Consider the following 57671-nt stretch of genomic DNA (forward strand, 5'->3'; position numbering starts at 1 on the left):
CAGATGAGCGCGTCGCCCGATACGTCGCCCACCGTCCACGACAGCGGCAAGCCCAGTACGCGCTTGCCATCGGTGAATCTCCACTATTGATCGTTACGAAAGCGGCACGCCGGCAACGGCGGCCGCGGCGCGAGCGCGCCCCCGCTTAATCCGATCGCGGCCGCTGCGCGATGAACCCGCGCTGAATGCGGCGACGCTTGCACTTCGCCGTTCCGCATTCGTCGCCCGCTCCGCCACATTCGTTTGTCTCACCTCGCACTGGCCGCACCGCGCCAGCCCGACCAACCTGATCCGACGTTTCCGCATGGCCGTCTTCACCGCTGTCAACGAATCCCAACTCGCAGAATGGATGAGTCACTACGATCTCGGCGATGTCGTCGAGTTTCGCGGCATTTCGTCCGGCATTGAAAACAGCAACTTCTTTCTGACGACGACGCGCGGCGAATACGTGCTGACGATTTTCGAAAAGCTGACAGCTGAACAACTGCCGTTCTATCTGAACCTGATGCGGCATCTTGCCGCGCATCGCGTGCCGGTACCGGATCCGATGCCGCGTCTCGACGGCGCGCTGTTCGGCATGCTGCTCGGCAAACCCGCGACCATCGTGACGAAGCTCGAAGGCACACCCGAACTCTCGCCGGGCGTCGAGCATTGCGTCGAGGTCGGCCAGATGCTCGCCCGCCTGCACCTCGCGGGCCGCGACTATCCGCGCTATCAGCCGAACCTGCGCAGCCTGCCGTGGTGGCGCGAATCCGTGCCGACGATCCTGCCGTATCTGGAAGGCGAGCAGCGCGATCTGCTGGCGTCCGAGCTTGCGCATCAGGAAGCGTTCTTCGCCTCCGCCGATTACGCGGCAATGCCCGCGGGCCCGTGCCACGCCGACCTGTTCCGCGACAACGCGATGTTCGCTCACGCGGCGCCCGACACCGGCCACGAAGTGCGGCTCGGTGGTTTCTTCGATTTCTATTTCGCCGGCTGCGACAAGTGGCTGTTCGACGTCGCGGTGACGGTCAACGACTGGTGCGTCGACCTCGCGACCGGCAAGCTCGACGCCGAGCGCACCGAGGCGCTGTTGCGCGCGTATCAGACGGTGCGGCCGTTCACCGTCGAGGAAAACCATCACTGGGGCGACATGCTGCGTGCGGGCGCATACCGTTTCTGGGTCTCGCGCCTGTATGATTTTCATTTGCCGCGCGCGGCCGAACTGCTGAAGCCGCACGACCCCGGTCATTTCGAACGCATTCTGCGCGAGCGCCTGCAGGGCGTCGCGAATCCAGGCATCCATACCTCATGCAACTGATCGAAGTCCCCGCGAAAACCGGCTATGTGTGGTTCCGCCAGGGTATCTGGCTATTCCGCAAGAATCCGCTCGCCTTTCTGACGCTGTTCTTCACCTATTTGCTGGTGATGACGCTCGTGTCACAGATTCCGGTGGTCGGCGGCGTGTTGCCGCTATTGTTCATTCCCGGTGTCGCGGTCGGCTTCATGGCCGCATGCCGCAACACCATCGCGGGCAAACCGGTGTTTCCGACCATCCTTGTCGACGGCTTTCATTCGTATGGCCCGGTGGTCGCGCGGCGGCTGCTCGTGCTCGGCGTGCTGTATGTCATCGCCATGGCGCTCGTGCTGGCCGGCTCGGCGCTCGCCGACGGCGGCATGCTGCTGAAGGTGATGCTCGGCAACGCGTCGATGGACGAGAACACGATCGCCAACAGCAATATCCCGCTCGCGGTGATCACCGCGCTCGCGTTCTACATACCGGTCGCGATGCTGTTCTGGTTCTCGCCCATCCTCGCCGCCTGGCACGACGTGCCGCCCGTCAAGGCCATGTTCTTCAGCGTGGTCAGTTGCTGGCGCAATCGCGGCGCTTTCGTCGTATTCGCGGCGCTGTGGTTCGCAGTCGCAACGGTCGTGTCGATCGGGCTGTCCGCGCTGATGCAGGCGCTCGGCGCGGCCGACTTCGCGTTCGCGATCCTGATGCCCGCGACGATGATCGTCACGACCATGCTGTACTGCTCGTTCTACGCGACCTATCGCGGCTGCTTCGGCGTGCAGACGCCGCAAACGCCGGATCTGCCGACCACGCCGGCGGCCTGATCCGTCGTTCCCGCGCGGGAGCCGTTCTGGCGCCCGCGCGCGCCGCGTGTTCCGCGCGCACCTTCCCGACGTCTCTGTCGACACACCTGTTCCCGACGCTCGGCATCCTGAATCGACTTGCGGCACAATGGTTTGCGTGCAATCCATTTGCACGCTCTTTTTGCCGAGATGAATCATGACCCAGCGCCCCGCTCTCCCCTTCACGCTCGACGAGCAACTGTGCTTCGCGCTCTACTCGACCTCGCTCGCGATGACGAAAGCGTACAAGCCGCTGCTCGAAAAGCTCGGACTCACGTATCCACAGTATCTGGCGATGCTCGTGCTGTGGGAAACCGACGAGGTCACCGTCAAGGACATGGCCGCGCGCCTGAATCTCGATCCGGCGACGGTCACGCCGCTGCTCAAGCGTCTCGAAGCGCAACGACTCGTCGCGCGCGCGCGCGGCACCGACGATGAGCGCCTCGTCTACATTCGCCTGACGGGCGCGGGCAAGGCGCTCAAGCGTCAGGCGCGCGACGTGCCCGGCGAAATCTTCTGCGCGACGCAGCAGACGGCGGACTTCCTGCTGCGTCTGCGCGACGACCTCACACGCCTGCGCACGACGCTCAACGACTTCATGGACCAGTAGGGCGATAACTGAAAAGGACTAGTTCCGGTTCCATCGCAAAATTCATTTGCACACAAATGATTTGTGTACTATCTTCCTCACATGCCGCTTCGCTAGCGCTTCGCCAGACCGGCGAACCGGCAGCCAGCGGCAAACAAGCCAACCCTGACACCCCAGACTAGGAACCGCACCATGAACATCCTCTACAAGGCAAGCGCAACGAGCACCGGCGGCCGCGACGGCCGCGCCGTATCGTCGGACGATGCATTGGACGTGAAGCTGGCGGCACCGCGTGAACTCGGCGGAAATGGCGCAGCAGGCACGAATCCCGAACAGCTGTTTGCAGCCGGCTACTCGGCCTGTTTCCTGAGCGCCATGAAGTTTGTCGCCGGCCAGCGCAAACAGGCCCTGCCGGCCGACACGCAGGTTTCCGCCGACGTCGGCATCGGTCCGAACGACAAGGGCGGCTTCGCGCTCGACATCGACCTGCGTATCACTCTGCCGGGTCTGGCTGCGGACGCTGCCAGGGAACTGGTGGATGCAGCGCACCAGGTCTGCCCGTACTCGAACGCTACGCGTAACAACGTCGCGGTTCGTCTGCACGTCGCTTGAGGTCAGGTCGGCCGTTGCGCCGATCAGCAATGCTCAAGAAGAACCGCTCACGGCGCATTACCCGGTGCCGTCGCGAGCAGCGCCCGCACCCTGCACAATAGGGCCGGGCGCTGATTGTTTTCGCGCGCACGGCACGCATCCTGCGTAGCCGGTCCTCGACCACCTTCAGCCCGACCGCCTCTCCCGATGACATGCGCCCGCCGCCTGCACGACAGCTTCGACTCCGGCCTCGTCTGGTTCCGCCGCGATCTGTGCAGCACCGATCATGCCGCGCTGTAGTACGCGCCCAAGCATTGCGAGCGTATCTGGTGCGTGTTCGTATTCGACACGACGATCCTGCAGCCGATTGTCGATGCCTGGCAGACGCGCCACCCAGGCGAGCCGGTGCAGGATCGCCACACTCGACCAGCTCGGCTTCGCGCCTGGCAACCTGACGGACTTGCAACTGCCCGCCGGCATGAGCGGCGCCCAACAGCCGCTCGACGATTTCCTCACGCGCATCGACAGCTACGCGGAACGGCGCGATTTCCCCGCTGTGAAAAGCCGAGCTATCTGTCGGTGCATCTGCGCTTCGGCACGGTGTCGATCCGCACATTGGCGCGGCTCGCGTACGAGATGTCGCTGCAACCCGACGGCAAAGGCGCCGCGACATGGCTGTCGGGACCGATCTGGTGGGATTTTTACTTCATGGTCCTCGCGCACCACCCGCGCCTCGCGAAAAGCGCGCCGTTCAAGCCGGAATACGAGCAGTTGCACCAGGAAAAAGGCCGCTCGGCCGACGCAGCGTTCGCCGCCTGGTGCGACGGCCGCACCGGCTATCCGCTCGTCGATGCCGCGATGCTGCAGTTGAACCAGACCGGCTATATGCACAACCGTCTGCGGATGGTCACGGCAAGCTTCCTCGCGAAGGATCTCGGCATCGACTGGCTCCGCGAGCGATACTTCGCCGATTTGCCGAACGACTTCGATTTCTCGGCGAACAACGGCGGCTGGCAGTGGGCCGCCTCGACCGGCTACGGCGCGCAACCTTACCCCCGTATTTTCAATCCGGTCACGCGAGCCGAAAAATTCGACCCCGACGGCGCTTTATCAAACGATATCTACCGCAGCTCGCGAACTTGCCGGCAAAATGGATTCACGCGCGGTGGCTGGCCGGCGCTGAGCGGCTCGCGGAATTCGGTGCATGGTACTGGGCGGGAATTATCCCGAACGGATCGTCGACCAGGCGCAGGCCCGCGAGCGCACACTGGCCTGATACGGAAAGTGAGTGCCTGCTCACATTATTGAATATTGAATAAGAAGGTCTGAAGGGGGCGAAGATGCGCCGTCTGCCGTCGCTGCTCGTGTTTTTGATCCTGACGCTGGCGGCCGGCTGGGCCGCGAGTCTGTCTCTGCCGGACGCGTGGTACACGGGCCTGCAAAAGCCTGTGTTCAATCCGCCGAACTGGGTTTTTCCACCGGTCTGGACCGTACTTTACGTACTGATGGCGTTTTCCGCGTGGCGTGTGTGGAAGCGCGACGGCCTGACCGCGGCGATCGTACTGTGGGTCGTGCAGCTGGTGTTCAACGCCGCGTGGATGTGGCTGTTTTTCGGCCTGCATCGGCCGGAGACGGCGCTGATCGACATCCTGATTCTGCTGCTACTGATCGTGATGCTGACGTATGTGTTCTGGCGGCGCGATCGCCTCGCGGGCATTCTGCTCGTGCCGTATGTCGTGTGGGTCGCGTACGCCGCGCTTTTGAACTACGCGTTGTGGCAGTTGAATCCGGCTGCTTGAGTGGAGTCTGCCAAGCGGGCGCGAAGGCCGCGCGATGAATAAAGGAGAGTGCGCGATACGGGCAATGGCCTTGATGGCCAACCCCAAACATCAGCGCCTCACCACGCGCCGATGTTCCGATTGCTGACGGCCTGATGCCGGTTACAGGCAGTCGGCTTAGCCGTAGTGCTGGCTCATCCACGACGGACGCGCGTTCGTCTCTTGATCGAGCTTGCGCATGCGGAATTCGAGATCGTAGAGATCGGTCGCTTCAGCGAGATAGGCGTCAGCGCGCTCCTTCGCGAGCTGGTCCGGCGACTTGGTCAGAAACAGAAACAGGCGGCTGATCAGATACATGGTTCACCTCGGCAGTGATAGCTAGGCGTTTACGCCTAAGGGATAACCCGCATTATAGGGAAAACCCTGATTTCATGCCACTGCTCATTTTCGAGGTGTTGCTCGGACGTCACCGCCCGACCGACGATGCCGCCAATCCTTCCGCGATGCGGCCCGCGTCCGTACGACGCTGATGCCGGAAAAACTCCCACAGCATGGCGCTCGCGTCCGGGCCCTTGGACGAATGGAAGGGCAGCGCATCGTCGCCGCCGGCCCATGCGTGACCCAGCCCCTGCACACGACAAACCCGTACCACGCGCCGCCCGCCGCGCAGATAATCGCGCATCACGACGCCATTTTTGCGGTCCTCGCGCGTCTCGCCGGCTTTGCGCGCGCCGTTTACGTCAATGAGGCGGTTCAGACGCAGAAACTGTGTCGCCAACTGGTCCGCGTTGACCGGCGCCACCACATGGTCGGCATCGCCGTGGACGATCAATGCCGGCATGCCCGGGTATTGCGCGACGTTCGTGGTTTCGTCGACGAGTTCCGCCGGCTCGCGACGCGCGCCGCGCCGCATCACGTCCATCGCGGTAATGCCGGAGCGCGCCTCGCCGAAAGCGGGGCCGGAATGCAGCGCGACCGCGGCGAAATGGCCGGGATACTTGACGGCCAATAGCGCGGTCAGCCCCGCGCCCGCCGAAATCCCCGCCACGTAGACACGCGCGCGGTCAAAGCTGTGCTGCTCGACCAGCGAATCCACCAGCGACACGACCGCGCGCGCTTCCGCGCCGCCCGCGTTATCGCCGGCATCGTACCAGTGCCAGCAGCGGTGCGAGTGCGCGTGCTTCGATTGCTCCGGATACACGACCGCGAAGCCGTAGCGGTCGGCGAGCAGGTTCATGCGCGTACCCTCGGCGAATTCGTCGATCGACTGCGTGCAGCCATGCAGCATTACGACCAGCGGCATCGCCTCATGCGCGTGCCCGGACGGGATATAGAGCCCGTACTGCAGGTGATTGACCAGCCGGCCCGGCGCGGCCGGCGCGGAATGGAACGAGCGCGTCCACGCGCCGCTCGCCCACGCGGCCGCGCGTGGACGCACGCGCGACTCGCGCGGCGCTTCGCGTTTCATCGGCGTGCGTAGCGCGGCAGCCGGCTTCAGTGGATGAGCCTTGCTCGACGGTTTGGTGGTGGCGGCGCGAACCGGTCGCGCCTGCGCTCGCTTGGCGGTTTTTTGCGCGTGTTCGGTTTGGATCGCGAGCAGGCGCTTGAAACCACGCAGCCAGATTTTCGACAGGCTTTTTGCCATCGGCGATAACCTCGCAAAAGGGACAAAGGCGGACCCCAAAACTGCGGATCAGATGAAGTTGTGCAATGCACAATAACATCATTTTTCCTGCGGTGCTGAACACAGCGCCGCTCTTCGTGCCCCATTTCGATCGTCGCGAACCTTGCCGGGGCCCTGTCGTCAAACCACGTCGACAGCCGTTCGGCAGCTCACATTCGGCGTGCAAAAGCGCTGTGCGCCGCAAGACCGTCGCGCGACACCCGACTATACTGGCGGTTGATCTCCCGACGTGTCGATCCGGGCCGCACCGGCGTTTCGTGCCGGCCGCGCGCCGATTTCCACCAACCCGATTTCACGCGACCCGCGTCGCGCTCCCGCCATGCCCGATTTACCGATCCACCTGTGGTATTCGATCACCAGCCTCGGCGGCGCCGGCTTGACGCTGCCGCTCGCGCTCGCCATCGCGCTGTGGTTGGCGGTCGGCTACTCGTGGCGGCTCGCGGCCTGCTGGCTCGCGCTGCTCGGTACGGCGATCGGCGTCGTGACCGTGACCAAGCTCGCCTTCCTCGGCTGGGGCGTCGGCGTGCGCGAACTCGATTTCACCGGCGTCAGCGGTCACTCCATGCTGTCCACGGCCGTCTATCCGGTCGCGCTGTTTTTGATGCTATTGCCCGCGCGCCGCGCCGTCCGGCTGCTCGGCGTGCTCGGGGGGCTTGCCGCCGGCCTGGCGGTGGGCTTGTCGCGCGTCGTGCTGAGCGCGCATTCGCCGTCCGAAGCCGTGACTGGCTGCCTCGTCGGCGCGCTCACCGCGCTCGTGTTCGTGCGCATCGCGTGGAATGCGGAGCCGGGCCGGCTGTCGGCGCTCCCGGTCACCGTCAGCCTGATGGTGCTGGCAATCCTGATGCACGGCGTGCACGTGCCCACGCAGCGCTGGGTCACGCATATCGCATTGAAGGTGTCCGGCCACGACCGGCCGTTCATTCGCGCGAAATGGCTGTCCCCACGCGACATTCGACCGTCGGCCGCGCCGCTGTCGCAAACGCGCAATACGCTCCAGCCGATGCGCGCGTCGGACATCTGAGACGCTGCGCCGACCCTTCCGCCGCGTTTTCAAGCTTCCTTTTACAGTTTCGTAGCACTTCCCTCGCGCTTCACGCGATACGTGAAGCGCTGCGCCGAATCGACCGTTTCGCCCACCGCTATAACCGCGCATATATTACGATAGCGTTTTTAAGCTACTGCTTCCCGTTCACGTCAGACTCCAGGTCCTTCATGACACTCTCTTGCCATCTGAAGCAGTACGCGCTGTGCGTCGCAGCCGCCGTCGCCGTCGTGGTCAGCGTCAATGCCCACGCCGATGAACTGGTGGTCTCGGCCGCCGCCAGCCTGACCAATGCGTTCAAGGCGGTCGGCGACGCGTTCGAGCAACAGCATCCGGGCACCAAGGTTCTGTTGAACTTCGGCGCGTCCGACGTGCTGATGCAACAAATCGTCAAAGGCGCGCCCGCCGACGTATTCGCGTCCGCGGATCAGAAGGCAATGGACAAGGCCGCCGCCGAAAAGGTGATCGTGCCGTCGACGCGGCGCGACTTCGCCGCCAACTCGCTGGTGCTGATCGTGCCAGCCGACAGTCATTTCGCGCCCGCCAACCTCAACGCGCTGACGACCGCGAACGTCAAGCGGGTCGCGTTCGGCGATCCGGCCTCGGTGCCGGTTGGCCGCTACACGCAGGGCGAGCTTCAGGCCGCCGGCGTGTGGGACGCGGTCAGCGCGAAGGCAGTGCTCGCGTCGAACGTGCGTCAGAGCCTTGATTACGTCGCGCGCGGCGAAGTCGACGCCGGCTTCGTGTTCGGCACCGATGCCGCGATCATGCCCGACAAGGTCAAGGTCGCGCTGAACCTGCCGACGCAAACGCCGATCGGCTATCCGATCGCGCAGGTCGAAGGAAGCCATCACGCGGCCGACGCGCAAGCCTTCATCGACTTCGTGCTATCGCCGGCCGGCCAGGCGGTGCTCGCGAAGTACGGCTTCAAGCCGGCGCATTGATTCACGGGGAGAGCACACGCTCATGCAACAGGCCTGGGTTCCGCTGCTGCTATCGCTGAAGGTCGCAGGATGGGCCACCGCGCTCACTCTCGTGCTCGGCGTCGCGGCCGCGCTCGGCCTGTCGCGCTGGCGCTCCGGCGCGCGCGACGTGATCGATTCGCTGCTGATGCTGCCGCTCGTGCTGCCGCCCACCGTGCTCGGCTATTACCTGCTCGTGCTGCTCGGCCGACGCGGCGTGATCGGCGCGTGGCTCGACCGCTTCGACATCCAGCTCGTCTTCACGTGGCAGGGCGCGGTGATCGCGTCGACGGTGGTCGCGTTTCCGCTCGTGCTGAAGTCCGCGCGCGCCGCCTTTGAAGGCGTCGATCCGCAGTTGGAGCGCGCGGCGCGCACGCTCGGCGTCAGCGAAGCCGCGGTGTTTTTCCGCGTGACGCTGCCGCTCGCCGCGCGCGGCATCCTCGCGGGCGGCCTGCTCGCGTTCGCGCGCGCGCTCGGCGAATTCGGCGCGACGCTGATGATCGCGGGCAATCTGCCAGGCCGCACGCAGACACTGTCGGTCGCGGTCTATTCGGCGGTGCAGGCCGGCGACGACAGCACCGCCAACTTCCTCGTGCTCGTGACATCGGTCGCGTGCGTGACGATCCTGCTGCTCGCGGGGCGTCTCGTGCCGCAGCACACGCTTCTGAGAGCCCGCTGACATGCCGCTCAACGTCGCCATCCGCAAGACCTTCGAGACCGCCGAGCGGCGCTTCACGCTCGACGTCGCGTTCAGCGCGAGCACGCAGCGGCTCGTGCTGTTCGGGCCGTCGGGCGCGGGCAAGAGCCTGACCTTGCAGGCGATCGCCGGCTTGCTGCGTCCCGATGAAGGGACCATCACGCTGCACGGCACCACCTTGTTCGATAGCGCGGTCGGCATCGATCAGAAGCCGCAGGCGCGCAAGATCGCGTATCTGTTTCAGGACTACGCGCTGTTTCCGCATCTGAACGTGCGGCAGAACATCGGCTTCGGGCTGCACCGGGGCTGGCTCAATCCGCGTGCGCGCGGCGCGCATGCGCAGGTCGATTACTGGCTCGATGCGCTCGAATTGAGGGGCTTGGCGGGCAATCACCCGGCGCAGCTGTCGGGCGGGCAGAAGCAGCGTGTGGCGCTCGCGCGCGCGCTGGTTTCGCAGCCGCGCCTGCTGCTGCTCGACGAGCCGTTTTCCGCACTGGATAGTGAGTTGCGCCAGCGCATGCGACGCGAGCTATCGGACCTGCAAACGCGGCTCGATATTCCGATGGTGCTGATCACGCACGATCCGGACGACGTCGCCGCATTCGGCGATCAGGTCGTGCGGGTCAGCGACGGCCGCGTGCGCGAGGATCATCCGTTCGCAGGATATGCGCGCAGCGAGGCGTCGCCTCGTTGAGCGGGTGGCATTGCGCCTTCGTTACGCCCCGGCAACCTCAATCCTTCACGCCAAGTATCACGCTCGACGCCTTGAACACCGCGACCGCGCTCGCGCCTTCCTGCAAACCGAGCATGTCGACGCTGCCATTGGTGACGACCGCCGTGACCACCGCGCCGCCTTCGAGCCCGAGCGACACTTCCGCGTTCACCGCGCCGCGCTTCACGCTGTGCACGGTGCCACGCAACTGATTGCGCGCCGACAGGTTCAACGGCGCATCGCGATCGCCATCACCCGGTACGAGCAAAACGACCCACGACGCCTTGATCAGCGAAAACGCCGCCACGCCGATCGCGAGCCCGAGGGCTTCGGTGCTTTCGTGCGTGAGCACGGCGACGATCGTATGGCCGCCGGGCAGCGCGAGCGACACTTCGTCGTTGACGGTGCCGCGCTCGATCGCCGACACCGTGCCGTAGAACTGATTGCGCGCGCTCGTCTTCACGCCGATGCGGCCGATCAGGTCCCAGTCCGTCGCGAAGCCCTCGCCAATCGCCGCGCCCGCGCGTTCGAGAAAGCGTCGATGCTCGCGCTCGACCGCGCGAAACGTCTCGATCAGCTTCACCGCGCGCGGCGTCAGCGTCGTGCCGCCGCCGCCCTTGCCGCCGGTCAGACGCACGACGAGCGGCTCGCCGGCGAGGTTGTTCATCGTGTCGATGGCATCCCACGCGCCTTTGTAGCTGATGCCGACCGCCTTCGCCGCGCTCGTGATCGAGCCGGTCTCGCCAATCGCCGCAAGCAGCGCGATGCGGGCCGCGCCGCCGAGCGTCTGCGTGCCCGCCTGAAACCAGACGGAGCCGCCGACTTCGAGGGCATCGCGGGGAGGATCGGGGCGGTCGACGGTCATGGCAGAGAGTGGTTGAGGGTACGTGGCAGGGCGGCGAATCATTATAGCGACGCGCTCTTCCGCCGCTGGCCCCTACGCTTGCCGCTCACCATGGCACGACTCTGCCGAGGTAGTCGAGGTAATGCAAACCGGCACGGCCCTCGTAAGCGTCGATCGTGCTGACCAGGTTCGGGATGCTTTCGTCGATGCTCAGACGCGCGTCCGGCCCGCCCATATCGGTTCGCACCCAGCCGGGCGCCATCAGCAGCAGGGTTCTGGTATCGCTTCGATGACGCGCGGCAAAGCTTCGCATGAACATGTTGAGCGCGGCCTTGCTGCCGCGATAGACCTCGTAGTTGCCATTCTCGTTGTTGGCGACGCTGCCCTGCCCCGACGACATCACGCCGATCGTGCCAGTCGGCCGAACGAGATCCTGCAGCGCCTCGACGACCCGCATCGGACTCAACGCGTTCGTCACCATCACGCGCACGAATTCGTCGGTCGATACATCCGCGATCGTTTCACTATCGTCGTTCTTGACGCCGGCGTTGACGAACAGCAGGTCGATCGGACGTCCTTCGAGGCGGCCCCGCAACGCGGCGACCTGTTCGGGCATCGTGATGTCGACCGTTTCGACTTCGAGTGCGTCATGTGACGCCGTCGCAAGCTGAAGGAGCCTGGTCGTGGAATTTTGCCTGCCGGTCGCGATGACTCGCCAGCCGCGCTTCAGATACTCCTCGACCATCGCGAAGCCGAGGCCGCGCGAGGCGCCGATCAGAAGCACGGTTTTTTGCTGGTTTGCTGGTTGCATGGAGCGTTTCCTGTCGATGGACTCGGGTTAAAGCCGGTCCAGGAAATATAGTCCCGCGTGATACAGCGCGGAAGATGCAATGCTTGCACTTACCGACCGTGAATCGTCGATTAGCAAGCGCACGAATCAGGAGACCGCGCGATGTCACCCTCTCGTGAATACTGGTTCCCAGCCAAACGCTATGGCTGGGGTTTGGGCCTTCCCGTGCGCTGGCAAGGATGGCTGACGCTGCTCGCGTATTTCGTGTCGCTCGGGGTGGTCGTTTTCCGGTTTCTGGAGTTGACCCGCTTTCGTGGACACCTATCCTTTGGAACAGGAGGTGTCCATCATGGGAAAGCACCGCAACCCTTACCCTCCCGAATTTCGGGCGTAGATTGTCGAACTGGTCAAGGCCGGGCGCACACCTGCATCACAGCCAGCGTGCGCCCTTGGGTCGGCCGTATTCCCGCGCTTTCGAGCGGCAGCCAGTCGATCTGATTCTTGAATACGGCCGTGAGATTGCCGTGGCGTTCCGGGCTGCACCAAACCTGCCCCTCCGACCACTCGGACAGCTTGCGCGTTGAAGTGGTCACGGGTGCCAGCTTGTCCACGTCCGGTAGATCGAGGTGAATAGGGCTGACGTTCGGCAGATCACTCATCACGATCCGTTTCTCCCCAAGTTGGGCGCGGCGTTCCGCTGCCCTGATTCGTACCATGCTTGCGAACGGTTCACGACCCCCACGACGAGCAGCATCACGGGGACCTCGATCAGAACCCCAACCACCGTCGCCAGTGCGGCACCCGAATGAAAACCGAACAGGCTGATGGCCGTGGCCACGGCGAGTTCGAAGAAGTTGCTTGCGCCAATCAGACTCGACGGGCCAGCGACGCAATGTGCGACGCCCAGCTGGCGGTTGAGCAGGTAGGCCAGTCCCGAGTTCAGAAACACCTGAATGAGGATTGGCACGGCGAGCATCGCGATCACCAGCGGCTGCTCAACGATCTGCTGACCCTGAAACGCAAACAGCAGGACCAGCGTCACGAGCAAGGCGCAGATGGACCAGGGACCGAGACGGGCAACGACGCTACGGAAATGCTCTTCGCCCTTTCGAAGAAAGCGTTGGCGCAGCAGTTGCGCGAGGATGACCGGGATCACTATGTAAAGGCCAACCGAAGCGATCAGTGTGTCCCAAGGCACTGTAATCGCGGACAGCCCGAGCAGTAACGCGACGAGCGGCGCGAACGCCACGACCATGATCGAGTCGTTCAGCGCGACCTGCGACAGAGTGAAATACGGGTCGCCCTTGCACAGCTGCGACCACACGAAGACCATTGCCGTGCACGGCGCGGCGGCGAGCAGGATGAGACCTGCGAGGTAGCTGTGGAGTTGCTCGACGGGCAGCCACGGCCTGAACACGTGACGAATGAACACCCAGCCCAACACGGCCATCGAGAACGGTTTGACGAGCCAGTTGACCGCGAGCGTCACGCCGATGCCGCGCCATTGGCTGCCGACCTGCTTCATCGCCGAGAAGTCGATCTTGATGAGCATCGGGATGATCATCACCCAGATCAGCACGCCGACGGGCAGGTTGACGTGCGCGAGTTCCATGCGCCCGAGCGCCTGAAATGCGCCCGGCAACAACTGGCCGAGTATCACGCCTGCCACGATGCACAGCGCAACCCACACCGTCAGATAGCGCTCGAAGAAGCCGATAGCCGGGCGCGCTGCTGCACGAGCCTCAGCGCGACTCATTGGTTTCCTCTGCCGGACGCTCGCCAATGGCGCGCATTTCGCGCTGGATTGCGTCGTGGTTGAGCGCGTGCAGCGGCAGGTTCACGAACTGGCTCACGCGATTCATGATCTGTCGATAGACCTTGTCGAAAACTTCGCGCTTCTCGTCGTCGGTTCCCTGGCAGGCTGCGGGATCTTCAAAGCCCCAGTGCGCGCTGATCGGCTTGCCGGGCCAGATCGGGCAGACCTCGCCCGCGGCCTGATCGCATACGGTAATGACGAAGTCCATCTGCGGCGCGTCGGGCGTTGCGAACTCGTCCCAGCTCTTACTGCGCATCCTCGCGGTGTCGTAGCCCAGTGCCGCGCATTTCTCGATCGCGAACGGATTGACTGCGCCGGATGGATGGCTGCCCGCGCTGTACGCGCGAAACTGTCCTTTGCCGAGCACGTTGAACAGCGCCTCGGCCATGATGCTGCGTGCGCTGTTGCCGGTGCAGAGAATCAGTACGGAATACGGTTTGCCGCTCACGTGCGGCTCCGAAATGAAATGCTTGCCTGGGACGGAGCGCAGCAGGCTGCCGCGGATTCGTTTGCTGCCGATGCCTCCTGGGTATGAGATTGCCCATAGATGGGAGCCGATTCGAGGGTCAGAAAGGTTTCCCAGGCCACGCCTTGCGGATCGACGGTCCACGCCTTGTCCGACTTCGCGTAACAGCATGTCGTGCCGCTCTGGTGCTGCACGGGAACTTCAGCGGCGGCGAAGCGCGCGTTCATCTCTGCCAGTTCTTCATCGGTTTCGACCTGGATGCCAATGTGATCGACGCCAGGTTTCGCCCCGCGTTGCGAGATCGCGAAGTTCACGACGGGGTCGCTCAACTCCCACTTGCAGTAATCGCTCTTGATGACCGTCGGCTCGACGTTGCCAAACATCGCGCTGTAGAAGCGGATGCTGTCGGCAAGATTGTCCACAGCCACGTGAATGTGCATGCGTTTCATGTTTCGTCTCGGCAGCAGTTGGAAAGGTCGCTCGCGGCGCACGATGCACCGGAGCAGCAGTTCTCTGTGAGGAAGCCGATCAGCGACGTCATCGCGTCGAAGTTTGCGGTGTAGATGACGAAGCGCCCTTCCTGTCGCGGACTCACCAGTCCGGCGTGTGTCAGGTCTTTCAGGTGGAATGAAAGGCCGGAAGGCGAAATGCCTAACTGCTGCGCTATTTCGCCAGCCGCCATGCCTTCGGGGCCGGCAACGACGAGCTGGCGAAAGATCGCGAGACGGGATTCGTGAGCGAGCGCGCCGAGCGCGCGTACGGCATTGATCGTGTCCATAAAGACACTATATCCACTTCACCGTTATATTTCGATATTTGTTGAAATATCGCAATTTGGTCGGTGGTTCGCTCTTTGATGACGCATGGCGCTAGTCGGGACGGCTTGCGTACTGCGCAATCCCATTGCCAAACGACCAGTTCTCCTTCTCGACCTCGACGAGATTGATGAACACATCCTCGGACCGCACGCCCGGCGACTTCCCGAGTTCATCGACGATGCGCCGGTACAGCGCCTTCTTCTGCTCGACCGAGCGCGTGTTGCTGACGGTCAGCTGGATCACGACGAGATCGTCGCCGCGCTCGATATTCTGGTACTGCCGGTCGTAGATCATGTTGTCGGCCGTGTGCTCGGTGATCAGCATGAACATGTCGTCCTTCGGCACGTTGAACGTGTCCACCAGCGAGCGCTGGATGCCGGCGCTCAGCGCCTGGCGGTACTCGGCCGGCTTGCCGGCGCGCAGTGAGATCCGGGTGAGCGGCATGATGGCCTCCTTGTTTGCGGTGTTGGGTTGAACACAGCTTAGGCGCGCTCGGTCATAATAAACAGATATCCCTGTCTATTTCATCCATTTCCATCCGAAATGAAAGTCCTCGATCTCGATGCGGTGCGCGCCTTCGTGCTGGTCGCCGATCTGCGCAGCTTCACGCGCGCCGCGGACGCGCTCGACACCACGCAATCGGCCGTCAGCCTGAAGCTGAAGCGACTGGAGGCGCACCTGGGCAAGCAGTTGCTGGAGCGCACGCCGCGCATCGTGCGTCTGTCCGCCGACGGCCACGCGTTTCTCGGCGCCGCGCGCGAGTTGCTGAACGCGCACGAGCGCGCGCTCGGCGCGCTGTCGGTGGAGCGGCGGCGGCTCGTGCTCGGGCTCAGCGAGCACGTTGCGGGCTCCGATCTGCCGCACCTGCTCGGCCGGCTCAACGCACACGATCCGGGCCTCGTGGTCGAGTTGCATATGGGCACATCGGCGGCGTTGCTCGCGCAGTTCGACGAACGCCGGCTCGATGCGGCGATCGTCCGCTACGGCGCCGACGAACCGCCGCGCGATGACGCGCAGACGCTGTTCAGCGAACCGCTCGGTTGGCTCGCGACGCCGACATGGCTGCCGCGAGTCGGTGAGCCGCTAGCGCTCGCGCTATTGAGCCCGCCGTGCAACGTGCGTGACGTCGCGTTGCGCACGCTGGCGGCGGCGGGGATCGCCTGGCAGGAGGTGTTTGTGGGTGGTGGCGTCGCGGCAGTGGGCGCGGCTGTGGCCGCTGGGCTCGCCGTGTCGCCGCTCGCGCGTCGGGTTGCGCCGCGCGGTCTGATCGACGTCGGCGCGCGGCTCAGCCTGCCGGCGCTGCCGGAATCGCGTGTGACGCTGCATTCGCGCGTGCGCGAGGCCCGCTCGGCGGAAACGCTGCGGCTGCTTGCAAACGGCCTCGCCACGGCGTGACGCCAAGACCGATGCCACACCGCGCCGCGCCGCTCGAAGCAGCCTTAGTGGATGATCGGCGGCAGCGAACCGCTGCTGGCGGTCGCCGGATTGGGCACGGAGCCCATCGGCGCGATGTCGCTAACGTTTGCGGACGCGTCCGGCGAAGTCCGCACGGGCGGTTTGATCAGATTCGCATGGGAAATCGCGGGCTTCGCCGCGACCTTGTCCACATGCGGACGCGCGGTGTGAGCCGCCGCGAAATCGGCGTGCACGACCTTGCCCTGAGCCGGCTTCGCGTGCGCCAGTTGCACATGTGGCTGCGCGTGCTTCGCGGTCACGGTGGCGTGCGACCGGTTCGGGCCCGACGCCGCGACTTTCGTACCGCCTTTCACGTTCCCGCCCGCCACGAGATGTTTCTCGCCGTTCCCATGCGCCGCGAGTTTGCCGCCGTGGGCCGCGCCGGCCGACGCGACATGGGTTGCCGCGTGCCGGGCGCTCGCCGTCTGCCGCGCATGCGCACCAGTTTTGGTTTTGATTCCGCCCTTGGCGCCCGCCTTCACTTTCACCGCCTCGGGTTTTTTCCGCGCGTGCGCCTGTTGGGTAACGTGTCCGCTCGCGATATGCCCGCTCGCCTCCGGCGGATTCCACACTTCCGCATAACCGGCAGCCAACGCCATCTCCGACACACACCACACGGCCAGCGCCGCTGCTACTGCTCGAACCCGCATCTGCTGCTTCTCCTGATCGACGACTGCCAAAACGAGCCGGGATTATATTCTCTTGCAAAAATCCACTTTTGGACTAATATTCTTAAAAAGTACACATAGGGACTTACCCGCAATGGCTCACGCTGCCCGAATTTCCTCGCCCGAGGCATCGCCGCGACGATCGCTTTCGGAACCCACGCTGACGCAGATGTCCTCGGCCGGTCTGCGTGCGTTCTTCAACATCGCGCGCGACTGGGACCTGAGCGCCGACGAGCAGATCGTGCTACTCGGCAAGCCGGGCCGCTCGACGTTCTTCAAGTGGAGGGCGACGCCCGAGACCGCGCGCCTCAGCCACGACACGCTGGAGCGACTGTCGCTGCTGCTCGGCATCTACAAGGCGCTGCAGATTCTGCTGCCGCAGCCGAGCGCCGCCGACACCTGGGTCAAACGTCCCAACAGCGCGCCGCCGTTCGGCGGCAAACGCGCGCTGGACCGCATGCTGGCGGGCAACATCAGCGATCTCGTAGCCGTGCGCCAGTATCTCGACGCAATGCGAGGCGGCTGGGCGTGACGCAACCGCAATGGCAGGACCGCTGGACCAGCGCCGCGCTCGACTGGTCGCCCGCGTATCGCGTGATTCCGACGCGCTTTCCGGCCATCAACCTGTTCGATCGGGTCGCATCGCCGGAGGATTTCGACGCGCTGTACGCGCTCGAAGCGATGACCAACGACCGTCTGCGCACCGAAATCGGCGAACTCGATCTGGTGCCGCGCGAGGAGCGCCGTTTCGGGCCCGGCTACGGGCCGATCATGGCCGCGCTCACGCATCTGAATCCGCTCGGCAGCCGCTTTTCCGATGGCACCTACGGCGTGTTCTATTGCGCGCGTTCACGCGCGACGGCGATCGCGGAAACACGCTATCACACGGGTCAGTTTCTCCAGGCGACCGCCGAGCCGCCGATGCGTCAACAGACGCGTCTCTACACGGTAGTCGCACAAGGCAGCGTGGTCGACTTGCGTCGCGACCCCGAGTTCGATCCCGCCGTGCTGTCGCCCGACGACTACCTTCCCGGACAGGCGCTCGGGCGCGCGGTACGCGCGTCGGGCGCGCCGGGCATCGTGTATCCGTCGGTGCGCGACAGCGCTGGCGAATGCCTCGCGGCATTCCGCACGATGCTGCTGCGCGACTGCCATCACGCGGCATACCTCGAATACAACTGGAACGGCAGGAGCGTCGATATGGTGTTCGAGTTGAATCAGGTCGGGTGACAGAAGAGCGGTGAAGCAGCGCGGGGACTTCAGCCGTTCAAGGCAAGGCCAATTCCGCCGCCCCTTCCGCGCGCGCGGCCTCGACCGAGATCGACCAACGACGCAACGCCTGCGGCTGCACGATCGTCAACGTGCCGTCCGGCCCGAACGCGCCCGTATCGATGAACACTTGCGAACCGATCTGCGTGATGTCGCGCACCGGCGTATGGCCGCAATAAGTCAGCGACAGCCCGCGCTGCCGCAGCGGATCGCCGTTGCCCAGCGCGAGCTCGCGACCCCACAGCAATTGCTGGCGCGTTTCGGCCGAATAATTGCCCGCGTCGAGCTCGGCGTCGGAGCCGAAAAATTCGGCGTGCAGAACGTTGAAGCGCGCCTTGCCGCTGCCGATCACGCGCACGAGCGGCAGCGTGCGCAGATGCTCGGCGTAATAGCGCAGACGCTCGTCGGGCACGTCGGCCGCCCACGCGCCGCCGATGCCGTACCACCACTGCCGCCGCAAGCGGCCGTCGGCGACCGCACACAGCGCGTCCTCGTGATTGCCGAGCACCGCATGGAACCACGGCTTCGCGAGCAGCGCGAGCGCCTGCTCCGAGTGCTCGCCCCGATCGACCAGATCGCCGACCGAAAACAGCCGGTCGCACGTCGGATCGAACGCGATCTGACGCAGCAGGTAGCGCAAAGCGTCGACGCAGCCGTGCAGATCGCCGACCACGAAATCGCGGCCGGCCTCGTTGGCGTCGTGATGCTGAACGAAGTTGGCGGGGATGGAATTCATCCCACCATGATAATGCGGCCGACGCGCACGCGTATGCGGGGTGCCTATCGTATTCGCACGCTTCATCGATCAAGAAAGACATCGAACGACGCAAAAATGACGCTGAAACGCCACATTTGCGGTATGCGTTACCGGAAATGCACGTTTGCGCGAGTCACTCCTGGCGCGCGCCCGAGTCGTCCCGCGCGCTATTGCAGCGTGCGCAGCTTCGCCACCTGGTCGGCCGCGATCGTCGCCTGCGGATTGCCGAACTGTTTCGTCACGTAGTTGGTGATCGCCGCGATCTGCTCGTCGTCGAGATGGCCGCCGAACCCGGGCATCAGCACGTCCGCGTGCGCGGTCGTGCGATTCACGCCGTGCAGAATGACCAACGCGAGATTGTTCGCGTCGTTCGCGCCGACCGTCGAGTTGTGGATCAGCGACGGATACGCGCCCGGCGCGCTCGCGCCCACGCCCTGCCCGGTCCAGCCATGACAGGTCGCGCAATTGGCGACGAACAGCTGCGCGCCGTTCACGCCGGTGATCGCGGTGCCGCGCATGGCGGTGACGTCGCTGGCCGGCTTGCCCCATTGATGACGGGGACGCGCGTCGTCGCCGCTCACGGCCGGCACCGAGCGCAAGAACACGACGATCGAGCGCAGATCCACCGGCGTCAGATACTGCGTGCTGTTCGCGACCACTTCGCCCATCGGACCGGCCGCGTTTGCGCGGCTCGGCGCCGCGCCGGTCGACAGATACGCCGTGAGTTCGTCGTCGCGCCAGTCGCCGACGCCGCTCAGCTTGTCCGGCGTGATATTGAACGCATGCCAGCCGGCCTGCACCGCACCGGAGAAACGCGCGCTCGACTTCAGCCCCTGCATGAAATTGCGCGGTGTATGGCATTCCTCGCAATGCGCGAGCCCTTCGACCAGATACGCGCCTCGGTTCCATTCAGGGCTCTGTTTCGGGTCCGGCACGAAGCGCCCCTCGGTGAAGTTGAACAGGTTCCAGAACACCATTAGCCAGCGCTGATTGAACGGGAACTTGAGGCTGTTCGAGGGCGGCGTGTAGTGAATCGGCGCGAGCGTGTTCAGATACGCGCGAATCGCGAGCACGTCCTGTTCGGTCACGCGTGTGTAGGCGGTGTACGGGAACGCCGGATAGAGCCGCTCGCCGCCTTTGCCGATGCCTTCGTGCATCGCGCGCATGAAATCGGCGTCGCTCCATTGGCCGATGCCGGTGTCGGGATCGGGCGTGATGTTCGGCGTCACGATCGTGCCGAACGGTGTGCTGATCGGCAGGCCGCCCGCGAATGGGCGCGACTTGTCCGCCGTATGGCAGGCCGCGCAATCGGCAGCACGGGTCAGGTATTGGCCGCGCTTCACGAGTTCGCCATTCGCGGCCTTGCCGGCGAGCATGGCCGGGCCGCCGACCGAAGCCTGCGCCGCGTCGTCGGCGCGCGCCTGGGTGATCGGCATTTCGTCGCTCGAGTCTGCGTCCGGGCCGTGCGACTCGTGCCACGCTATCGACAGCGCAAACAGCGAAAACGCGGCCGCGAGCGCCGCGCCGCCGAAGCGGCGGCGCTGGTTGACGTGCATCAGCACAGGGTCCGGCTGCGCGCGACAGGTTTTCTTCGTCATTGTGGCTCTCCGGTCGGCGCTCAGATTTCGCGCTTCAGCTTGTCGCCCAGTTTCAGCGACAGTGCAGCGATCGTCAGCGTGCAGTTCACCGACGCGGCGGTGGGCATCACGCCGCTACTCGCGATGAACAGGTTCGAATGATCGTGCGTGCGGCAGTCCGCGTCGACGACCGAACTCGCCGCATCGCTGCCCATGATCGTCGTGCCCATGATGTGATTGTTGGGCGCGAAGCTGTCGTCGAACGAGACCTCGATGCCGCCGAATAGCGTCGCGATCTGCGCATACAGTTCGTGCGTATTGGCGGCGCTCTTCTTCACGTAGTCGTTGATCGAGTAGTAGATCTCGGGCTGAGGAATCCCGAGCGCGTCCTTGTGATCTGCCGACGGCACGATGCGGTTCTGCGGCTCCGGCAGATGTTCGTGAAAGCTGTTGATGTTCAGCGTGCGCGCCGCGCGGTCGCGAATCTGCCGGTCGAGCTCGGCGCCGGTCAGGCCTTTTTTCAGCAGGTCGGCGGTGACGCCCATCGTCGGCACGCCGTTCGACAAATGCAGCTTCTTCGCCGCGTGATCGGAGCGGAACGCGCCGTCGCGGAAGTTGACGATCGAGGTCATCTCCATCGGGCCACGGCCGGGCCACAGCGGTTCGTTGGCGAGAAACGTGACGCCGGTGCCGGGATGGTCCATCAAGTTGCGGCCCACCTGATCGGAGCTGTTGCCGACGCCGTGCGGGAATTTGTCGGAGGTCGACATCAACATCAGCTTCGGCGTTTCGATGCCGTTCGCCGCGAGCACGAACAGCTTGCCGGTGACGCGTGTGCTATTGCCGTTCGGGTCCTTGTAGTGGACCGCGGTAATGAGCCCTTTGTCGTCCGCTTCGATGCGATACACGACCGCTTCGGGAATCAGTTTCGCGCCGGCCTGCTCGGCCTTCTCCGCGTGAATCACGCCGTTGTACATCGCGGCGATCGGGCAGATCGGCATGCAGTTGTTGTTGCCGCAGCAGGTGGGCCGCGCATCGTACGGCCGGCTGTTGCGCGCGACCGGTTCGGGCACGACCTTGAAGCCCCGCGCGTTGAGCACGTCGCTGAACCGCTGATCCATGTACGACAGTGGCAACTGCTGCATCGGATAGGGCTTCGAGCGCGGCGAACCGAGATCGATCGAACTATCGGGACCGGACACGCCGAGCTGCACTTCGGCGGCCACGTACCACGGCTCGAGCGTTTCGTACGGATACGGCCAGTCGCGCCCGACGCCATACAGCTTGCGCAACTGGAAGTCCGACGGCAGCAGCCGCCACGCGGCGGCCGCCCAGTGCCAGGTCGTGCCGCCGACCAGCCGCACGTATTGTGAGTTGTACGGATAATCGCCCTTCTGGATCAGGTAGTTGTTCGCGGGCGCGTACTCGGGATGCGGCGCGTAAGGCGTCGACGGATACGGCGTCGCGAAGTCGGACCTGGCCGGCGAGTTGCGGAAGTTCTCGACGATCTGCCAGCGCGGAATGCGCGGCCCCGCTTCGAGCAGGATCACCGACGCGCCCGCCAGCGCCAGCTGATGCGCAACCAGACTGCCGGCGACGCCGGAGCCGACCACGACGATATCGGCGGATTGTGTGTTTGCCATCGTTTCTCTCTTCGATGCCCTGCCTGTTGCGGGCTTTGTTCGTGCGACGCTTGCGGGTCCGGCGTGCTGGTTGCGCTGCTGGCGTGGCCCGCGCGCGGGCTCGCGCGGCTCACGCGGGCGTCGGCTTCCGCGTCCAGTAGAACGGCACGTCGCGGCAATAGGAGGGAATCGTGAGCACGTCTTGCACGGGCTCGAACATCAGCGCCTTTTCATACGCGATCACCTGGACGTGCGGCATGTCGCCGACGAGGCCCAGGTACCACGCGCGCATGATCGCGCCGACCGTTTTGGCGAGCGCGGGCTGGTCGGTCTGCAGCGCCTGCGTGACCGTATCGGACGGCACGCCGCCGTGGCCTTGCAGCCACGTGTTCAGCGCCGCGACGTTCTGCGCGAACTGGTTATCGGCACGCGACAGCGCATCGTAGACACGTTGGCCAAGCACGGTATCGAAACTGCTACGACCGGTGAGGTGTTGCGAAAGCGCGAGGAAGGCATCGAGTCCGCCCCCGGCTGGCCGCGTATCGGCGAAGGCGGGCGCGATCCACGCCAGCGAACGGCTCGCGCCGGCGAACGCGAGCGCCACGGCCGTCGCGCACGAGCCGAGCACCCAGGCCCTGCGCGAAGCGGAAAACGACGGCGGCAAGCCGGTGAAACGTGTGGCATTGCGATAAGACTTCGCTCCTTGCCGATGCGTCACGTGGGGATGCGCATCGTTATCCTCAGGAACATCTGTCATGGGGGCTCCAGATGATGAGTCGTTCTCGACGAGCAGCGCGGCGAGGGCATGATGCCGTTCGCCTGCCGCTTCGTTTGCTCTTCCCCAAACCTGGTCTTACGCCGCTTCAGCGGTCTCGTATCCGTGCGCGTGATTCACGCGCGCCGCATGTGCGGTGTTGCATGCATGATCGCAACGATTGCTGCCGTTATCTAGCAATCGCCTTTCAACTGAAAGCGGCGCGCAAGGCCGCCGCGAAAGACTATAGCCTGTGACCCACCATTCGACAATCGGTCCGCGTTGCACGCGTAGAATCCGCGACACCGACTGCCCTACACTTCGTCGTTCATCGAATCCATGTCCATCAACTACTATCCCCAGCTTCTTCGCAATCGGCCCCGCACGGTGATCGGCCTCGTGATCGGGATCGTCGTCGCGTTCCTCGTGCCCGGTCATACGAGTCCGATCGCCCGCACACTGATCGGCTGGGACGCGGCCATCTGGAGCTACCTGCTGATGATCTGGGTGCATATGGCTCTTGCCGACGAGCACCGCGTGCGCGAATACGCGATGCGCGACGACGAAAACGCGGGCGTCGTGCTGGTCGTCATCTGCGTCGCGACGATCGCGAGCGTCGCCGCGATCGTGCTCGAACTCGCGTCGGCCAAGGGCGCGGGCGGCGCAACGACCGTCTGGCACTACCTGCTGACCGGTCTGACGCTGATCGGCGCATGGTTTCTGATTCCGACGATCTTCACGCTGCACTACGCGCGCCTCTACTACGACACGGACGCGCAAGAGACCGCGTTGAAGTTTCCCGATCACCATTTGCTGCCGAACTACTGGGACTTCCTGTACTACTCGTTCACGATCGCGGTCGCGTCGCAGACTTCCGATGTCGTGTTGCGCTCACGCGAAATTCGCCGCGCGACGCTCGCCCAATCGGTCCTGTCGTTCTACTTCAACGTCGCGGTGCTCGGCCTGTGCGTGAACATCGCGGCGGGGCTGCTGGGTTCGTGACAAGGCCGCTGCGCGGCGTTCGGATGAATTTCATGCGAGTGCCACGCGCGTGCCACATGGCTGCCACGTGAGCGGCACCCAGGCTTCACGCGTCCGCTTGAACCGCATTCCGTGCAACGCGGGCCGCCCGTGTAAAACCGGCCCCACACCACCCCGTTTTACATGCCGGCCACCCGCGGCGTGCGTAACAATGCCCGCATTTTTGCGCGCGCTCCGTGCGCGCGCGCACCTTCGGCACCCGCCATCTCACCGTAACCTCCCCGTTTCCGCGCTAGCGCGGTGCCCGGCTGCCCGCGCGTTGGCACACGGTTTGCTCCTTTCCGCGACGAGTGACGACCAGTCCCGCGAGACCGGCGTCTGGCGTCAAAGCACCCGCGACTGGCCAGCGGCGCGACGATCTTTGCACTACATTGACCAGTACGTGCCCCCGCTGACGCATGGCGCGGTATCCGGCTCGGGAAGCCCAATGAGCGCTGTGATCGCATGCCAAGTGCATCCACACCGCAGCAGGACAACTCTGGAAACGACCGATGGAATCTCCAAACGGGTACGCGCCGCGGATTTACTTTTTTCATTCTCTTCTCGTCGGGCCCCTCGATGCCTGGCCCGCGCAGTTCGCTCATGCGGCCGGGCTCGGCTTCGATCATGCGTTGATCGGCGGGCTGTTCGAGCCCGGCCAGGCCGGCCATGGCCAGGTGGTCGGCAATCACGCTCGGCTGAATCCCGTGTTCGAGGCGCAGCATTCGGTGCACGACGCCGTGCGCATGCTCGCCGATGCCGCGCGCCGCAACAACCTGACGCTGCTGGTCGATCTCGTGATCGACCGCATGGCCGCCGACGGCGTGCTGTACAGCGAGCATTCGGACTGGTTTCATGCGCGTGAGTCCGAGCTCGCACGGCTCGATCCGCGCCACGTGCATCGCGAAGACAACGTTGCCTACGCGAATTTCGACGACCCCGCGACGAGTGCCTCGCTGAGCGTCTGGTGGACCCAGCAACTGCTCGCGCTCGCCGAGGCGGGTGTCGGCGGCTTCCGTTTCGATTCGCCGCATCGCGTGCCGGCTGCCGTATGGCGGCACCTCGGCGATGAAGTGCGAGCGAAGCATCCGCGCGTGCGCTTTCTCGCGGCAACGCCGGGCCTGTCGCGCGGCGATCTGCCCGGTCTCGAAGCAGCCGGCTTCGACAGCGCGTTTTCGTCGGTGCGCTGGTGGGATTTCCGTTCGAGCTGGATGGCCGAGGAGCATGCGGCGCTCGCGCGCGTTGGTGCGCCGATCGCCTTTCCCGAAGCGCCGTACGGTACCCGCCTCGCCGCCGAGCTGAGCGACGTCCATGATGCGGCGATCGTCGAGCGGGCGTATCGACGCGCGCTGTTCACGTCGGTTGCATTGGGCAGCGGCTGGATGATGCCGATGGGCTTCGAATACGGCATCGCCGAACCGATGTCGCAAACGCGCGGCGACGCCGCGCAGTTCGCCCGCGCCGCGCAGTCGCGCCGCTTCGATCTGAGCGCCGCCGTCACCCAGGCCAACGACTTCGCGCGCAACACGCCGACGCTGCACGCGAACGGTGAATTGCGCCCATTGAGCGGCCCCGGCGCATCGGCCGCGGTTCTGCTGCGCGGCGACGCAGCCGATCTGCGCGACGCCAGCGAAGCAGTCCTGATCGTCGTGAATCCCGAACTCGGCGCGCCAGTGCGCGTCGATCCCGCGCGCTTCCTCGCGGGCGTGCCGGGCAGCTTTACGCGCTTCGCGCCGCTCGATGCGCGCGGCCGAACCGAACCCGCGGCACTCGCGCCGTTCGCGCTCGCGCCCGGTGCGGTGCGGCTGCTGCGCGCGTTCGCGGAACAGCCGATCTGCCTCGCGCCGCCGATCGACAAGGCGAACAGCAAGCGCAGCGGCCGCAAGACAGTGCTCGACGCGATCGAAGCGCCGCGCGTCGCGATCGAGAGCGTGTCGCCGTCCGTGGAAAACGGCCGCTTCGCGGCGAAACGCAGCGTCGGCGAGCGCGCGGAAATTCGCGCGGCGATCTTCGCCGAAGGTCACGACAAGATCGCGGCTGCCGTGCTGTGGCGCGCGGCCGACGAAACCGCGTGGCACGAAGAACTGATGTCGCCCGCGCCGCCGGCCGGGCTCGACTTGTGGAGCGCGCGCATTCCGCTCGAGCGGATCGGCCGCTACGAGTTCACCGTGATCGCGTGGCGCGACGACTTCGCGTCGCTCGTCGAGCACATCCAGAAGAAGCTGAAGGCGAACCAGACCGTCGAGATAGAACTCGACGAAGCCGCGCATCTGTTCGCGCTCGTGCTCGCCGAAGTCGAGACGACCGAAGGCGCCGACAAGGAGCCGCTCGAACACATCGTGCGCGACTTCCAGAAGGCCGACGCCGAACAGAAGCTCGCAGTGATTCTCGCGCCCGCCACAGCGAAGGCAATGACCGCTGCGCGCCATCGCCCGTTTCTGAGCCGCGACCAGGTGACCTACAAGATCGACGCGGAACGCACGGCCGCCCATTTCGCGAGCTGGTACGAGATCTTCCCGCGCTCGATGAGCGACGACGAATCACGCCACGGCACGTTCGCGGACGTGAGCGCGAAGCTGCCGCGCATCCGCGACATGGGCTTCGACGTGCTGTACTTCCCGCCGATCCACCCGATCGGCCTCGCGAACCGCAAGGGCCGCAACAACACGCTGACCACGCAGCCGGGCGATGTGGGCAGTCCCTATGCGATCGGCGCCGCCGAGGGCGGTCACACCGCCGTGCATCCGCAACTCGGCACGCTCGACGATTTCAAGGCGATGCTCGCCGCCGCGCATGCGCATTGCCTCGAGATCGCGCTCGACTTCGCGATCCAGTGCTCGCCCGATCACCCGTGGCTGAAGGAGCATCCGACCTGGTTCGCGTGGCGCCCCGACGGCACGCTGCGCTACGCCGAGAATCCACCGAAGAAGTATCAGGACATCGTCAACCCGGACTTCTACGCGCACGACGCCAAGCCCGGCCTGTGGCTCGCATTGCGCGACGTGATCCTGTTCTGGGTCGACGCGGGCGTGCGCATCTTCCGCGTCGACAATCCGCACACCAAGCCGTTGCCGTTCTGGGAATGGATGATCGCCGACGTGCGTGCGCGCCACCCCGACACGATCTTTCTCGCCGAAGCCTTCACGCGGCCGCGCATGATGAACCGGCTCGGCAAGATCGGCTTCTCGCAGTCGTACACGTACTTCACGTGGCGCGAGTCGAAGCGCGATTTCACCGAGTACATGGGCGAACTCACGCAGACCGGCGCGCGCGATTTCTATCGGCCGAACTTCTTCGTCAATACGCCGGACATCAACCCGCGCCATCTGCAATCGCAGGGACGCACGGGCTTTCTGATCCGCGCGGCGCTGGCCGCGACCCTGGCCGGCCTGTGGGGCGTGTATAGCGGCTTCGAACTGTGCGAGGCCACCGCGCTGCCGAACAGCGAAGAGTATCTGGACTCCGAAAAGTATCAGTTGCGGGCGTGGGACTGGCACCGGCCCGGCAATATCGTCGGCGAGATCACCGCACTGAACCGCATCCGTCGCGCGAATCCGGCGCTGCAAACGCATCTCGGTCTCACGTTCCTCGCCGCGCACAACGACCACATCCTGTGCTTCGAGAAAGCGACCGAATCGCGCGACAACGTGATCGTCGTCGCGATCAATCTCGATCCGTTCAACGAACAGGGCGCGGACATCGAGTTGTCGTGGGACACGTTCCAGCGCTGGCATCTACACGATCACGCCACGCTCGAAGTGATCGACCAGATGACCGGCGCACGCTTCGAATGGCACGGACGCTGGCAACACGTGCGGCTCGGCTCGGGCCAACCGTTCTCGATCTGGCGAATCGCGCCGCTAGGCGGCCTGCCCGCCGATCGCCCCGAGGACAGCGACCACGATCCCGACAGCGCTCCTCACGCAGACGCTGTCAACCCAACCTGGATGGAAGGTGGAACATGAAGCGCGACGATCCAGCCCAAACCGCGCACGAGGCGCAAACGGCCGTGGCCGTAGGCACCGCGGCGAAGGTACGCACGCGCCGCCGCGGCAAACCCGCGGCCCTCAGCGACGATCCGCTGTGGTACAAGGACGCGATCATCTATCAGGTGCACATCAAGTCGTTCTTCGATGGGAACAACGACGGCGTCGGCGATTTCCCCGGTCTGATGGCCAAGCTCGACTACATCGCCGAGCTCGGCGTCAACGCGATCTGGCTGCTGCCGTTCTATCCGTCGCCACGCCGTGACGACGGCTACGACATCGCCGACTACCGCAACGTGCATCCCGACTACGGTCAGCTCGCGGACGTGCGGCGCTTCATCCAGGAAGCGCACGCGCGCGGCATCCGCGTGATCACCGAGCTCGTCATCAACCACACGTCGGATCAGCACCCATGGTTCCAGCGCGCGCGGCGCGCGAAGCCCGGCTCGAACTATCGCAACTACTACGTGTGGTCCGATACCGATCAGAAGTACCCGGAGACTCGCATCATCTTCATCGACTCGGAGCCGTCGAACTGGACGCACGATCCGGTTGCGGGCGCGTACTACTGGCACCGCTTCTACTCGCACCAGCCCGATCTGAACTTCGACAATCCGGCGGTGTTGAAAGAGGTGCTGCAGGTGATGCGTTTCTGGCTCGACATGGGCATCGACGGGCTGCGGCTCGATGCGGTGCCATACCTCGTCGAACGTGAAGGCACCAACAACGAGAACCTGCCTGAGACGCACGAGATCCTGAAGAGGATTCGCGCGACCATCGACGCCGAGTACCCGAACCGGATGCTGCTCGCCGAGGCGAACCAGTGGCCCGAGGACGTAAAGGAGTATTTCGGCAACGAAGACGAATGCCATATGGCGTTCCACTTCCCGCTGATGCCGCGCATCTACATGTCGATCGCGAGCGAAGACCGCTTCCCGATCACCGACATCATGAAGCAGACACCGGAACTCCCCGAATCGAACCAGTGGGCGATCTTCCTGCGCAATCACGACGAGCTGACGCTCGAAATGGTCACCGATTCCGAGCGTGACTATTTGTGGAACACCTATGCGAGCGATCGCCGCGCACGTTTGAATCTCGGCATTCGCCGCCGTCTCGCGCCGCTGATGGAGCGCGACCGCCGCCGCATCGAGCTGATCAACTCGCTGCTGCTGTCGATGCCCGGCACGCCGGTCATCTACTACGGCGACGAACTCGGCATGGGCGACAACATCCACCTCGGCGACCGCGACGGCGTGCGCACGCCGATGCAGTGGTCGTCGGATCGCAACGGCGGCTTCTCGCGCGCCGACCCTGAGCAACTGGTGCTGCCGCCCGTGATGGGTACGCTGTACGGCTTCGACGCGGTCAACGTCGAAGCGCAGAGCCGCGACCCGCATTCGCTGCTGAACTGGACCCGCCGCATGCTTGCGACGCGGCGCGCGAAGCAGACCTTCGGACGCGGCACGATCCGCTTTTTGAAGCCGGAAAACCGCAAGATTCTCGCGTATCTGCGCGAGATGCCCGGCGCGGCGCCGATCCTGTGCGTCGCGAATCTGTCGCGCGCGCCGCAGGCGGTCGAGCTCGAGCTGTCAGAATTCAACGGCTTCGTGCCGATCGAGATGACCGCCGATTCGGTGTTCCCCGCGATCGGTCAGCTGACCTATCTGCTGACGTTCCCGCCCTACGGCTTCCTGTGGTTCATGCTGTGCGAAGGCGGCGGGCGTCCGACATGGGCGCAGGCGCATTCGGTGCCGCTGCCCGAGTTCGTCACGATCGTGATCCGCGAGGGGCAGACCGGGCCGACTCCCGAAAACGTGCGGCTGCTCGAATCCGAAGTGCTGCCGTCGTGGCTGAGCCGGCGCCGCTGGTTCGCGTCGAAAGATCAGAAGATGCACGCGGTGCGGCTCGCCGCGCTGACCACGATCCCGAACGGCGGCTTCGCGTTCACCGAAATCGAAGTGGACGTCGGCAACCACACCGAACGCTACGTGGTGCCGATCGCGCTCACATGGGGCGGCGAAACCACCACGCCGCTGTTCCTGCAATTGGCGCTTGCGCGCGTGCGGCGCGGCCGCACCGTCGGCCATCTGACCGACGCGTTCTCGCTGCCGATCTTCGCGCACAACGTGCTGCGCAAGCTGCGCGAGCGCGCGGTCGTGCCGACCGTGCAGAAGAGCGAGATCAAGTTCCTGCCGACCGAGCGCTTCGCCGAACTCGACGCTCTCGGCGAGCGGCCCGAGATTCGCTGGCTCGCGGCCGAACAGAGCAACAGCTCGCTGATCGTCGCCGATGCCGCGGTGCTGAAGCTGGTGCGACGACTCGTCAGCGGCATCCATCCGGAAGCGGAAATCAGCCGCTATCTGACGCAGCTCGGCTATGCGAACACCGCGCCGCTGTACGGCGAAGTGGTGCGCGTCGATCCCGAGGGCGTGCCGCATACGCTGGCGATCCTGCAGGGCTTTATCGACAATCAGGGCGATGCGTGGAACTGGTCGCTGGATTATCTGCGCCGCTCGGTCGACGAACTCGCGATCGCGATCGACACCGAAACGCAGAGCGTACCCGATCGCACGAACGAGTCGATTCTGCTGGACGGTTACGGCGAACTCGCGGGCATCATCGGCCGCCGGCTCGGCGAGTTGCACGTCGCGCTCGCCACGCCGAGCGACGACCCCGCGTTCGCGCCGGAACCGGCCAACGCCGACCAGGTGAAGGCGTGGGTCGACGCGACGCAGACGATGCTCGCGGCCGCGCTCGATCTGCTCGCGACGCGCATCGCGGGCATGAGCGACGCGGACACGAAGGGGCTCGCGCAAAGTCTGATCGATCGCCGCGCCGCGCTCGTCGAGGCCGTCGCCAAGCTGGTGCCGGGCGACGCGGGCGCGTTGCGCATCCGCATCCATGGCGACTTCCATCTCGGCCAGGTACTGGTCGCGCACGGCGACGCGTATCTGATCGACTTCGAGGGCGAGCCCGCGCGTTCGCTCGACGAGCGTCGCCAGAAATCGAGCCCGTTGCGTGACGTGGCGGGTCTGATGCGCTCGCTCTCGTATGCGAGCGCGGCCGCGCAATCGACCACCGAAAGCGCGCCGCAACAGACCGCCGATCGCAAGCGCGCGCTGTTCGAGCGCTTCCGCGCGCACGCGACCAGCGCGTTCCTCGCGGAATATCGCGCGGCCGCCGCGCAGTCGCCGACGCCGCTCGTCGCGCCCGAATCCGAAGAGGCGCTGCTCGATCTGTTCCTGATCGAGAAGGCCGCTTACGAGATCCGCTACGAAGCGGCCAATCGACCGACGTGGCTCGGCTTGCCGGTGCGCGGCCTCGCGGCGCTCGTGAGCCGTCTGCTCGGCGACACCGGTGCGCCGCCGCACCGCGTTCCGTCAACCCAGGCGCCTGGCGCGGCCACGCCGCCTAACCCGGCCGAGGGCGACTATGAGTGAGCATGATGCGGCCGCAGGCCTTCAACCCGTCGATATCGACGCGCTCGTCGAAGCGCGTCACCCCGATCCGTTTTCGCAGCTCGGGCTGCATCAGACGGACGCGGGGCCGATCGTGCGCGCGCTGCTGCCGAACGCCGCGCACGTCACCGTGATTTCGCGCGCTGATGGCGCGACGCTCGGCGAACTCGAACAGCTGCGCCCTGGCCTGTTCGCGGGCCGCATCACGTCGGCGATGCCGTATCGCTTGCGCATCGACTGGCATGGTGTGGTGCAGGAAGTGGAGGATACCTATTCGTTTGCTCCGGTGCTCGGCGACGAGCCGCTCGAACGTCTCGCGCGCGGCGATCCGTACGCGGTGCTTGAATGTCTGGGCGCGCGGCCGGTCGACGTCGACGGTGTGCCGGGTGTGCGCTTTGCGGTGTGGGCGCCGAATGCGCGGCGCGTGTCGGTGGTCGGCGACTTCAATGCGTGGGACGGCCGCCGCCATCCGATGCGGCTGCGTCACCAGGCGGGCGTGTGGGAGCTGTTCGTGCCGCGCGTCGGCGCCGGCACGCGCTACAAATACGAGCTGCTGTCGCGCGACGGCCATCCGCTGCCGCTGAAGGCCGACCCGTGCGCGATGCAGACGGAAAAGCCGCCGGGCACCGCATCGATCGTCGCACACGTCGACGAGATCGAGCAGTTTCCGTGGAGCGATCACGAGTGGATCCAGTCGCGCGCCGACAAGCAGACCGCGCGCACGCCGATCACGATCTACGAAGTGCACGCGGAGTCGTGGCTGCGCGTCGCCGAGGAAGGCCAGCGTGGTCTCGTCTGGGAAGAGCTCGCCGAGCGCCTGATCCCCTATGCGAAGAGCATGGGCTTCACGCACATCGAATTTCTGCCGATCGCCGAGCATCCGTTCGGCGGTTCGTGGGGCTATCAGCCGCTCGGGCAGTTCGCGCCGTCCGCGCGCTTCGGCAAGCCCGAGCGGTTCGCGCGTTTCGTCGATCGCGCGCACGAAGCAGGGCTCGGCGTGATTCTCGACTGGGTGCCCGCGCATTTCCCGAACGACGCGCATGGCCTGATCGATTTCGACGGCACGCCGCTCTACGAGCATGCCGATCCGCGCGAAGGCTATCACCAGGACTGGAACACGATGATCTACAACCTCGGCCGCAACGAGGTCAGCGCGTTCCTGATCGCGTCGGGGCTCGCGTGGTTGAAGCGCTATCACGTCGACGGCCTGCGCGTCGATGCGGTCGCGTCGATGCTGTATCGCGACTACTCCCGCGCGGCCGGCGAGTGGGTGCCGAACATCTATGGCGGCCGCGAGAATCTCGAATCGATCGCGTTCCTGAAGCGGTTGAATCACGAGGTCCGCTATGTGCCGGGCGCCCCCGGCGCGATCACGGTCGCCGAGGAATCGACCGCATGGCCGGGCGTGACCGCGCGCCTCGCGGACGGCGGCCTCGGCTTCGACTTCAAGTGGAACATGGGCTGGATGCACGACACCCTGCAGTACATGCACGAAGACCCGATGTATCGCCAGTATCACCACCACAACATGACGTTCGGCATGGTGTACGCATATTCCGAGCACTTCGTGCTGCCGCTTTCGCACGACGAGGTGGTGCACGGCAAGGGCTCGCTGCTCGGCAAGATGCCCGGCGACCGCTGGCAGCGTTTCGCTAATCTGCGCGCGTACTTCGGTTTCATGTGGACGCACCCAGGCAAGAAGCTGCTGTTCATGGGCGGCGAATTCGGCCAGATGGCGGAGTTCGACCATGACGGCTCGCCGCATTGGCATCTTCTCGACGATTCGAACCACCACGGCGTGCAATTACTGGTGCGCGACCTGAACCATCTGTATCGCAACGAGCCCGCGCTGCATCTGCTCGACAGCGAACCGGGCGGCTTCGAATGGTTGATCGGCGACGACAGCGGCAACAGCGTGTTCGCCTATCGGCGCACCGACGGCGCGGGCCAGGAGTTCGTCGTGGTGTGCAACATGACGCCGGTGCCGCGGCTCGGCTATCGGCTCGGCATGCCGCGCGGCGGACGCTGGGTGGAAGTGCTCAATACCGATGCAGGCGTGTACGGCGGCTCGAACATGGGCAACGGCGGGCTGATTCATTCCGACCATGTATCGAGCCACGGCAGGCCACATTCCGCCGCGCTGAGCTTGCCCCCGCTCGCGACGATCGTATTGCGCGCGGACTGAGGAAACGTGCCGTAACCCGGGCGCGCGGCGCACAGGCAGCCGCCGCGCGCCCGTTGCATGAAGACCCAGGCAGACCCGAGCTCTAGCTCGACAATCAGAACAGGAAAGGGAAATCATGTCGCATGCGTTGCCCGACCGGCTGCTGCCCGGCTCGCCGTATCCGCTCGGCGCGAACTGGGATGGGCTGGGCGTCAACTTCGCGGTGTTCTCGGCCAATGCGCAGAAAATCGAGCTATGCCTGTTCGACTCAACCGGCCGCAAGGAGATTCGCCGCTTCACCATGCCCGAATGCACCGACGAGATCTGGCACGGCTATCTGCCGAACGCGCATCCGGGCACCGCGTACGGCTTTCGCGCGCATGGGCCGTACCAGCCGCATTTCGGGCATCGTTTCAATCCGCACAAGCTGCTGCTCGACCCGTATGCGCGCAAGCTCGTCGGGCAGTTTCGCTGGTCCGACGCGCTGTTCGGCTATCGCGTGCATTCGAATCGCGCGGACCTTTCGATCGACCGGCGCGATTCCGCGCCCGCGATGCCCAAGTGCGTCGTGATCGACGAGGCGTTCGACTCGTCGCACGACCGGCGGCCCGACGTGCCGTGGGGCGAGACCGTGATCTACGAAACGCACCTGCGCGGCGCGTCGATGCTGCGCTCTGATCTGCGCCAGCATGAACGCGGCACGTTCGCGGCGCTCGCGTCGCCGGAGTTCGTCGAGCATTTGCTGAAGCTCGGCGTGACCGCGGTCGAGCTGCTGCCCGTGCACGCGTTTCTGAACGACCGCTTCCTCGTGGAGCGCGGCCTGCGCAATTACTGGGGCTACAACACGGCAGCGTTCTTCGCGCCGGAGCCGACCTATCTGAGCACGCACCGGCTCGACGAAATGCGCATCGCCGTGCGCCAGCTGCACGCGGCCGGCATCGAGGTGATTCTCGACGTGGTCTACAACCACACTTGCGAAAGCAATGAGATGGGCCCGACCATTTCATGGCGCGGCCTCGACAATGCCAGCTATTACCGGCTGATTCCCGGCGACAAGCGTCACCATATCAACGACACGGGCTGCGGCAACACGGTCAATCTGCCGCATCCGCGCGTGCTGCAGATGGTGATGGATTCACTGCGCTACTGGTCGACCGCGTTCAATATCGACGGCTTCCGTTTCGATCTCGGCGTGACGCTCGGGCGCGAAAGCCACGGCTTCGATCCGGGCTCGGGCCTGTTCGACGCGTTGCGCCAGGACCCGGTGCTATCGCAACGCAAGCTGATTTCCGAGCCATGGGATCTCGGCCCTGGCGGCTATCAGCTCGGCAATCATCCGCCGGGATTCAGCGAATGGAACGACCGTTTCCGTGACACGGTGCGACGTTTCTGGCGTGGCGATGCCGGCCTGCGGCCCGACCTCGCCGCGCGCCTGACTGGGTCGGCCGATCTGTTCAACCGGCGGCATCGCAAGCCGTGGGCGTCGATCAACTTCGTCACGTCGCATGACGGCTTCACCTTGGCCGATGTCACCGCGTACGAGCAGAAGCACAACGAAGCCAACCTGGAAGACAACAACGACGGCCACAACGAGAATTGCAGCCGCAATTGGGGTCTCGAAGGCGCGACCGACGACCCCGCGATCCTCGCGACCCGCCGTCGCGTGTCGCGCTCGCTGATCGCGACACTGATGCTCGCGCTCGGCACGCCGATGCTGCTGGCCGGTGACGAAGCGCTGCGCACGCAGCGCGGCAACAACAATGCGTACTGTCAGGATAACGACCTATCCTGGATCGACTGGGACCTCGCGGATTCGCCGGAAGGTCAGCGCATGACCGAGTTCGTCGCGCGCGTGATCGGGTTGCGCAAGCGCCATCCGCTGCTACGTGAAACGCGCTTTCTGTTCGGCGACCGCGAAGTGCTGCCCGGCCTGTTCGACGTCGGCTGGTTCGACGAACACGGCGATCCGCTGACGATCGAAGCGTGGCAGGACCCCGAGGGACGCGCGTTCACGTTGCGTCGCGCGGGTCCGGGCCTGAATGGCGAAACCGAAGTATTGTTATTGATGCTCAACGCTCACGAGGAACCGCTGCAGTTCGCGCCTCCCGCGCCGCACCTGGAATGGCATGTGCTGTTAGACACGGCCGATCCGGAACGCGCGCCGCAGCGGCTCGCGACGGCCGAACTCGAGGTCGCCGCGCACGGCCTCGTGATACTCGCCGCGCAACCGACCGGTGAAGCGGATTGGCAAGCCGGTTGGGTGGCTGGCGCGCAGCACGGGCCGCGGCTGTTGACCGCGCTGCCGCCCGATCCGGGCGCGCAGACCGCAAACGACGATGGTTCGCAATGAACGATGCACTGCGGCGACCTGGTTCGAGCGTGGACAAATCGCACCGCAGCCCGGGTGGCAAGAATGTTGCGTCGCAATGCCTGCTTGCGTTGCGTCGCATTGCCGTCCAGGCTCGTTAGCAGATTCGAATGGTGAAGACATGTCTGAAAGTCCGATTGATCCTCACACGCATCATCACGCGCACTGCCTGCCGTTCAGCGCGCAGTTGATCGGCGCGAGCGGCCAGCGACCGCGCACGCGGTTCCGTTTTTGGGCACCGTCGTGCAACAGCGTGCAGGTGGTCGTCGAAAACGGCCCCGCGCAAGGCGCGCACGACATGGCTCCGACCGGCAACGGCTGGTTCGAGACCACCGTCGAGAGCGGCGCGGGCACGCTGTATCGGTTCCAGCTCGACGACGGGCAGGCGGTGCCCGATCCGGCCTCGCGGTTCCAGCCGCGGGACGTGCACGGCCCGAGCGAGGTCATCGATCCGCGCGCCTACCATTGGGAACACACCGAATGGCACGGGCGGCCCTGGGAAGAAACGGTGCTGTACGAATTGCACGTCGGTGCGATGGGCGGGTATGCGGGCGTGCAAAAGCGCCTGCCCGAGCTCGCCGCGCTCGGCGTCACCGCCATCGAACTGATGCCGTTGAACGACTTTTCCGGTCGTCGCAACTGGGGTTACGACGGCGTGTTGCCGTACGCGCCCGACTCCGCATACGGCCGCCCCGAAGAACTGAAGGCGCTGATCGACGCCGCGCACGGTGTGGGCCTGATGGTGTTTCTCGACGTCGTCTACAACCACTTCGGACCGGACGGCAACTATCTGCATACTTACGCGGAGCCGTTTTTCCGCGCAGGCGTGAACACGCCGTGGGGCCCCGCGATCGACTTCGAGCGCAGCGAAGTCAGCGACTTCTTCACCGACAACGCCGTCTACTGGATCAACGAGTACCGCTTCGACGGACTGCGCTTCGATGCGGTGCATGCGATCGACAATCCCGGGTGGCTGCGCGAGCTGTCGGACCATATCCGCGCGCGCGTGCAGCAGGGCCGTCACGTGCATCTGGTGGTCGAAAACGAGCACAACAGCGCGAGCCTGCTCGACGCGCATTTCGACGCGCAATGGAACGACGACGCGCACAACACGCTGCACGTGCTGCTGACCGGCGAAACCGAAGGCTATTACCACGCGTATGCCAACGAACCGATTCGCCGGCTCGCGCGAGTGCTGGCCGAAGGCTTCGCGTATCAGGGCGAGCCGTCGCCGCTGCACGATGGTGCGCCGCGTGGCGAAGCGAGCGCGCATCTGCCGCCGACGTCGTTCGTGATGTTTTTGCAGAACCACGATCAGATCGGCAACCGTGCATTCGGCGAACGTCTGCGCAAGCTGACCTCGGATGACGCGCTGCGCGCCGCGACCGCGTTGCTGTTGCTGTCGCCGCAAATTCCGCTGCTGTTCATGGACGAGGAGCATGGATCGACGCAACCGTTCCTGTTTTTCACCGATTACACCGGCGATCTCGCCGACGCCGTGCGCGAAGGGCGGCGCCGTGAATTCGCGCGCTTCGCCGCGTTCAGCGATGAGAAACGCCGCGCGCAGATTCCCGATCCGAACGATGCCCAGACTTTCGCCGCCTCGTCGCCACCCGCGCCCGATGTAAAGCCGACGCCGGATCGGCTCGACTGGATGCATTACTACAAGTCCGCGCTCGCGGTGCGCGCGAAGCTGATCACGCCGCGCCTGAAACATACGAAGGCGTGCGGCGCGACCGTGCTGCGCGATGCCGGTGGCGGCGACGCGAACGCGCTGATCGCGCGCTGGAAACTCGGCGACGGCGAAACGCTGTCGATCGCGCTGAATCTGTCGCAGCAGAACGCCGCGTTCGACGCCATCCCCGACGGCAAGATCATTTTCGAAACACCGCCGCGCGCGCGCGAACAGGCCGACGCGCGGGTGTTGCCCGCGCATGCGTGCATTGCGTGGCTGACCGGCGACATCAACGAATTCGCGAGCCGCCACGATGCGCGCATCGCATCGCACGAGGAGCAGCGCGCGTGACGACCCGACGCCCCAACGACAGGCTCGCCGCGCTCGCTACCCGCGCAGGCTTCGAGGTGGAGTGGCAGGACGCGCACCACAATACGCAACACGTGCCCGAAAAGACACTTGGCACGCTGCTCGAACGCATGGGTCTGCCGTGCGGCAACGCCACGGATATCCGCCACAGCGCCGCTGCTCTGGAGGCCGAACTATCGGGCCGCCGGCTGCCGCCGCTGATGACCGCGGTGACCGGGCGCGGCATCGCGCTGCCCGCGGCCGCGGTCAGGTCGGGCAGCCATTACCGGATCGAGCTGGAGAGCGGCTCGATCATCGACGGCCGCTTCACCGCGCCGAAAGGCGAGGAAGCGCTGCTCGCGCCGATCGACGAAACCGGCTATCACACGCTCGTGATCAACGACCAGCGCATGACGCTCGCGGTCGCGCCGCCGCGCTGCTATACCGTCGCCGACGCGTGGCGCACGCTGCACGGCGGCGGCGGAGAAGGCGAACGCGAAGCCGCGCCGCCCGCGCCGCCACTGTGGGGCATCGCCGCGCAACTGTATGGCTTGCGCCGCACCGGCGACGGCGGTATCGGCGATTACACGGCGCTCGCGCAGCTTGCGCGGCACGGCGCGCAGCGCGGCGCGCACGCGCTCGCCGTCAGTCCGACCCACGCGATGTTCAGCGCGCAGCCCGAGCGCTTCAGCCCGTACGCGCCGTCGTCGCGTTTATGGCTCAACGTCACGCATATCGATCCGGCCGCGGTGTTCGGCGCGGATGCGTCCGCGTCCGCATCGGCGCAGGCCGGCAACGCGTGGTCCAAATATGAAGAGCTGCCGCTGATCGATTGGCCGCACGCAACCCCGCTGAAGCTCACGGTTTTGCGCGCGCTGTACGAGCAGTTCAGCGCCAACGAGCGCCCGCAGCACTCGCCGCGCGCGCTCGAATTTCACGGCTTCTGCGAACGCGCGGGGCGCGCGCTCGAAGATCATGCGCGCTTCGAAGCGCTGCAGGCCGCGCAGCTCGCGCAAGGCGGCGACGGCCATTGGCGCAATTGGCCCGATGCGTTGCGCGACCCACGCAGCCCCGAAGTCGAGGCGTTCGCCGCCGCGCATCGCGACGAGGTCGACTTTCATCTGTTCCTGCAGTGGCTGGCATCGCGCGGCCTGTTGCACGCTCAGCACACCGCGCGCGAAGCCGGCATGGCGGTCGGCCTGATCGCCGATCTCGCGGTGGGTTGCGACAGCGCCGGCAGTCATGCATGGTCCTATCCCGACGACATGCTGCAGGGCGTGTCGGTCGGCGCGCCGCCCGATCTCTTCAACCAGGCCGGCCAGTCGTGGGGACTCACGACCTTTTCGCCGCGCGCGATGCGCACAAAAGGCTTCGCCGCGTTCATCGACATGCTGCGCGCGGCGTTCGCGCATGCCGGCGGCATCCGCATCGATCACATCCTCGGCTTGCGGCGTCTGTGGCTCGTGCCCGAAGGCGAAAGCGCGCGCAATGGCGCGTATCTGCGCTATCCGCTCGAAGACCTGCTGCGGCTGATCGCGCTCGAATCGTGGCGGCATCGCGCGATCGTGATCGGCGAGGACCTCGGCACCGTGCCGTCCGGGTTTCGGGAGCGGCTCGACGAGCACGGCATCGAGGGAATTCGCGTGCTGTGGTTCGAAGGCGCCCCCGACGGCAACGGCTTCAAGGCGCCGGCCGATTGGGACCGCTACGCGGTCGGCACGACGACCACGCACGATCTGCCGACCGTCGCCGGCTGGTGGCGCGGCAGCGACATCATGTGGCGCAACCGCATCGGCCAGACGATGGCGCGCGCCGACGGGCGCGATCCCGAGGAAGCGGCGCTCGAAGAGCGCGCGCAACAGCGCGCCGACTTGTGGCGCGCGTTCCAGCAAGCGGGCGTGGCCGCGCCCGATGTCGCGCCGCCGGACGCCGACAACGCACCGGTCGACGAAGCGCTCGCATTCGTCGCCGCGACACCCGGGCCACTCGTCACGTTTCCGCTCGAAGACCTGCTCGCGCTCGACGAGCAGCCGAACCTGCCGGGCTCGATCGACGAACATCCGAACTGGCGCCGCCGCATGACGCTGCCCGTCGACGCGATGTTCGACGACCCCGTGTTCACCGACCGCCTGCTGGCCGTCGACGGCGCGCGCCGCGCCGCCGCGCGTTCATCCAACACTTCCGCGGAGCCTGACACGCCATGACCGTTCCACGCTCCACACTGCGCCTCCAGTTCCATCGAGGCTTCACGTTCGACGACGCCGCGCGGCACATCGACTACTTCGCTGCGCTCGGCATCAGCCACCTGTACGCGTCGCCGATCACGACGGCCGAGCCCGGCTCGATGCACGGCTACGACACCGTCGACTACACCGAGGTCAGTGCCGAATACGGCGGCGAGGCGGGCCTGAAGCATCTCGTCGACACGCTGCGCGCGCACGACATGGGGCTCATCGTCGACATGGTGCCGAATCATATGGGCGTCGGCGGGTCGAGCAACGCGTGGTGGCTCGACATCCTCGAGTGGGGCCGCCACAGCGCGTATGCGCGTCATTTCGACGTCGACTGGCATTCGCCCGATCCCGCACTGCGCGGCAAGGTGCTGCTGCCGACGCTCGGCGCGTCGTACGGCGAAGAACTGGCGGCGGGCCGCATCGGGCTGCATTTCGCGGCCGACAGCGGACGCTTTCATATCGGCTACGGTCCGCACGTGTTCCCGATCTGCCCGGTCGATTACGCGGCCATCCTGCAAGGCGCCGACCGCGCCGATCTGAGCGCGCTCGCGAATCGCTTTCAGGGGCTCACCACGCAGCCCGCCGATCAGGCGCGCGCCGCCGAGGCGCGTGACGCGCTGCGCGAGTTCGTCGCGCGCGAAGGCGAGTCGGCGATCGAGTTCGTGCTGGAGACTTACGCGCCTGAGGATCCGGTCACGCGCGACCGGCTGCATCGGCTGATCGAGCGGCAGCATTTCCGGCTCGCGTGGTGGCGCACCGCCTCCGACGAAGTGAACTGGCGGCGCTTCTTCGACATCTCGACGCTCGCCGGCGTGCGCGTCGAGCGGCCCGAGGTGTTCGAGGCGGTGCACGCGCTGATCTTTCGCCTCTATCGCGAAGGGCTCGTCGACGGCTTGCGGATCGATCACATCGACGGGCTCGCCGAGCCGCGCGAATACTGCCAGCGTTTGCGCCAACGGCTCAGCGAGTTGCGCGACACTGCGCCGTATGTGGTGGTGGAGAAGATTCTCGGCCGTGGCGAGCCGTTGCGCGACGACTGGCCCGTCGACGGCACAACGGGCTACGACTTCATGAACGACGTCGGCGCGCTGCTGCACGATCCGGCCGGCGCGGACCCGCTCGCCGGTACGTGGGCCGAGCTCACCGGCCGCAGCGCGCGCTTCGCCGATGAAGCGCACGCGGCGCGGCGCAAGATTCTCGCGGAAAACTTCTCCGCGGAACTGGACCGCGCGGCGCGCGCGCTGCATCGGATCGCACGCGATTCGCTGAGCACGCGCGACTTCACGTACCCGGCGCTGCGCCGCGTGCTGACCGAACTGGTCGTGCATTTCCCCGTGTACCGCATGTATCCGCTGGGCGGACTGCGCAGCGCCGCCGACAACGTCTATTTCGAGGAGGCGCTCGCGGGCGCGCGCGCTTCGCTGCCGCGCTCGGACCATGCGGCGCTCGAGCGCGTGAATGCGTGGCTCGGCGGCAGCGCCGAAGAGGCCCCGCCCGCGCGGCCCGGCGCGCAGTCGCAGCAGCAGGCGCAAGGCGGCGGAGCGTCGCCGCATGCGGGCTCGTCCCGGCGCAGCGCGCAAACGCTGTTTTCGCAGCTGAGCGCGCCGCTCGCCGCCAAGGCGATCGAGGACACCGCGTGCTATCGCTACGGCCGTCTGCTGTCGCGCAACGAAGTCGGTTCGGACCCGGGCGAGTTCGCGCTGTCGGTGGAGCAGTTTCATGCGGGCAATCTCGAGCGCGCGCAACGTTTTCCTCATGCGATGCTTGCGACCGCCACGCACGATCACAAGCGCGGTGAAGATGTGCGCGCGCGGCTCGCGGTGCTCAGCGAGATCGCCGACGAATGGGGCGCGACGTTGCGTGCATGGTCGACGTTGAACGCGCCGCAGCGTCGAGCGCTCGACGGCACGCCGATCAACAGCGTGAGCCAGGACAAGAGCGACGCATGGGCTCCCGGCCCCGCCGCCGAGGCGATGCTGTATCAAACGCTGGTGGGCTGCTGGCCGCCGCCGCTGCGCGCCGACGACGAAGCCGGCATCAGGGAGCTGGCCGAGCGCGTCGCGCAATGGCAGTTGAAGGCGCTGCGCGAGGCGAAGCTGCAGACCAGCTGGCTTGCGCCCGACGAAGCCTACGAAGCCGGCTGCCGCGAATTCCTGTTCGGCGTCCTTGCGCCGCAGCGGCGCGACGCCTTTCTGAAGGAGCTGTCGGCGTTCGTCGAGCGCATTGGTCGCGCGGGCGCGCTCAACAGCCTGCAGCAGACGGTGCTGCGTGTCGCGTCGCCCGGGATCCCAGATCTTTATCAAGGCACCGAGCTGTGGGACTTCAGCCTCGTCGATCCGGACAATCGGCGGCCCGTCGATTTCGCGAAACGCGAGGCGTGGCTGCCGCAGACGCAAACGCCGCCGTCGGAATTTCTGGCGGACTGGCGCGACGGGCGCGTAAAGCTCGCGGTGATCCAGCGCGTGCTGGCGTTGCGCGCGCATCTGCCGGAGCTACTGAGTCAGGGCGCGTATCTGCCGCTCACGGTGCGCGGCGCGCATGCGTCGAGTGTGATCGCGTTCGCGCGGCGGCATGGCAATGCGTGGGCCGTGGTGATTGCCAGCCGGTTGGCCGCGCGACTGCTTGGCGATGATGCTGGTCTGCCGCTCGTCGAGCCGGCGCAATGGGCGGATACGGCCATCGCAATGCCGCCCGATCTGTCGGCGCGTGCGCTGTTCGATTGGCTGAGCCCCGCCGCGCCGAAAGTCGACGATCACGGGCTGCTGTATCTGCGCGACGCGCTCGCCGCGATGCCGGTCGCGGTGTTGGTGGAGGATGGGGTGCCTCGAAGCTGAGGCGGCTAAAAAGGGTTGAGGCGTCGGGTTGGCTCGGCCCTCAACCGCCCTCGTCGTCGAACAGCTTCGGATACACGCGCACGAGCACGATGCGCGGTCCCTTCATCTTCTTGACCACGACGTCGAAGTCTTCGAACTCGACGCGCTGCCCTTCGCTCGGCAGATCGTTGAGCGCCTGGATCACGAGCCCGCCCACCGATTCGGCCTTGCCTTCCTCGATGTCGATACCCAGTGCACGTTCGAGCGACACCACCGGCAAGCTGCCCTTGCCCATCAGCGTGCCGTCGTCCATGCGGGTCCAGTCGGCGTCGCCCTGGCGGAATTCATCGTGGATCTGCCCGACCAGCGCGCCGAGCAGGTTGTCGAGCGTCAGGAAGCCGATCGGTTTCGCGTTCTTGTGGCCGACCAGCGCGAAGTGCGGCGCGCCCTTGCGAAAGCGCCGGAACAGTTCGAGCGCAGGCATGTCCGGCTTCACGTACTGCACGGGGCGGACGTAGCGCGACAGGTCGTCGAGCGTGCTGCCCGCCTGGCGCGCGAGCAGCAGGTCCTTCAGATGGATCATGCCGGCCACGCGTTCGCCTGATGCATCCTCGAACAGCGGATAGCGGCTGAAGCGGTGCCGCGCGACCACCTGCATGTTGTCGCGCAGCGGCAGATCGCGCCGCAGGCACACCATTTCATGCGACGGCCGCATCAGGTCCGATACGGTCATTCGCGAGAAGTCGAGCGAGTGCGCGATCGTGTTCCATTCGTCCTGGCTGTACGCGCCGGTCGACGCACCGAGTTCGCTCGCGACGTTCGCGCGGCGGCCGCGCAGGATCAGCTTGAGTTCCTCGGTCGAGTAACGCGAGTCGTGACCCTGGTCGGTATCGAGCCCCGCGGCCTTCAGCACCGCGTTCGCGCTCGTGTTAAGCAGCCAGATGGCCGGGTACATGGCCCAGTAGAAACCGTACAGCGGCGTCGCGGTCCACAGCGAAATTTTCTCCGCCTCGCGAATCGCGAGCGACTTCGGCGCGAGTTCGCCGACCACGATATGCAGGAACGAAATACACGAAAACGCGAAGAACAGTGAAATGCCATGCATCAGCTTCTCGGACTCGACGCCGATCACGGTGAAAAGCGGCATCAGCAGTTGCGCGAACGCCGGTTCGCCGATCCAGCCGAGGCCGAGCGACGCGAGCGTGATGCCGAGCTGACACGCCGACAGATACGCGTCGAGCTGTCCGTGCACCTTCGCGAGCAGACGCCCGCGCATGCCATGCTGGGTGGCAAGGCTTTGCACGCGGGTCTGCCGCAGTTTGACCAGACCGAATTCGGCGGCGACGAAAAAGCCGTTGAGTGCAACCAGAAACATTGCACCGATAAGAGCGACAACCTGGATCAAAGCGACGGGCTCCGGCAACAAAAGTCGTCAGTATAGGGGCTGAAAGATCGATGAAATCCTGATTGTGCGCCAACGCATTCGCGCGCGACGCTCATTTCGGCGCCGCCGCGCTGAACGGCACGCGCAGCACGAGCGCGGCGGGGGTCGCGGTGACGCCGTCCGCTTCCGTCGTATCGCTTTGCTCGAAGCTTCCGCCGTGCGCCTCCGCGACGCGTTTGCACAACGCGAACACCCACGCGATGCGCTTCGCCTCGCGCGGTTCGCCCGCCTGCTTGCGCGCGAACGCTTCGAGCACATGCGGCAGCGCGGCGTCGTTCAACGCGGCCTCGTTCGGCTCGTACGTGACGCTCGCATGCCATGTGCCGTTGTCCGCGCGCGCGGCCAGTGCGACCTCGGTGCCCCGCGCGCTCGCTTCGACGGCGAACGTCAGCATCAGCCACACCGCGGCGGCGAGCCGGGCGCGGTCGCCGTTCAGTTGCTCGGTGGCGATCTTCGAGTCGAGCCGCACTTCGACGCCGCGCGCGCGGGCGAGGCCGGCGCGGACTTCCTCGACGGTTTCGTCGAGCAGCGGATGCAGCGGAAAGGGTTCATACGTGAGCGCGAGCGATTTCGTTTCGGCGCGCGTCGCATCGACGATCGTCTCGAGCAGCTTCACCTGCTGATCGACGCCGCTACGAATGCCGGTGATCGCACGCTGCGAATTGGGATCGTTCGCGTCGAGCTTGCGCTCGAGCACGTACGCCCAGCTATGAATCGCATTCAACGGACCGCGCAGGTCGTGCGACACCAGCGACAGCACGTGATCGCGCATGAACAACGCGGTTTCCGCGCGCAGCAGCGCGCTGCGTTCGGTGATGACGGAGCCGGCCGACGCCGGCTGGGCGCCAGCAGTCCCGTTGGGTGACGTAGTCACGATCGAGTCCTCTCAGGCAATGCTGGATGATGGGGGGAAGCCCCATTATAGGCATCCCGTTCGGACCGACCAGTCGAGGCCGAATCGCAACGCGAAATGCAATCCGCATGCCATGCGCGGAACCGGACCCGACTCCGCGATCGACGTCAACGCGCCTACAATGTCGGTTTTACGTTTTGATCTGAGGAGCAACGCATGTCGACTGTGACGACCGAATCCGGCCTGAAGTACGAAGATCTCGTGGAAGGCACCGGCGCCGAAGCCGTGGCCGGCAAGACCGTGACCGTGCATTACACGGGCTGGCTGACCGACGGCCAGAAGTTCGATTCGAGCAAGGACCGCAATGACCCGTTCGCGTTCGTGCTGGACGGCGGCATGGTCATCAAGGGCTGGGACGAAGGCGTGCAAGGCATGAAGGTCGGCGGCAAGCGCAAGCTGACCATTCCGCCGCAACTCGGCTACGGCGTGCGCGGCGCGGGCGGGGTGATTCCGCCGAACGCGACGCTCGTGTTCGAAGTCGAACTGCTCGAAGTCTGAGTCACGTCTGAGTATTGTCGTGAGCCACGCCGCCGTCACCGCCCCCAACGTTTCGCTGCGCTGCTATGGCGCGGTCGAAGCGTCGGACGTGCACGACTTCCACCAGGTCGTGCTGGGGCTCGACGGCGCAATGGTGATGGCGGTTGACGGCGTCGCCGAGCAGATCGACGCCGGCTCCGCATGGCTGATCCCGGCCGGCGCGCGGCACGATTATGCGGGTGTCGGCACGAACCGGCAGCTCGTGCTCGATTTGCCTGCGGCGTCGCTGGCGGTGCCCGAGCGGTTGTTCGAGCGCGCGCGCGCCGTGGCCGTTGATCCATCGCTCGCACAGCTCGTGCACGCGATTGCCGCGCATGCTGCGGGCGGCGTGGGCGAAGCGCAAGATAATGCCTTCGGTCACCGTCGCTTTCATTGGGATGCTGCGGCACGCCTGGGCGCCGCGCTTGTCGCCGATTCCGGGGCACTTGCCGGTGTGCACAGCGAAGGCGTTCGTCTCGATTTCGCGCGCATCGACCGCTGGCTGCGCGCGCATCTGTCCGAGCCGCTGAAGATCGCGGACCTCGCCGCGCACTGCGGTTTCGGCATGCGGCGTTTTCATCAACTGTTTATCGATGCGTTCGGCGAGACGCCGCATCGCTATTTGCAACGGCTGCGGCTCGACACGTCGATCACGCTGCTTGCGGACGCGCGTCTTTCGTTGACCGATATCGCGCTCGAGATCGGCTTCGGCGATCAGAGCGCTTACACGCACGCGTTCACGCGGCGTTTCGGGCTGGCGCCCGGGCAGTGGCGCGCGTTGCGGCACTGAGCGCGGCGGAGGTGGCGCGGAGGGCTTTGAGACCCTTGAGGCCATTTGAAGCCTGTATGCCGCGCAGAGGTTTTGCCCTGCCTGTCAGCTTTCGAGCCCACATTGCAGATTCGCACGGATATCGCCCGCGTTTTCAAGCCCCACCGCAAATTCGAGCCCCGGATAGAACACGCGATTGACGGCCGGATGCGAGTCGAGCCAGCGCGCGATTTCGAGCGCATTCGCCGACTGCTTCTCGACGCGCAGCGACAACGTTTCCATGCCTTTCAACAGTACCCACGCGTTGAACGCGGACAGCGTCGGCCCGGCGCTGCGTACGAACGGAAACACCTTTTCCATGATGAATTTCTTCGAACCGACCAGCGCGCCGCCGAGCACACGGCCCTGGCCGTCGAGGAAGCTGGTCGCAGAATGCATGACGACGTCCGCGCCGAGCTTCAGCGGCTGCTGTAACGCCGGGCTGCAGAAGCAGTTATCGACGACGAACAGCGCATTCGCGTAATGCCGAACTTGCCGAAGATCTGCGAGAACATGCCGAGCGTCGAGCCGAACATCGCCCGCGAGCTGACGAGGTGATCGCCCGCCTGCAACGTCGACATCACGACCGACATGATCGCGGCCATGCCTGAAGCCGTCGCGATGCAAGCCTCGCCGCCTTCGAGTTTGGTTCTGGTCTCCAGGTTTCCGTGGCTGCTTCCGCGGCTAAATAAGGCAGCAACAAAAAAGCCCGCTTTTGCGTCGGCATAAGCGGGCTTCATGTGCGGGGAGGCTGGAGCCAGGGCGGACGACTGTCGCGTTCCGCCCTTCGCTTTAGCTGTTTCGGGTTGCCGCGCGTCCGCAAGCTGAGATCAAATCGACGCAAGCCAACATGTTAATGCGCTCGGGGCGCGGTGTGTACGCTCAACCCACCGACAGTTGCAGATGCAGCTGCGAACGCGCCGGGCCGCCACCGTCGATCGCTTCGCTCGCGGCATCGCGATCCGATTGCGACGACGGCGCGAGACGCGCGCTTTCGATGCGGTCGAGGTATTCGGTCGTGATGTCGCCGGTCACGTAGTTGCCGTCGAAGCACGAAGCCTCGAACTCCTTCAGCGCCGGATTGATATCGCGCACCGCCTGCTTCAGCGCATCGACGTCCTGATACACGAGGTGGTCTGCGCCGATCATGCGCGCAACTTCCTCGTCCGAGCGGCCGTGCGCGACCAGTTCGCCGCGCGTCGGCATATCGATGCCGTAGACGTTCGGGAATTTCACCGGCGGCGCCGCCGACGCGAAAATCACCTTGTTCGCGCCCGCATCGCGCGCCATCTGCACGATTTCATGCGACGTCGTGCCGCGCACGATCGAGTCGTCGACGATCAGCACGTTCTTGCCCTTGAACTCGATGTTCATCGCGTTCAGCTTCTGGCGCACCGACTTCTTGCGCACCGCCTGCCCCGGCATGATGAAGGTACGGCCTACATAGCGGTTCTTGAAGAAGCCCTCGCGATACTCGACGCCGAGCTTCTTCGCGACCTGCATCGCGGCCGGGCGCGACGAATCGGGAATCGGCATCACCACGTCGATTGCGACGTCGGGCAGCTCGCGCCTGATCTTCTCGGCGAGGTAGTCGCCCATGCGCAGACGCACGTTGTAGACCGGCACGCCGTCGAGCACCGAATCCGGACGCGCCAGATACACGAGTTCGAAGATGCAGGGGTTCAGGCTCGTGGTCGTCGCGCATTGCTGCGAATGCAGCTGGCCTTCGGCGTCGATGAAAATCGCCTCGCCCGGCTGCACGTCGCGCACGAATTCGAAACCGACACCTTCGATCGCCACCGATTCCGACGCCAGCATCCACTCGACGCCGTCAGCCGTTTCCCGTTTGCCGAGGCACAGCGGACGGATGCCGAACGGGTCGCGGAGACCAAGCAGGCCGTAGCCAGCGATCAACGCGACGATCGCATACGAGCCGCGCACCCGGCGATGCACGCCCGACACCGCCTTGAACAGCGCGGCCGGATCGAGCTGCAGACCCGAGCTCGACAGTTGCAGCTCGTGCGCGAGCACGTTGAGCAGCACTTCGGTATCGGAATTGGTGTTCACGTGGCGGCGATCGATGCGGAACATCTCATCTTTCAGCTGCTGCCAGTTGGTGAGGTTGCCGTTATGCGCGAGGATGATGCCGAACGGCGCGTTCACGTAGAACGGCTGCGCTTCTTCTTCGCTCGACGCCGAACCGGCGGTCGGGTAACGGACCTGGCCGATGCCCGTCGTGCCCGGCAGGCTGCGCATGTTGCGCGTGCGGAACACGTCGCGCACCATGCCGTTGGCCTTGTGCATGTGGAAATTGCTGCCGTTCGCCGTCGCGATGCCGGCGGCGTCCTGACCGCGATGCTGCAGAAGCAGCAGGCTGTCATAGATCAGCTGGTTGACCGGGGAATGGGAAACTACGCCTACGATGCCGCACATGGCATGTCCTTCAAAGGTACGAAATTCGTGATGGCGACCGGTGCCTGCGACCGCGCCCGCGCTTTCATGCGACGGCACGCGCTACGACGTCAAGGCAGCCGGTATGCGCCGGAGTCCTGTTGCGCATTGCTCGGGGCGCCCGAATCGTCCACATGGACGTAAGCGGCGAGCGCCTCGGGGAGCAGCGGTTTCATTGCGCGTACGCCCGCAACCGCATACGGACGAAGCAGCGCGTTGCGCCAGAATTCCTCTTTGGGCAGTTCGGTCAAGCCTGCGAGGGCGACCAGAATCAGCACCAGAACGACCCCACGCACGAGGCCGAACATCAAACCGAGCGAGCGATCCGCACCACCCAGTCCCGTGACCTGCACGAGGCGGCTGAGCAGCGCGCTCACCACGCTCGTGACCAGCACTACGCCGATCACCACGAGCGAAAAAGCCAGCAGCCACTGCGTCAACGCGCCGCCCGGCCAGGTAGACGGGATATACGGGACCACGTAGCCCACGAACTCGCAAGCGATGAAAAACGCCGCGACCCAGCCGATCAAACCAAACACTTCCGACAGCAAACCGCGCCAGGCGCCTCGCAGCGCCGACAAACCGATCACCGCCATTACAGCGTAGTCGAAGGCAGTGAACATCGCTCGCTTACTGTGCTCTGCCGCCGTTCGAGCCCGACACGAGGCCCGCCTCGCGGACCTTCGCGACAGCGGCGGTGGCCGCGGCGCGGTCGGCGAACGGGCCTGCACGCAGCAATGTCAGCGTCGAGCCGTCGGCTTGCTTCCTATGTTCCGTATATGTGGGCACGCCTGCCGCTTTCAACTTCGCGGCCCAATTGCGCGCGTTCGCTTCGTTCGAGAAGGCGCCGAGCTGCACCGCGAAACGGTTGCCCGGCGGCGAGGCCGGCGTGCCGGAGTTCGCGTCGGCGCTGGCGGTGGCCGGGTTCGCTTCGTCGTCGGTCGACGCCGACGGTGTGGTGGCGGGTGCCTTCGTCTGTTTGGCGGGGACAGCAGGCGCGGTGTTGGCTGCGAGCGATTGCGTTTGCGGCTTCGCGGCGGGCTTCGGCGTCGCGGCGGTAACAGCGCCAGTTGCGGCGGAGGGAGTCGCGCCTTGTTTCGCTGCGGTCGATTGCGTCGATTTGGCGGCGGAGGCCGAGGCTGCCGCCGTGGTCGCCGCGCTCGTTGCCGGCGCGAGGCCGGACGCAGCCACGCCCGTGTCGGCGGCCGACGGATTGTCCAGCGCGACGCCGGCCTGCACGTCTTCGTTGGCAGTGGATCTGGAGAGCTTCGGCGCGGGCCGGTTCGGAATGTCGATCGAGATGTCGTCGGTGACGGGCTTGGGGTGCGAGTCCAACACCATCGGCAGGATGATCACCGCCGCGACAACCAGTGCGATTGCGCCGACGAGCCGGCGGCGCGCGCGCTGCTTTTCCGGCAGCGTGGGGTCGAGCAGCATTGCATCTGCATCGACGGTGCGCTCGGTGCGGCGGGTGCGCCGCTCGACGCGTTCAGCCCGGGTGGCCCGATTGGAACTGGTGTTTGCGCCGCGCCGGCTGGGCGCGTCGTCTTTCTTGCCGAACGAGAAAATTCCCATGAATCGCTTGGTTCGAGCCTGGTGCCCGCTCAGTGTTGCTGCGATTTCCGGTAGGCCATCACACCCGCTACCGTATAGAAACTGCCGAAAACGACGATTCTATCATTCTCTGACGCACGTTTTAGCGCGTCCTGGAAAGCCTGCGCCGGCGTCGCATAACGCATGACGCTGCTGTCGGCGCCGTCTTCCACGCCCAGCTCGCGCAACACGGTTTCCAGCTCTTGCGCGGACGCGGCGCGCGGGGTCGGCAGATCGGTCACGCACCAGTGATCGATCTCGCCTTTCAGATGACTTAGCACGCCGGCAATGTCCTTGTCGCGCATCGCGCCGAACACCGCGTACGTGTACGGGAAAAAGCCCATGTTGCCGAGGTTTTGCCCGAGCACCGCGGCGGCATGCGGATTGTGGCCGACGTCGAGCACGATGGACGGCTTGCCCGGCAGCACCTGGAAACGGCCCGGAAGATCCACGTTGGCAATGCCGAGCCGGATGTCCTGCGCGGACACCGGCAGACGGTCGCGCAAAGCTTCGAGCCCGGCCAGCGCCGCCGACGTGTTGATCAGCTGATTCGCGCCGCGCAGCGATGGATACGCGAGCGCCGAGCGCCGCAGCGTCGGGCCGACATAGCTCCACTGCTGTCGCTCGCTGCCGGCCTGGCCTTCGTAACGGAAATCGCGGCCGAACAACCACAATTGCGCCCCGATCTTTTCCGCGTGATCGATCAACGATTGCGGCGGCACCGGGTCCGCGCAAATCGCGGGCTTGCCGGGACGGAAGATACCGGCTTTTTCGAACGCGATTTTTTCGCGCGTGTCGCCGAGATAGTCGGTGTGGTCAATATCGATGCTCGTGATGATCGCGCAGTCGGTATCGAGGATATTGACCGCGTCGAGACGGCCACCGAGGCCAACTTCGAGAATCACCGCGTCGAGGCCGCGCGACGCGAACAGGCTCATGATCGCGAGCGTCGTGAATTCGAAGTAGGTCAGCGTGACCGGTTTGGCGAGGCTCTGGCGCGCGGCCTCGACGGCTTCGAAGTGCGGCAGCAGCTCTGCGTCGCTTGCCATTGCCCCGTTGATGCGCGCGCGCTCGTTGAACGACAGCAGATGCGGCGACGTGTGACAGCCGACCGTATAGCCCGCGCGCAGCAGGATCGCTTCGAGAATCGCGCAGGTCGAGCCTTTGCCGTTCGTGCCGCCGACCGTGATGATCGGGCACGCAAACGATAGCTGCATCGCATCACGCACCTGGGAGATTCGGCCCAAACCCATGTCGATGCCGACCGGATGCGCGGATTCAAGGTGCGTGAGCCACGCGTCGAGAGTGGGGAATGTCGTCATCGGGTGAATCTTGAGTGAGTCGCGGTAGTTCGGTTCTACAGTGCTGCGAAGGGTGCTGGTCAGGCGGTTGCGGTCGAGGGTCGCGGGTCGCCGGTCATGGGCGTAGGCCGTTGCGCGGTTTATGCGCACAAACCCGCGCCTTGAGCCGCGCCAGCTCCGGCTTCGGCCGCTGCCGCATCGCAGGCGACGGTAATTATCCTGGAAATGACAGCGCGCCGCTTGATTGCTCACGCGGCGCGCTATTTTTTTGATTGCTTCTCTGGCTGCGCCGCGTCTTCGACAGCGCGGCGAAAGAGCGGCAAATGCGGTGCTGCCCGGCTTTTACGCGACCGCGTCCGCCGGCTGATGGCTCAACAGCGCCAGTAATTGCGCGATCTCTTCGCGCAGCTTGCGACGATCGACGATCATGTCGATCGCGCCCTTTTGCAGCAGAAACTCGGCGCGTTGGAAGCCTTCCGGCAGTTTCTCGCGCACGGTCTGTTCGATCACGCGCGGGCCAGCAAAGCCGATCAGCGCCTTCGGTTCGGCGATCACGACGTCGCCGAGGAATGCGAAACTCGCGGACACGCCGCCCATCGTCGGGTCGGTCAGCACCGAGATGAATGGCAGCCTGGCTTCCGCCAGCTTCGTGAGCATCGCGGTGGTCTTTGCCATCTGCATCAACGACAGCAAGCTTTCCTGCATCCGCGCGCCGCCCGAAGCGGTGAAGCAGATGAACGGCACTTTCTGTTCGAGCGCGTTCTGCGCGCCGCGCGCGAAACGCTCGCCGACCACCGAACCCATCGAGCCGCCCATAAACGAGAACTCGAAGTTCGCCACGACGACCGGCAGCGTGTGAATCGCGCCGCCCATCACGACCATTGCGTCGGTCTCGTCGGTTTCGTCCATCGCCTCTTTAATGCGCTCAGGGTACTTGCGGCTATCTTTGAACTTCAGCGCGTCGACCGGAACGATTTCCTGGCCGATTTCGTAGCGGCCTTCCGGATCGAGCAGGCTGTCGAGCCGCTCACGTGCGCCTATGCGCATGTGATGGTCGCACTTGGGGCAAACATGCAGATTGGCCTCGACGTCGTTGCGATACAGCACGGCTTCGCACGACGGGCACTTGATCCACAGGCCTTCCGGAATTCCCTTGCGGTTTTTCGGGTCGGTTTGTTTGATTTTCGGCGGCAGCAGCTTATCGAGCCAGCTCATAGGGAATCCTTCTGGGTCAGCAGTCGCGCGAACGGCGGGACGAGCCCGCCGCTCACGTTACCGCGACAAAAAATAACTGTTATCGGGCAGTCGCGACGCTATCGAGCGCCTCGCGCACCTCGGCAACGAAACGCGTGAGCGTCTCGGCAGCGGCGTCGGGCGCTGCCTGTTCGAGCAATTGAACGATACGGCTGCCGATCACGACGGCATCGGCCACCTCGCCCACCGCACGCGCCGTTTGCGCGTCGCGAATGCCGAAACCGACGCCCACCGGCAGGGGGACGCGCGACTTGATGGCCGGGATTTTACTCGCGATGCTGGAAACGTCCAGATTTGCGGCGCCGGTGACCCCTTTCAGCGACACATAGTAGACGTAGCCGCTGGCGATGCGGCCGACTTCGGCGATACGTTCGTCGGTTGAAGTCGGCGCGAGCAAAAAGATCGGATCGATCCCGGCAGATTGCATCTGTTCCGCGAAGTTTGCGCACTCTTCAGGCGGATAGTCGACCACCAGCACGCCATCGACACCGGCTTCCTTCGCGGCTTTCGCGAAGGCCTCGGCGCCCATTCGCTCGATCGGATTCGCATAGCCCATCAGCACGACCGGGGTTTTGTCGTCGGCTTCGCGGAAGCGTTTGACGTCGGCCAGCACATGGCGTAGCGACACGCCCTTCGCGAGCGCACGTTCAGACGACTGCTGAATGACAGGACCGTCTGCCATTGGGTCGGAAAACGGCACGCCTAGTTCGATCACATCGGCGCCGCCGGCGGCGAGGGCGTGCATGAACTCGACCGTGCGAGCCGGGTCCGGGTCGCCAGCGGTCATGAACGGGATCAGGCCTTTCTTACCCTGGGCGGACAGCGCGGCAAACGTGTTCTTGATACGGGACATGGAAGTACTCTTGAATTAGGGCTATTGCGCGCCCATTGCCGCGCGCTTTTCAGCGAACTTAGCGGCGCATCTCGCGCTTTTCACTGCACTTCGGTCGACGGCTGCACTTTTGGCCTGGCTCGGGTCCGACGGGGCGCAGCAGGCGTAGCGGCGGCGCTGACGCGCTCGCGCGCTATCGCACAATAGCTCTCGTTGATCTCATAGCCGACGAATTCGCGCTGATGACGGACGCAAGCGACTGCGGTGGTGCCGCTGCCCATGAATGGGTCGAGCACGCGGCCGCCCTTCGGGCAGCTGGACAGTACCATCCGCTCGACGATTTCCAGAGGTTTCTGGGTTGGATGCGCAACGCGCTCGGCATGCTGCCGATGCAGACGCGATACCGACCAGACATCCTTCGGATTATAGCCAAGCTCCAACCACTTGCTTCCTTCGAACAACTTTCGCGAACGCGCCTTCTTCGTGACTGCATCGTACGGGATGCGGACGGGATCGAGATCGAAGAAGTAGTCCTTCGACACCGCGAAAAAACCGATGTTGTCATGCACTGACGTGAAGCGGCGCGTGGTGCCGCCCATACTCGGCACGCGCCGGTCCCAGATGATTTCGTTGACCATCGTGAGTTTCGTCTTCAGGAAACTGAAGATTTCCGGCGCGTATTGCCAGGTGCAGAAAATATAGAGCGACCCTGTTGGCTTGAGCTTCGGTACAGCGAGCTCGAGCCAGCCGCGCGTCCAGACGAGAAATTCCTCGCCCGTGCGCATGTCCGAGTCGTTGCCATAGTCCTTCCCCAACCCATAAGGCGGATCACAGACGATCAGGTCGATCGACTCATCGGGAATGTTCGCTACATCGGTTAGAAAATCGCGGTTTAACAGCTGAATGCCGGCCGGCACCTGCGCCAGCAGCGGTGCAGATGCCGCGGCCGCCGGGACTTCGGCGTCCGGATTCGTGGATTCAATCGCCGGCTGCGGCTCGTCGAACTCGTCGCGCATCGTCGCGGCTCAGAACTGGATACCCGATCGCTCAGCGACCGTGTGCATGTCCTTGTCGCCGCGGCCCGACAGGTTGACCAGCAGAATCTTGTCTTTCGACAAGGTCGGCGCGAGTTTCGTAGTGTAAGCGAGCGCGTGGCTCGACTCCAGCGCAGGAATAATGCCCTCGATGCGGCAGCAATCGTGGAACGCCTTCAGCGCTTCTTCGTCGGTGATGCCTACGTATTGAGCGCGATTGCTCTCTTTTAGCCACGCGTGCTCGGGGCCGACGCCCGGGTAGTCGAGGCCTGCCGACACCGAATGCGTCTCGATGATCTGGCCGTCTTCGTCTTGCAGCAGATACGTGCGGTTACCGTGCAACACGCCGGGACTACCGCCGATCAGCGATGCCGCGTGACGACCCGTTTCGAGGCCGTCGCCGGCCGCTTCGACGCCGATCAACTGCACGGAACTATCGTCGATATACGGGTAAAAGATCCCCATCGCATTCGAACCGCCGCCAACACACGCGATGACGGCGTCCGGCTGACGGCCAGCGAGTTCTGGCATCTGCACGCGGCATTCGTCGCCGATCACACGCTGGAAGTCGCGCACCATCATCGGGTACGGATGCGGACCCGCAACCGTGCCGATGATGTAGAACGTGTTTTCGACGTTGGTGACCCAGTCGCGCATCGCTTCGTTCAGCGCGTCCTTCAGCGTGCGCGACCCCGATTCGACCGGCACGACCGTCGCGCCGAGCAGTTTCATGCGATAAACGTTCGCGGCCTGGCGGCGCACGTCCTCGGCGCCCATGTAGACCACGCACTCCATACCGAAGCGCGCGCAGATTGTCGCCGTGGCCACGCCGTGCTGACCGGCGCCGGTTTCCGCGATCACGCGCGGCTTGCCCATGCGCTTGGCGAGCAGCGCCTGGCCGATCACGTTGTTGATCTTGTGCGCCCCCGTGTGATTCAGGTCTTCACGCTTCAGATAAACCTGCGCGCCGCCGAGCAATTCGCTCCAGCGCTGGGCGTGATAAATCGGGGACGGGCGACCGACGAAATACTTCAATTCGCGCTCGTATTCGGCGACGAACTCCGGGTCTTTCTGATATTTCTCGTACGCTTCACGCAACTCGTCGAGTGCGGAAAACAGCGTTTCGGCGACGAACACACCACCAAATTGGCCGAAGTGGCCTCTTTCGTCAGGCAAGTTGTACATGGTGATCACTCTTCTCAGGATGGCTCGCGGCTTTCATCGGAAAGCGCCCGCGAGCCTGAATCATTCAGCGTCCGCAGCGCGCACCGCGCGTACGAACGCCGCCATCCGGGCGTGATCCTTCACGCCCCGGGCGCCCGCTACTTCGATGCCGCTCGAGACATCGACCGCGTACGGGCGCACGCGATGGATCGCATCACTGACGTTTTGCGCGTTCAACCCACCACTCAAAACGGCCCGATGCGCGAGTTCTGCTGGAATAAGTGACCAATCGAAAACCTTCCCACCGCCGCCGTAGCCTTCGACATGGGTGTCGAACAGAAGACCACTGGCTGCTGAATAGTTGAATGCCGATTTTACCAAATCGGCCGCTCGAGTATCCGCCGCAACACGCAACGCGCGCAACCAAGGCAAACCCGCAACGCCGGCGAGCGCCTCGCACTGCCCAGGCGTCTCGTCGCCGTGGAACTGCAACAGCGTCAGGTTCACGTTGCTCGCGACTTCGTGAACCCATTCCGGCGTCGCGTTGACGAACAGACCGACGACCGACACGAACGGCGGGACCTCATGCACGAGTTCGACCGCTTGCGCGACGCTCACCGAGCGCGGGCTCGGCGGATAGAACACGAGGCCGATCGCGTCGGCGCCGAGGTCGATCGCGTGTGCAATGTCGACGGGTTTCGATAGTCCGCACAGCTTGATGCGCGTGCGATGTGGCACGCCTTGCAAGGCGGTGGCGTTGGTCTGAATGGCGGGGTTCTCTGCTGCTTTCATGTTTCCGGTTGCTCGGTCCATACGCTGCTCCACGGCACGCTGCCCGTCGCCGGGTCGGGCACGCCGAATTGCTCAGGATAGCCCACTTGCGCGAGGTACAAGCCGTCGGGCATGAAGGTCGGCGCCGCGCAATCGCGGCTACGGCTCGCGAGCACGTCGGCCATCCACGCGGCCGGGCGGCGGCCGCTGCCGATTTCGATCAGACAGCCCATCACGTTGCGCACCATGTGATGCAGGAACGCGTTCGCGCGGAAGCGGAAATGCACGAAGTTACCCTGTCGTTTGACGTCGATCTGGTACAGGTGCTTGAACGGCGTCTTCGACTGGCATTGCGACGAACGAAACGCCGAAAAGTCATGCTCGCCGATCAGGTGCCCGGCGGCCGAGCGCATCGCGTCGACGTCGAGTGGCGTGTGCACCCAGCCGGCGCGCGTCGTGAGCATCGGCGAGCGAACCGGACTTACGTACAGCACGTAGTAATAGGTCCGCTCGAA

Annotated in this window: 49 protein-coding genes and 3 pseudogenes (2 of these 52 cut by a window edge); 24 read left to right on the top strand and 28 right to left on the bottom strand. The window is 65.2% G+C overall.

Going from position 1 to position 57671, the window contains the following annotated elements; all coding sequences use genetic code 11:
* From F6X40_RS19180 to F6X40_RS19210, 7 genes and pseudogenes are all read left to right on the top strand, one after another.
* Window positions 1-90 carry the final stretch of a hypothetical protein gene (locus F6X40_RS19180; protein WP_187628857.1) on the top strand. It extends 306 nt beyond the left edge of the window, so the window shows 90 of its 396 coding nt (coding positions 307-396); its start codon lies off the left edge, out of view; it ends in the stop codon at window positions 88-90.
* Window positions 91-304: 214 nt separating this feature from the next.
* Window positions 305-1300, top strand: a complete 996-nt coding sequence (locus F6X40_RS19185) for a homoserine kinase (RefSeq protein ID WP_187628858.1) — start codon at window positions 305-307, stop codon at window positions 1298-1300.
* The gene (locus tag F6X40_RS19190) at window positions 1291-2097 is read left to right on the top strand and encodes a BPSS1780 family membrane protein (RefSeq protein ID WP_187628859.1); all 807 of its coding nucleotides are present in this window, start codon (window positions 1291-1293) and stop codon (window positions 2095-2097) included. The genes F6X40_RS19185 and F6X40_RS19190 overlap by 10 nt, the downstream gene beginning before the upstream one ends.
* Before the next feature lie 175 nt (window positions 2098-2272).
* Window positions 2273-2725 carry a MarR family winged helix-turn-helix transcriptional regulator gene (locus F6X40_RS19195; protein WP_187628860.1) on the top strand — a complete coding sequence of 151 codons (453 nt, stop codon included), beginning with the start codon at window positions 2273-2275 and terminating at the stop codon, window positions 2723-2725.
* A 171-nt stretch (window positions 2726-2896) separates the two neighbouring features.
* Window positions 2897-3316, top strand: coding sequence for an organic hydroperoxide resistance protein (locus tag F6X40_RS19200; protein ID WP_184072186.1), 420 nt, complete (start codon window positions 2897-2899; stop codon window positions 3314-3316).
* Between the two features lie 186 nt (window positions 3317-3502).
* Window positions 3503-4571: pseudogene (locus tag F6X40_RS19205) on the top strand (cryptochrome/photolyase family protein).
* Window positions 4572-4635: 64 nt separating this feature from the next.
* Window positions 4636-5094, top strand: a complete 459-nt coding sequence (locus F6X40_RS19210) for a TspO/MBR family protein (RefSeq protein ID WP_090808383.1) — start codon at window positions 4636-4638, stop codon at window positions 5092-5094.
* A gap of 156 nt (window positions 5095-5250) precedes the next feature.
* On the opposite strand, the gene F6X40_RS19215 is transcribed toward F6X40_RS19210, so the two are convergent.
* Both F6X40_RS19215 and F6X40_RS19220 read right to left on the bottom strand, forming a co-directional pair.
* Window positions 5251-5430, bottom strand: a complete 180-nt coding sequence (locus F6X40_RS19215) for a DUF3563 family protein (protein ID WP_090808381.1) — start codon at window positions 5428-5430, stop codon at window positions 5251-5253.
* Between the two features lie 109 nt (window positions 5431-5539).
* Window positions 5540-6718, bottom strand: a complete 1179-nt coding sequence (locus F6X40_RS19220) for a PHB depolymerase family esterase (protein WP_187628861.1) — start codon at window positions 6716-6718, stop codon at window positions 5540-5542.
* Window positions 6719-7076: 358 nt separating this feature from the next.
* Here F6X40_RS19220 and F6X40_RS19225 point away from each other — a divergent pair, with 358 nt between their 5' ends.
* From F6X40_RS19225 to F6X40_RS19240, 4 genes are all read left to right on the top strand, one after another.
* Entirely contained in the window at window positions 7077-7778 is a 702-nt protein-coding gene (locus tag F6X40_RS19225) for a phosphatase PAP2 family protein (protein ID WP_187628862.1), read from the top strand.
* 191 nt (window positions 7779-7969) lie between these two features.
* Entirely contained in the window at window positions 7970-8743 is a 774-nt protein-coding gene (modA, locus tag F6X40_RS19230) for a molybdate ABC transporter substrate-binding protein (protein ID WP_187628863.1), read from the top strand.
* 22 nt (window positions 8744-8765) lie between these two features.
* Window positions 8766-9440 (top strand): molybdate ABC transporter permease subunit, encoded by a 675-nt coding sequence (modB, locus tag F6X40_RS19235; protein ID WP_090808372.1) that lies wholly within the window; start codon window positions 8766-8768, stop codon window positions 9438-9440.
* Between the two features lies 1 nt (window position 9441).
* Entirely contained in the window at window positions 9442-10152 is a 711-nt protein-coding gene (locus tag F6X40_RS19240; protein WP_187628864.1) for a sulfate/molybdate ABC transporter ATP-binding protein, read from the top strand.
* 37 nt (window positions 10153-10189) lie between these two features.
* Here F6X40_RS19240 and F6X40_RS19245 read toward each other — a convergent pair whose 3' ends face one another.
* The 8 genes and pseudogenes from F6X40_RS19245 to F6X40_RS19280 form a co-directional block, all read right to left on the bottom strand.
* Complete coding sequence (locus F6X40_RS19245; RefSeq protein ID WP_187628865.1) at window positions 10190-11035, bottom strand: TOBE domain-containing protein; 846 nt, start codon at window positions 11033-11035, stop codon at window positions 10190-10192.
* A gap of 85 nt (window positions 11036-11120) precedes the next feature.
* Complete coding sequence (locus F6X40_RS19250; protein ID WP_184036122.1) at window positions 11121-11825, bottom strand: SDR family NAD(P)-dependent oxidoreductase; 705 nt, start codon at window positions 11823-11825, stop codon at window positions 11121-11123.
* 398 nt (window positions 11826-12223) lie between these two features.
* Window positions 12224-12463 (bottom strand): annotated as a pseudogene (locus F6X40_RS19255) (NAD(P)H-dependent oxidoreductase); the annotation flags it as partial.
* Window positions 12463-13560, bottom strand: a complete 1098-nt coding sequence (gene arsB / locus F6X40_RS19260) for an ACR3 family arsenite efflux transporter (RefSeq protein ID WP_187628866.1) — start codon at window positions 13558-13560, stop codon at window positions 12463-12465. The pseudogene F6X40_RS19255 and the gene arsB, both read right to left, overlap by 1 nt.
* Entirely contained in the window at window positions 13547-14068 is a 522-nt protein-coding gene (locus tag F6X40_RS19265) for an arsenate reductase ArsC (protein WP_187628867.1), read from the bottom strand. Before F6X40_RS19265 ends, arsB begins: the two co-directional genes overlap by 14 nt.
* The gene (locus tag F6X40_RS19270; protein ID WP_187628868.1) at window positions 14065-14535 is read right to left on the bottom strand and encodes an ArsI/CadI family heavy metal resistance metalloenzyme; all 471 of its coding nucleotides are present in this window, start codon (window positions 14533-14535) and stop codon (window positions 14065-14067) included. The genes F6X40_RS19265 and F6X40_RS19270 overlap by 4 nt, the downstream gene beginning before the upstream one ends.
* Window positions 14532-14864 (bottom strand): ArsR/SmtB family transcription factor, encoded by a 333-nt coding sequence (locus F6X40_RS19275; RefSeq protein ID WP_018424160.1) that lies wholly within the window; start codon window positions 14862-14864, stop codon window positions 14532-14534. The genes F6X40_RS19270 and F6X40_RS19275 overlap by 4 nt, the downstream gene beginning before the upstream one ends.
* A 91-nt stretch (window positions 14865-14955) precedes the next feature.
* Complete coding sequence (locus F6X40_RS19280) at window positions 14956-15348, bottom strand: tautomerase family protein (protein ID WP_187628869.1); 393 nt, start codon at window positions 15346-15348, stop codon at window positions 14956-14958.
* 99 nt (window positions 15349-15447) lie between these two features.
* Between F6X40_RS19280 and F6X40_RS19285 the strand changes: the two genes are divergently transcribed.
* Entirely contained in the window at window positions 15448-16299 is an 852-nt protein-coding gene (locus F6X40_RS19285) for a LysR family transcriptional regulator (protein WP_187628870.1), read from the top strand.
* A gap of 44 nt (window positions 16300-16343) precedes the next feature.
* Here the strand turns inward: F6X40_RS19285 and F6X40_RS19290 are convergent, their stop codons facing one another.
* The gene (locus F6X40_RS19290) at window positions 16344-17009 is read right to left on the bottom strand and encodes a hypothetical protein (RefSeq protein ID WP_187628871.1); all 666 of its coding nucleotides are present in this window, start codon (window positions 17007-17009) and stop codon (window positions 16344-16346) included.
* Between the two features lie 187 nt (window positions 17010-17196).
* Here F6X40_RS19290 and F6X40_RS19295 point away from each other — a divergent pair, with 187 nt between their 5' ends.
* Window positions 17197-17559, top strand: a complete 363-nt coding sequence (locus F6X40_RS19295; protein WP_187628897.1) for an MbcA/ParS/Xre antitoxin family protein — start codon at window positions 17197-17199, stop codon at window positions 17557-17559.
* The gene (locus F6X40_RS19300; protein WP_187628872.1) at window positions 17556-18257 is read left to right on the top strand and encodes an RES family NAD+ phosphorylase; all 702 of its coding nucleotides are present in this window, start codon (window positions 17556-17558) and stop codon (window positions 18255-18257) included. Before F6X40_RS19295 ends, F6X40_RS19300 begins: the two co-directional genes overlap by 4 nt.
* Before the next feature lie 37 nt (window positions 18258-18294).
* Here the strand turns inward: F6X40_RS19300 and F6X40_RS19305 are convergent, their stop codons facing one another.
* The 4 genes from F6X40_RS19305 to F6X40_RS19320 form a co-directional block, all read right to left on the bottom strand.
* On the bottom strand, window positions 18295-19032 hold the full coding sequence (locus F6X40_RS19305) for a metallophosphoesterase (RefSeq protein ID WP_262421482.1): 738 nt from the start codon (window positions 19030-19032) through the stop codon (window positions 18295-18297).
* A gap of 188 nt (window positions 19033-19220) precedes the next feature.
* Complete coding sequence (locus F6X40_RS19310; RefSeq protein WP_187628874.1) at window positions 19221-20651, bottom strand: cytochrome c; 1431 nt, start codon at window positions 20649-20651, stop codon at window positions 19221-19223.
* 20 nt (window positions 20652-20671) lie between these two features.
* Window positions 20672-22273: a GMC family oxidoreductase gene (locus F6X40_RS19315; RefSeq protein WP_187628875.1), complete on the bottom strand. Its 1602-nt coding sequence runs from the start codon at window positions 22271-22273 to the stop codon at window positions 20672-20674.
* Between the two features lie 109 nt (window positions 22274-22382).
* Window positions 22383-23009, bottom strand: a complete 627-nt coding sequence (locus F6X40_RS19320; protein ID WP_187628876.1) for a sugar dehydrogenase complex small subunit — start codon at window positions 23007-23009, stop codon at window positions 22383-22385.
* Between the two features lie 336 nt (window positions 23010-23345).
* On the opposite strand from F6X40_RS19320, the gene F6X40_RS19325 reads away from it, so the two are divergent.
* From F6X40_RS19325 to treY, 8 genes are all read left to right on the top strand, one after another.
* Complete coding sequence (locus F6X40_RS19325) at window positions 23346-24008, top strand: DUF1345 domain-containing protein (protein ID WP_184072206.1); 663 nt, start codon at window positions 23346-23348, stop codon at window positions 24006-24008.
* A gap of 530 nt (window positions 24009-24538) precedes the next feature.
* On the top strand, window positions 24539-27991 hold the full coding sequence (locus F6X40_RS19330) for a maltotransferase domain-containing protein (RefSeq protein ID WP_187628877.1): 3453 nt from the start codon (window positions 24539-24541) through the stop codon (window positions 27989-27991).
* The gene (treS, locus tag F6X40_RS19335; protein WP_187628878.1) at window positions 27988-31455 is read left to right on the top strand and encodes a maltose alpha-D-glucosyltransferase; all 3468 of its coding nucleotides are present in this window, start codon (window positions 27988-27990) and stop codon (window positions 31453-31455) included. Before F6X40_RS19330 ends, treS begins: the two co-directional genes overlap by 4 nt.
* On the top strand, window positions 31448-33658 hold the full coding sequence (glgB, locus tag F6X40_RS19340) for a 1,4-alpha-glucan branching protein GlgB (RefSeq protein WP_187628879.1): 2211 nt from the start codon (window positions 31448-31450) through the stop codon (window positions 33656-33658). Before treS ends, glgB begins: the two co-directional genes overlap by 8 nt.
* Before the next feature lie 115 nt (window positions 33659-33773).
* A complete protein-coding gene (gene glgX, locus F6X40_RS19345) occupies window positions 33774-35987 on the top strand; it encodes a glycogen debranching protein GlgX (RefSeq protein ID WP_187628880.1) in 2214 nt (737 codons plus the stop codon).
* A gap of 139 nt (window positions 35988-36126) precedes the next feature.
* Window positions 36127-38031 (top strand): malto-oligosyltrehalose trehalohydrolase, encoded by a 1905-nt coding sequence (treZ, locus tag F6X40_RS19350; protein ID WP_187628881.1) that lies wholly within the window; start codon window positions 36127-36129, stop codon window positions 38029-38031.
* Entirely contained in the window at window positions 38028-40232 is a 2205-nt protein-coding gene (gene malQ / locus F6X40_RS19355; protein ID WP_187628882.1) for a 4-alpha-glucanotransferase, read from the top strand. The genes treZ and malQ overlap by 4 nt, the downstream gene beginning before the upstream one ends.
* Window positions 40229-43096, top strand: a complete 2868-nt coding sequence (gene treY / locus F6X40_RS19360) for a malto-oligosyltrehalose synthase (RefSeq protein ID WP_187628883.1) — start codon at window positions 40229-40231, stop codon at window positions 43094-43096. The genes malQ and treY overlap by 4 nt, the downstream gene beginning before the upstream one ends.
* A gap of 40 nt (window positions 43097-43136) precedes the next feature.
* Here the strand turns inward: treY and F6X40_RS19365 are convergent, their stop codons facing one another.
* On the bottom strand, window positions 43137-44480 hold the full coding sequence (locus F6X40_RS19365; protein WP_184036049.1) for a hemolysin family protein: 1344 nt from the start codon (window positions 44478-44480) through the stop codon (window positions 43137-43139).
* Window positions 44481-44571: 91 nt separating this feature from the next.
* Window positions 44572-45393: a sensor histidine kinase gene (locus F6X40_RS19370; protein WP_187628884.1), complete on the bottom strand. Its 822-nt coding sequence runs from the start codon at window positions 45391-45393 to the stop codon at window positions 44572-44574.
* 195 nt (window positions 45394-45588) lie between these two features.
* Here F6X40_RS19370 and F6X40_RS19375 point away from each other — a divergent pair, with 195 nt between their 5' ends.
* Together F6X40_RS19375 and F6X40_RS19380 are read left to right on the top strand one after the other, a co-directional pair.
* Window positions 45589-45930: an FKBP-type peptidyl-prolyl cis-trans isomerase gene (locus F6X40_RS19375; protein WP_090808322.1), complete on the top strand. Its 342-nt coding sequence runs from the start codon at window positions 45589-45591 to the stop codon at window positions 45928-45930.
* 19 nt (window positions 45931-45949) lie between these two features.
* The gene (locus F6X40_RS19380) at window positions 45950-46738 is read left to right on the top strand and encodes a helix-turn-helix domain-containing protein (protein WP_187628885.1); all 789 of its coding nucleotides are present in this window, start codon (window positions 45950-45952) and stop codon (window positions 46736-46738) included.
* A 150-nt stretch (window positions 46739-46888) separates the two neighbouring features.
* Here F6X40_RS19380 and F6X40_RS19385 read toward each other — a convergent pair.
* From F6X40_RS19385 to truA, 11 genes and pseudogenes are all read right to left on the bottom strand, one after another.
* Window positions 46889-47400: pseudogene (locus F6X40_RS19385) on the bottom strand (PLP-dependent transferase); the annotation flags it as partial.
* Window positions 47401-47638: 238 nt separating this feature from the next.
* Entirely contained in the window at window positions 47639-49189 is a 1551-nt protein-coding gene (gene purF / locus F6X40_RS19390) for an amidophosphoribosyltransferase (RefSeq protein WP_090810350.1), read from the bottom strand.
* Between the two features lie 89 nt (window positions 49190-49278).
* A complete protein-coding gene (locus tag F6X40_RS19395; protein ID WP_090808318.1) occupies window positions 49279-49830 on the bottom strand; it encodes a CvpA family protein in 552 nt (183 codons plus the stop codon).
* A gap of 7 nt (window positions 49831-49837) precedes the next feature.
* Window positions 49838-50782 (bottom strand): SPOR domain-containing protein, encoded by a 945-nt coding sequence (locus F6X40_RS19400; RefSeq protein ID WP_187628886.1) that lies wholly within the window; start codon window positions 50780-50782, stop codon window positions 49838-49840.
* A gap of 29 nt (window positions 50783-50811) precedes the next feature.
* Complete coding sequence (folC, locus tag F6X40_RS19405) at window positions 50812-52122, bottom strand: bifunctional tetrahydrofolate synthase/dihydrofolate synthase (RefSeq protein WP_187628887.1); 1311 nt, start codon at window positions 52120-52122, stop codon at window positions 50812-50814.
* Window positions 52123-52443: 321 nt separating this feature from the next.
* The gene (gene accD / locus F6X40_RS19410; RefSeq protein WP_090808311.1) at window positions 52444-53316 is read right to left on the bottom strand and encodes an acetyl-CoA carboxylase, carboxyltransferase subunit beta; all 873 of its coding nucleotides are present in this window, start codon (window positions 53314-53316) and stop codon (window positions 52444-52446) included.
* 79 nt (window positions 53317-53395) lie between these two features.
* Window positions 53396-54208: a tryptophan synthase subunit alpha gene (trpA, locus tag F6X40_RS19415; RefSeq protein WP_184036040.1), complete on the bottom strand. Its 813-nt coding sequence runs from the start codon at window positions 54206-54208 to the stop codon at window positions 53396-53398.
* Between the two features lie 80 nt (window positions 54209-54288).
* Window positions 54289-55203, bottom strand: coding sequence for a DNA-methyltransferase (locus F6X40_RS19420; RefSeq protein WP_184072218.1), 915 nt, complete (start codon window positions 55201-55203; stop codon window positions 54289-54291).
* Between the two features lie 9 nt (window positions 55204-55212).
* Window positions 55213-56406, bottom strand: coding sequence for a tryptophan synthase subunit beta (trpB, locus tag F6X40_RS19425; protein WP_187628888.1), 1194 nt, complete (start codon window positions 56404-56406; stop codon window positions 55213-55215).
* Window positions 56407-56466: 60 nt separating this feature from the next.
* Complete coding sequence (locus tag F6X40_RS19430; protein WP_187628889.1) at window positions 56467-57177, bottom strand: phosphoribosylanthranilate isomerase; 711 nt, start codon at window positions 57175-57177, stop codon at window positions 56467-56469.
* Window positions 57174-57671: the 3' portion of a tRNA pseudouridine(38-40) synthase TruA gene (gene truA / locus F6X40_RS19435; protein ID WP_187628890.1), read on the bottom strand. Its footprint extends 315 nt past the window's final position; the window shows 498 of its 813 coding nt (coding positions 316-813); its start codon lies off the right edge, out of view; the stop codon is at window positions 57174-57176. The genes F6X40_RS19430 and truA overlap by 4 nt, the downstream gene beginning before the upstream one ends.

Source organism: Paraburkholderia sp. UCT31, from assembly GCF_014397655.1.
Taxonomy (GTDB): Bacteria; Pseudomonadota; Gammaproteobacteria; order Burkholderiales; family Burkholderiaceae; genus Paraburkholderia; species Paraburkholderia tuberum.

Bases quoted from the DNA above. Each gene is read 5' to 3' on its own strand.
- F6X40_RS19295 (WP_187628897.1), top strand. From the start codon at position 17,197: ATGTCCTCGGCCGGTCTGCGTGCGTTCTTCAACATCGCGCGCGACTGG.
- purF (WP_090810350.1), bottom strand. From the start codon at position 49,189: ATGTGCGGCATCGTAGGCGTAGTTTCCCATTCCCCGGTCAACCAGCTG.
- F6X40_RS19420 (WP_184072218.1), bottom strand. From the start codon at position 55,203: ATGCGCGACGAGTTCGACGAGCCGCAGCCGGCGATTGAATCCACGAAT.
- trpA (WP_184036040.1), bottom strand. From the start codon at position 54,208: ATGTCCCGTATCAAGAACACGTTTGCCGCGCTGTCCGCCCAGGGTAAG.
- F6X40_RS19315 (WP_187628875.1), bottom strand. From the start codon at position 22,273: ATGGCAAACACACAATCCGCCGATATCGTCGTGGTCGGCTCCGGCGTC.
- F6X40_RS19285 (WP_187628870.1), top strand. From the start codon at position 15,448: ATGAAAGTCCTCGATCTCGATGCGGTGCGCGCCTTCGTGCTGGTCGCC.
- accD (WP_090808311.1), bottom strand. From the start codon at position 53,316: ATGAGCTGGCTCGATAAGCTGCTGCCGCCGAAAATCAAACAAACCGAC.
- F6X40_RS19395 (WP_090808318.1), bottom strand. From the start codon at position 49,830: ATGTTCACTGCCTTCGACTACGCTGTAATGGCGGTGATCGGTTTGTCG.
- F6X40_RS19185 (WP_187628858.1), top strand. From the start codon at position 305: ATGGCCGTCTTCACCGCTGTCAACGAATCCCAACTCGCAGAATGGATG.
- F6X40_RS19310 (WP_187628874.1), bottom strand. From the start codon at position 20,651: ATGACGAAGAAAACCTGTCGCGCGCAGCCGGACCCTGTGCTGATGCAC.
- glgB (WP_187628879.1), top strand. From the start codon at position 31,448: ATGAGTGAGCATGATGCGGCCGCAGGCCTTCAACCCGTCGATATCGAC.
- modB (WP_090808372.1), top strand. From the start codon at position 8,766: ATGCAACAGGCCTGGGTTCCGCTGCTGCTATCGCTGAAGGTCGCAGGA.
- F6X40_RS19190 (WP_187628859.1), top strand. From the start codon at position 1,291: ATGCAACTGATCGAAGTCCCCGCGAAAACCGGCTATGTGTGGTTCCGC.
- F6X40_RS19240 (WP_187628864.1), top strand. From the start codon at position 9,442: ATGCCGCTCAACGTCGCCATCCGCAAGACCTTCGAGACCGCCGAGCGG.
- F6X40_RS19210 (WP_090808383.1), top strand. From the start codon at position 4,636: ATGCGCCGTCTGCCGTCGCTGCTCGTGTTTTTGATCCTGACGCTGGCG.
- F6X40_RS19245 (WP_187628865.1), bottom strand. From the start codon at position 11,035: ATGACCGTCGACCGCCCCGATCCTCCCCGCGATGCCCTCGAAGTCGGC.
- trpB (WP_187628888.1), bottom strand. From the start codon at position 56,406: ATGTACAACTTGCCTGACGAAAGAGGCCACTTCGGCCAATTTGGTGGT.
- F6X40_RS19305 (WP_262421482.1), bottom strand. From the start codon at position 19,032: ATGAATTCCATCCCCGCCAACTTCGTTCAGCATCACGACGCCAACGAG.
- F6X40_RS19375 (WP_090808322.1), top strand. From the start codon at position 45,589: ATGTCGACTGTGACGACCGAATCCGGCCTGAAGTACGAAGATCTCGTG.
- treS (WP_187628878.1), top strand. From the start codon at position 27,988: ATGAAGCGCGACGATCCAGCCCAAACCGCGCACGAGGCGCAAACGGCC.
- F6X40_RS19400 (WP_187628886.1), bottom strand. From the start codon at position 50,782: ATGGGAATTTTCTCGTTCGGCAAGAAAGACGACGCGCCCAGCCGGCGC.
- F6X40_RS19430 (WP_187628889.1), bottom strand. From the start codon at position 57,177: ATGAAAGCAGCAGAGAACCCCGCCATTCAGACCAACGCCACCGCCTTG.
- modA (WP_187628863.1), top strand. From the start codon at position 7,970: ATGACACTCTCTTGCCATCTGAAGCAGTACGCGCTGTGCGTCGCAGCC.
- F6X40_RS19250 (WP_184036122.1), bottom strand. From the start codon at position 11,825: ATGCAACCAGCAAACCAGCAAAAAACCGTGCTTCTGATCGGCGCCTCG.
- F6X40_RS19220 (WP_187628861.1), bottom strand. From the start codon at position 6,718: ATGGCAAAAAGCCTGTCGAAAATCTGGCTGCGTGGTTTCAAGCGCCTG.
- F6X40_RS19215 (WP_090808381.1), bottom strand. From the start codon at position 5,430: ATGTATCTGATCAGCCGCCTGTTTCTGTTTCTGACCAAGTCGCCGGAC.
- F6X40_RS19200 (WP_184072186.1), top strand. From the start codon at position 2,897: ATGAACATCCTCTACAAGGCAAGCGCAACGAGCACCGGCGGCCGCGAC.
- F6X40_RS19325 (WP_184072206.1), top strand. From the start codon at position 23,346: ATGTCCATCAACTACTATCCCCAGCTTCTTCGCAATCGGCCCCGCACG.
- F6X40_RS19320 (WP_187628876.1), bottom strand. From the start codon at position 23,009: ATGACAGATGTTCCTGAGGATAACGATGCGCATCCCCACGTGACGCAT.
- treY (WP_187628883.1), top strand. From the start codon at position 40,229: ATGACCGTTCCACGCTCCACACTGCGCCTCCAGTTCCATCGAGGCTTC.
- F6X40_RS19275 (WP_018424160.1), bottom strand. From the start codon at position 14,864: ATGGACACGATCAATGCCGTACGCGCGCTCGGCGCGCTCGCTCACGAA.
- F6X40_RS19270 (WP_187628868.1), bottom strand. From the start codon at position 14,535: ATGAAACGCATGCACATTCACGTGGCTGTGGACAATCTTGCCGACAGC.
- glgX (WP_187628880.1), top strand. From the start codon at position 33,774: ATGTCGCATGCGTTGCCCGACCGGCTGCTGCCCGGCTCGCCGTATCCG.
- arsB (WP_187628866.1), bottom strand. From the start codon at position 13,560: ATGAGTCGCGCTGAGGCTCGTGCAGCAGCGCGCCCGGCTATCGGCTTC.
- F6X40_RS19280 (WP_187628869.1), bottom strand. From the start codon at position 15,348: ATGCCGCTCACCCGGATCTCACTGCGCGCCGGCAAGCCGGCCGAGTAC.
- folC (WP_187628887.1), bottom strand. From the start codon at position 52,122: ATGACGACATTCCCCACTCTCGACGCGTGGCTCACGCACCTTGAATCC.
- F6X40_RS19290 (WP_187628871.1), bottom strand. From the start codon at position 17,009: ATGCGGGTTCGAGCAGTAGCAGCGGCGCTGGCCGTGTGGTGTGTGTCG.
- F6X40_RS19195 (WP_187628860.1), top strand. From the start codon at position 2,273: ATGACCCAGCGCCCCGCTCTCCCCTTCACGCTCGACGAGCAACTGTGC.
- F6X40_RS19225 (WP_187628862.1), top strand. From the start codon at position 7,077: ATGCCCGATTTACCGATCCACCTGTGGTATTCGATCACCAGCCTCGGC.
- F6X40_RS19330 (WP_187628877.1), top strand. From the start codon at position 24,539: ATGGAATCTCCAAACGGGTACGCGCCGCGGATTTACTTTTTTCATTCT.
- treZ (WP_187628881.1), top strand. From the start codon at position 36,127: ATGTCTGAAAGTCCGATTGATCCTCACACGCATCATCACGCGCACTGC.